At 61.5% G+C, this 42,793-nt stretch carries 37 protein-coding genes (1 of these 37 cut by a window edge); 19 read left to right on the top strand and 18 right to left on the bottom strand.

Translation table 11 applies throughout. The features are described 5' to 3' along the window. The 5 genes from C515_RS0117155 to rstA form a co-directional block, all read right to left on the bottom strand. Positions 1-1,144 carry the 5' portion of a glutamate-5-semialdehyde dehydrogenase gene (locus C515_RS0117155; RefSeq protein ID WP_028456501.1) on the bottom strand. 113 nt of this gene lie to the left of the window's left edge, so 1,144 of the gene's 1,257 nt are visible here — the first part of the coding sequence; it begins with the start codon at positions 1,142-1,144; the stop codon falls past the left edge of the window. Positions 1,145-1,271: 127 nt separating this feature from the next. Continuing rightward, positions 1,272-2,147, bottom strand: coding sequence for a trypsin-like serine peptidase (locus C515_RS21770; protein WP_081687037.1), 876 nt, complete (start codon positions 2,145-2,147; stop codon positions 1,272-1,274). Positions 2,148-2,217: 70 nt separating this feature from the next. After that, positions 2,218-2,664, bottom strand: a complete 447-nt coding sequence (locus C515_RS24145; protein WP_051305060.1) for a hypothetical protein — start codon at positions 2,662-2,664, stop codon at positions 2,218-2,220. 118 nt (positions 2,665-2,782) lie between these two features. Further along, a complete protein-coding gene (locus C515_RS0117170) occupies positions 2,783-4,090 on the bottom strand; it encodes an ATP-binding protein (RefSeq protein WP_028456502.1) in 1,308 nt (435 codons plus the stop codon). Between the two features lie 76 nt (positions 4,091-4,166). Then, positions 4,167-4,892: a two-component system response regulator RstA gene (gene rstA, locus C515_RS0117175; RefSeq protein WP_028456503.1), complete on the bottom strand. Its 726-nt coding sequence runs from the start codon at positions 4,890-4,892 to the stop codon at positions 4,167-4,169. Here rstA and C515_RS0117180 point away from each other — a divergent pair. After that, positions 4,891-5,112, top strand: coding sequence for a hypothetical protein (locus C515_RS0117180; RefSeq protein ID WP_028456504.1), 222 nt, complete (start codon positions 4,891-4,893; stop codon positions 5,110-5,112). The genes rstA and C515_RS0117180 overlap by 2 nt on opposite strands. Before the next feature lie 267 nt (positions 5,113-5,379). Here the strand turns inward: C515_RS0117180 and C515_RS0117185 are convergent, their stop codons facing one another. Beyond that, on the bottom strand, positions 5,380-6,306 hold the full coding sequence (locus C515_RS0117185) for a LysR family transcriptional regulator (RefSeq protein ID WP_028456505.1): 927 nt from the start codon (positions 6,304-6,306) through the stop codon (positions 5,380-5,382). 237 nt (positions 6,307-6,543) lie between these two features. Here C515_RS0117185 and gshA point away from each other — a divergent pair, with 237 nt between their 5' ends. From gshA to ptsP, 7 genes are all read left to right on the top strand, one after another. Then, positions 6,544-7,821 carry a glutamate--cysteine ligase gene (gene gshA / locus C515_RS0117190; protein ID WP_028456506.1) on the top strand — a complete coding sequence of 426 codons (1,278 nt, stop codon included), beginning with the start codon at positions 6,544-6,546 and terminating at the stop codon, positions 7,819-7,821. Beyond that, positions 7,818-8,150: a DMT family transporter gene (locus C515_RS0117195; RefSeq protein ID WP_245575057.1), complete on the top strand. Its 333-nt coding sequence runs from the start codon at positions 7,818-7,820 to the stop codon at positions 8,148-8,150. Before gshA ends, C515_RS0117195 begins: the two co-directional genes overlap by 4 nt. A 181-nt stretch (positions 8,151-8,331) precedes the next feature. Beyond that, the gene (gene gshB, locus C515_RS21780; RefSeq protein ID WP_043650232.1) at positions 8,332-9,306 is read left to right on the top strand and encodes a glutathione synthase; all 975 of its coding nucleotides are present in this window, start codon (positions 8,332-8,334) and stop codon (positions 9,304-9,306) included. Next, a complete protein-coding gene (locus C515_RS0117205) occupies positions 9,297-10,325 on the top strand; it encodes an FAD:protein FMN transferase (RefSeq protein WP_028456508.1) in 1,029 nt (342 codons plus the stop codon). Before gshB ends, C515_RS0117205 begins: the two co-directional genes overlap by 10 nt. Before the next feature lie 274 nt (positions 10,326-10,599). Next, complete coding sequence (locus C515_RS0117210) at positions 10,600-11,001, top strand: PTS sugar transporter subunit IIA (RefSeq protein WP_028456509.1); 402 nt, start codon at positions 10,600-10,602, stop codon at positions 10,999-11,001. Between the two features lie 17 nt (positions 11,002-11,018). Then, the gene (locus C515_RS0117215) at positions 11,019-11,291 is read left to right on the top strand and encodes an HPr family phosphocarrier protein (protein WP_028456510.1); all 273 of its coding nucleotides are present in this window, start codon (positions 11,019-11,021) and stop codon (positions 11,289-11,291) included. A 226-nt stretch (positions 11,292-11,517) separates the two neighbouring features. Beyond that, positions 11,518-13,245, top strand: coding sequence for a phosphoenolpyruvate--protein phosphotransferase (gene ptsP / locus C515_RS0117220; protein WP_028456511.1), 1,728 nt, complete (start codon positions 11,518-11,520; stop codon positions 13,243-13,245). Between the two features lie 81 nt (positions 13,246-13,326). On the opposite strand, the gene C515_RS24150 is transcribed toward ptsP, so the two are convergent. Continuing rightward, positions 13,327-13,869, bottom strand: coding sequence for a hypothetical protein (locus C515_RS24150; RefSeq protein ID WP_158380865.1), 543 nt, complete (start codon positions 13,867-13,869; stop codon positions 13,327-13,329). A 15-nt stretch (positions 13,870-13,884) separates the two neighbouring features. On the opposite strand from C515_RS24150, the gene C515_RS24155 reads away from it, so the two are divergent. The 3 genes from C515_RS24155 to C515_RS0117235 are packed head-to-tail and all read left to right on the top strand — an operon-like array spanning position 13,885 to position 16,752. After that, complete coding sequence (locus C515_RS24155) at positions 13,885-14,937, top strand: GGDEF domain-containing protein (RefSeq protein WP_158380866.1); 1,053 nt, start codon at positions 13,885-13,887, stop codon at positions 14,935-14,937. After that, a complete protein-coding gene (locus tag C515_RS0117230) occupies positions 14,934-16,043 on the top strand; it encodes a tetratricopeptide repeat protein (RefSeq protein WP_144290526.1) in 1,110 nt (369 codons plus the stop codon). The genes C515_RS24155 and C515_RS0117230 overlap by 4 nt, the downstream gene beginning before the upstream one ends. A 43-nt stretch (positions 16,044-16,086) precedes the next feature. Continuing rightward, positions 16,087-16,752, top strand: coding sequence for a class I SAM-dependent methyltransferase (locus tag C515_RS0117235; protein ID WP_028456514.1), 666 nt, complete (start codon positions 16,087-16,089; stop codon positions 16,750-16,752). Positions 16,753-16,793: 41 nt separating this feature from the next. Here C515_RS0117235 and C515_RS23810 read toward each other — a convergent pair whose 3' ends face one another. The 6 genes from C515_RS23810 to C515_RS0117265 all read right to left on the bottom strand — a co-directional run bounded on the left by C515_RS23810 (position 16,794) and on the right by C515_RS0117265 (position 23,405). Next, positions 16,794-18,866 carry a prepilin-type N-terminal cleavage/methylation domain-containing protein gene (locus C515_RS23810; RefSeq protein ID WP_144290527.1) on the bottom strand — a complete coding sequence of 691 codons (2,073 nt, stop codon included), beginning with the start codon at positions 18,864-18,866 and terminating at the stop codon, positions 16,794-16,796. A gap of 11 nt (positions 18,867-18,877) precedes the next feature. Then, positions 18,878-20,131, bottom strand: a complete 1,254-nt coding sequence (locus tag C515_RS23815; RefSeq protein ID WP_144290528.1) for a DUF8470 domain-containing protein — start codon at positions 20,129-20,131, stop codon at positions 18,878-18,880. Positions 20,132-20,141: 10 nt separating this feature from the next. Then, the gene (locus tag C515_RS23320; protein WP_081687040.1) at positions 20,142-20,924 is read right to left on the bottom strand and encodes a prepilin-type N-terminal cleavage/methylation domain-containing protein; all 783 of its coding nucleotides are present in this window, start codon (positions 20,922-20,924) and stop codon (positions 20,142-20,144) included. 9 nt (positions 20,925-20,933) lie between these two features. Further along, positions 20,934-21,539: a pilus assembly FimT family protein gene (locus C515_RS24705; RefSeq protein ID WP_051305061.1), complete on the bottom strand. Its 606-nt coding sequence runs from the start codon at positions 21,537-21,539 to the stop codon at positions 20,934-20,936. A 133-nt stretch (positions 21,540-21,672) separates the two neighbouring features. After that, on the bottom strand, positions 21,673-22,542 hold the full coding sequence (locus C515_RS0117260; protein ID WP_028456517.1) for a lysophospholipid acyltransferase family protein: 870 nt from the start codon (positions 22,540-22,542) through the stop codon (positions 21,673-21,675). After that, positions 22,539-23,405 carry a lysophospholipid acyltransferase family protein gene (locus C515_RS0117265; protein WP_028456518.1) on the bottom strand — a complete coding sequence of 289 codons (867 nt, stop codon included), beginning with the start codon at positions 23,403-23,405 and terminating at the stop codon, positions 22,539-22,541. The genes C515_RS0117260 and C515_RS0117265 overlap by 4 nt, the downstream gene beginning before the upstream one ends. A 109-nt stretch (positions 23,406-23,514) precedes the next feature. On the opposite strand from C515_RS0117265, the gene metK reads away from it, so the two are divergent. Then, the gene (metK, locus tag C515_RS0117270; protein WP_028456519.1) at positions 23,515-24,684 is read left to right on the top strand and encodes a methionine adenosyltransferase; all 1,170 of its coding nucleotides are present in this window, start codon (positions 23,515-23,517) and stop codon (positions 24,682-24,684) included. A gap of 246 nt (positions 24,685-24,930) precedes the next feature. Next, positions 24,931-28,170, top strand: a complete 3,240-nt coding sequence (locus C515_RS21790) for a DEAD/DEAH box helicase (RefSeq protein WP_051305062.1) — start codon at positions 24,931-24,933, stop codon at positions 28,168-28,170. Between the two features lie 237 nt (positions 28,171-28,407). On the opposite strand, the gene modC is transcribed toward C515_RS21790, so the two are convergent. The 3 genes from modC to modA are packed head-to-tail and all read right to left on the bottom strand — an operon-like array spanning position 28,408 to position 30,889. Then, entirely contained in the window at positions 28,408-29,478 is a 1,071-nt protein-coding gene (modC, locus tag C515_RS0117280) for a molybdenum ABC transporter ATP-binding protein (protein WP_028456520.1), read from the bottom strand. Then, positions 29,475-30,149: a molybdate ABC transporter permease subunit gene (gene modB, locus C515_RS0117285; RefSeq protein ID WP_028456521.1), complete on the bottom strand. Its 675-nt coding sequence runs from the start codon at positions 30,147-30,149 to the stop codon at positions 29,475-29,477. Before modB ends, modC begins: the two co-directional genes overlap by 4 nt. Beyond that, entirely contained in the window at positions 30,149-30,889 is a 741-nt protein-coding gene (modA, locus tag C515_RS0117290) for a molybdate ABC transporter substrate-binding protein (protein WP_028456522.1), read from the bottom strand. Before modA ends, modB begins: the two co-directional genes overlap by 1 nt. A 356-nt stretch (positions 30,890-31,245) precedes the next feature. On the opposite strand from modA, the gene C515_RS0117295 reads away from it, so the two are divergent. Further along, positions 31,246-31,569 (top strand): rhodanese-like domain-containing protein, encoded by a 324-nt coding sequence (locus C515_RS0117295; RefSeq protein WP_028456523.1) that lies wholly within the window; start codon positions 31,246-31,248, stop codon positions 31,567-31,569. Positions 31,570-31,817: 248 nt separating this feature from the next. On the opposite strand, the gene blaOXA is transcribed toward C515_RS0117295, so the two are convergent. Together blaOXA and corA are read right to left on the bottom strand one after the other, a co-directional pair. After that, complete coding sequence (gene blaOXA, locus C515_RS0117300; RefSeq protein WP_028456524.1) at positions 31,818-32,630, bottom strand: class D beta-lactamase; 813 nt, start codon at positions 32,628-32,630, stop codon at positions 31,818-31,820. A 270-nt stretch (positions 32,631-32,900) separates the two neighbouring features. After that, a complete protein-coding gene (gene corA / locus C515_RS0117305; RefSeq protein ID WP_028456525.1) occupies positions 32,901-33,863 on the bottom strand; it encodes a magnesium/cobalt transporter CorA in 963 nt (320 codons plus the stop codon). Between the two features lie 107 nt (positions 33,864-33,970). On the opposite strand from corA, the gene mgtE reads away from it, so the two are divergent. From mgtE to C515_RS0117340, 5 genes are all read left to right on the top strand, one after another. Continuing rightward, positions 33,971-35,407, top strand: coding sequence for a magnesium transporter (gene mgtE / locus C515_RS0117310; protein WP_028456526.1), 1,437 nt, complete (start codon positions 33,971-33,973; stop codon positions 35,405-35,407). A 573-nt stretch (positions 35,408-35,980) separates the two neighbouring features. Then, positions 35,981-37,978 (top strand): ribonucleoside triphosphate reductase, encoded by a 1,998-nt coding sequence (locus tag C515_RS0117320; RefSeq protein ID WP_028456527.1) that lies wholly within the window; start codon positions 35,981-35,983, stop codon positions 37,976-37,978. Between the two features lie 260 nt (positions 37,979-38,238). Continuing rightward, on the top strand, positions 38,239-38,424 hold the full coding sequence (gene nrdD / locus C515_RS0117330; protein ID WP_028456528.1) for an anaerobic ribonucleoside-triphosphate reductase: 186 nt from the start codon (positions 38,239-38,241) through the stop codon (positions 38,422-38,424). A gap of 74 nt (positions 38,425-38,498) precedes the next feature. Next, on the top strand, positions 38,499-39,209 hold the full coding sequence (locus C515_RS0117335; RefSeq protein WP_028456529.1) for an anaerobic ribonucleoside-triphosphate reductase activating protein: 711 nt from the start codon (positions 38,499-38,501) through the stop codon (positions 39,207-39,209). 236 nt (positions 39,210-39,445) lie between these two features. Beyond that, entirely contained in the window at positions 39,446-42,553 is a 3,108-nt protein-coding gene (locus C515_RS0117340; RefSeq protein WP_144290529.1) for a hypothetical protein, read from the top strand. Positions 42,554-42,793: the final 240 nt, after the last annotated feature.

Genomic DNA, 42,793 nt, shown 5'->3' on the forward strand with positions numbered 1-42,793 from the left:
CCAGGCCATATTCAAAGCCGTCGGCAAAGCGCGTCGAGGCATTGACCATCACCGAGGCTGAATCCACTTCGCGCAGGAACTGGCGCGCCTTGGTGTAGTTCTCGGTAATGATGGCATCGGTGTGATGGCTGCCCCACTGGTTGATGTGCGCAATGGCCTCGTCCAGATCGGCGACGACCTTCACCGCCAGAATCGGTGCCAGGTATTCGGTTGCCCAGTCTTCATCCGTTGCGGCGACAATGCCCGGCAGAATCGCACGGGTCTTGTCGCAGCCGCGCAGCTCCACCTGCTTGGCGGCGTAGACTTTCGCCAGCTCCGGCAGGATCAGCTCGGCGACGTTGTCGTTCACCAGCAGCGTTTCCATGGTGTTGCAGGTGCCGTAGCGATGCGTCTTGGCGTTGTCCGCGATGCGGATGGCCTTCTCCGGGTCGGCTTCGTCATCGATGTACACGTGACAGATGCCATCCAGATGCTTGATCACCGGTACGCGTGCATCGCGGCTGATGCGCTCGATCAGGCCCTTGCCGCCGCGCGGCACGATGACGTCGACAAATTCGCTCATGGTGATCAGCTCACCCACGGCCGCGCGGTCGGGCGTTTCGATGATCTGCACTGCTGCTTCCGGCAGGCCGGCCTTGCTCAACCCTTCCTTTACGCAGGCGGCAATGGCCTGGTTGCAGTGGAAGGCTTCACGGCCGCCGCGCAGGATGGTGGCGTTGCCGGATTTGATGCACAGGCCGGCGGCGTCGGCCGTCACGTTCGGGCGGGCTTCGTAGATGATGCCGATCACGCCCAGTGGTACGCGCATCTTGCCGACCTGGATGCCGGACGGGCGGTATTTGAAATCACCCATATTGCCGATCGGATCGGGCAGGGCCACCATCTCGCGCAGCCCCTGCGCCATGGTGGCGATGGTTTTTTCCGTCAGTTGCAGGCGGTCGAGCATGGCTGGCTCGAGCCCGTCGGCGCGGGCCTGCTCCATGTCCTGCAGGTTGGCGGCGAGCAGCCTGGCGGCGTCGCGTTCGATGGCGTCGGCAATGGCATTCAGTGCGGCGTTCTTGGCGCCGGTCGAGGCGCGGGCCATGGCGCGACTGGCGGCGCGGGCCTGGCGGCCGACTGCTTGCATGTAGGCTTGGATATCCATGACGGTGATTCCCGGCAATCAATCAGAATCGGTCATTGTAATCCGAAGCGCGGCCGGACTTGTATCGTGCGGACAGACTGTCACAAAGCGCGCCGGTGACCGGTCGCCGCGCCCTGGGGCTTGATGCTTACTGCGGTGGCTTGGGGAGCTGCAGGACGGTCACCGCAACATTATCGGCGAGGCCGCGGTTGAACCAGTCTGGCGCCGAGCTTTGCACGGCAATCAGCCGTGGACCCTCGGCCGTCTCGACAAACAGCGGCGATCCCGAGTCGCCGGCCAGCGTGTCGCACTGGTGAAAGAGCGTGCGATTTTCGCGCAGCTCGGTAATGCGGCAGTGGCGGTGGCTGGTCAATTGCGTGTCATGGTCTTCGGCATAACCGGCCTGCGTAATGCGCTGCGCGGTTGCCTTTAGTGTTCTTTTAAGGGTATCCATGTTTTTGCCCATTATGGGCAAGGGTTCTGGAGCTATACCCTCTGCTTTTTCCAGTTTTAGCCAGGCAATGTCGTAAGCGGCCGCTTCCGGCTCGATATAGACATCGTCCCCCTGATAGCGCAGGCCACGGCGAAAGCGCGGTGGAAAGACCTGCTCCAGCACGCGGTAACGGGCCTGATACTTGCCCCGGTGATAGCCCGCGTAAAACCAGCGGCCCGGGTCGAGGCGATCGGCCTCCATCAGAAAGCAGTGGGCGGCCGTCACGGCCAGGTTTTCGCCAACCAGCGTGGCCGTGCACGTGCTGCCCGCTGCCGTTTCCAGGCGACCGATGGCGGCGTAAGGCTGCGGATAAGGCGCGGCGATGAACTGGCGGTCATCCCTGCCAAAGAACAAGGCCAGTCGCTGGCGAGCGACATCATCGGCAACCGCCGGTGTTGGTGCGGGGCTGGGGTGCGCAGGGGCTACGACAGGCGGTCGAGGTGGATGGGCCTGGTCGCGGCACCACAGCAGCCCGAGAAACAGGCCCGCGGCGGCAGCGATGGCTAGAAAAACTGGCAGATGGCGGAGCATGGCGATTCCGGAATGCAAAAACGGGACCGAAGTCCCGTTTTTGATGGTACAGCAGAGCAGGCCGGCCGGATTACTTGGCAGCGGAAGCCTTGGAAGCTACGGAAGCGGCGGAAGCCTTCTTGGCCTGAGCCTTCTGGGCAGCGGAAGCCTTGGATGCTACGGAAGCGGCGGAAGCCTTCTTGGCTTGAGCCTTCTGGGCAGCGGATGCCTTGGATGCTACGGAAGCGGCGGAAGCCTTCTTGGCCTGAGCCTTCTGGGCGGCGGATGCCTTGGATGCTACGGAAGCGGCGGAAGCCTTCTTGGCTTGAGCCTTCTGGGCAGCGGAAGCCTTGGAAGCTGCGGAAGCGGCAGAAGCCTTCTTGGCCTGGGCCTTTTGTGCAGCCGAAGCCTTGGAGGCAACGGAAGCCTTCTTGGCGGTCTTTTCAGCCTTGACGACGGCGGAAGCGCTGGAAGCGGTAGCGGCGTGGGCGCCAACGGTTACGAACAGGGCAGCAACGAGAACGGACAGCAGCTTCATGAATTAACTCCGATAAACGGTTGGGTCTTGGACGGAGCGGATTATGGTCTTGCTGATGGGAGCCTACTGTCGTGCTTGCGTAGCGAGTCGTAACTGAATGTAGTGGAAAGACGTAGTATCAGTCGCCCTCACTACCATCCACCAGGGGTGTCGGCCAGGCCAGCGTGATGCGCGCGCCACCCAGCGGCGAGGTTTCGATGCGGATTTCGCCATTGTGGCCACGCATGATCATGGCCACGATGGAAAGCCCCAGGCCAAAGCCGCCGGTGGCGAGATTGCGGCTGTTTTCGAGGCGCTCAAAGGGTTGCAGCAGGCGTTCGCGGGCATGGTCGGGGATGCCGGGGCCATTGTCATCCACATGAATCTGCGCCACCCCTTCGACCCATTCCAGGGTCACGGCGATGTTGTCGCCGCCGTAGCGCTGGGCATTGGACAGCAGATTGGTCACCGCGCGCCCCAGGTAATAGCTGTCATATTCCAGTAGTGGCGTCGCCAGCCCGGTCAGATTGTCGAGCACCGGCTGCGGATTGTGCTGCTGGGCAAATTCGCTGCACAACAGCCCGAGCTGGGCCAGGATGTCCTGCAAGGACAGGTTCAGCCGCAGCTGCGCGCGGTCCAGCGTGGACATGGTCAGCCATTCTTCGAGCAGCCGGTCGATCTGGCCCAGGTCGCGCTCGATGGCGCTGGCCTGGGCATCCAGCCCGGCGCCGGCTTTCAGTGCTTCCAGGCGGTAGCGGATGCGCGACAGCGGCGTGCGCAGGTCGTGCGAGACGGCGTCGAGCATGGCGCGCCGCGAGGCGGTCAGCGTCTGGATGTCATTGGCCATGCGGTTGAAGGTCAGCCCCAGCGGCGCCAGCGCCGAGCTGTCGTCGAGCTTCACGCGCGAGGTGAAATCGCCACTGCCCAGCCGGCGGCTTTGCCGCACCAGTACCAGCACATCGCGCCAGAAGGGGCGCAGCCACAGCCAGGTGGGAATGCCCAGCGCCAGACACATCAGTCCCAGCGCCAGCCAGTCCACCCAGGACAGGCTGTCCATGCGCGACAGATAGGGAATCGGCCCCAGTACCACCATCAGTTCGGTCTGGTGGATGCGGTGGATGTAGAGCTCGCGGTCAGCCAGCAGAATGATGCCGCCGTTGAGCAGTACCTGCTTGTTCTCCGGCGACAGGCGATAGGTGTCGATGCTTTCGATCTCGACCGGCACCGGCAGCTTGCCGCGCAGCCGCGCTGCCTCGTCGTGCCAGATCGAGCGTGGCAGATCGCCCAGTTCTTCCTCGATGATGGTCACCGTGGTCTGGAAGATGTCGGTGAGGTAGCGCTGGTTGGTGCGTTCGAGCAGCTGCTTGTAGACGCCGCCGATCAGCGTGGCGGAAATCAGGAAGCAGACAACGACGGTGAGGTAGAAGCGCAGGAAGAGCTGGCGCATGGTGGCGATCCGGGTCTGGTGGCAAAACGGGGAGCAAGCAGGCTCCCCGTTCTTTTATGGGTGTGTGGGTATGGCCCTATTCTTGCCACCAGATATCGGTTGCGAACAGATACCCCTTGTGGCGTATCGTCTTGATCTTGCGCGGCTCGTTCGGGTCGTCGTCCAGTTTCTTGCGCAGGCGCGAGACCGCCACATCGATGCTGCGATCCAGCCCGTCGTATTCGATGCCGCGCAATTCCTTCAGCAGATGATCGCGCGAGAGGATGTCGCCGGCGTGGCTGGCCAGTTCCCACAAGAGGTCAAAGTCACCGGTCGACAGGCCCAGCGGTTCGCCATGGTAGGTGGCGGTACGGTTGCGGGCGTCGATCTGCAGCTTGCCAAAGTTCAGCGTGGTGCGCTCGCCGGCCGGGCTGCCGGCGGCCTGTGCGCCGACCGGTTGCGTGCTGGCGCTGCGCAGGTGGGCGCGGATGCGCGCCAGCAGCACCGAGGGCGGCGTGGTCTTGACCACATAATCGGTCGCGCCGATTTCGAAGCCGAGAATCTGGTTCATGTCGCTGTTGAGCGAGGTCAGCAGCACGATGGGCCCGCCCCAGAATTCGCGCAGTTCGCGGCACAGCGTCAGGCCATCCTTGCCTGGCAGCATGATGTCGAGCAGCAGCAGGTCGGGCGGATTGTCGCGCACGCTGTCAAGCAGCTGGCTGCCATCGGCCTGGACATCGACGGTGAATTCAAAGGAGCGCAAAAAGCCGCTGATCAGTTCGGAAAGCTCGGGGTCGTCTTCAACAAACAGGATACGGGTCATGGTAGCTACCTTGTTGCGGGCTGGCAGGCGCTTGCAAAACGCCGGCGATCCGTTTTCCCGGCCTGGCCGGGGGCAAATGATGAACAAAACTACGGGTAATCGTGCGGCTGACGGCTTGGCTGTGATCGGGCTCCCGCGCTGGTTGGCGCCGGAGGGCAACCGTCTGCTGGCCATGCCGCTGGCCAAAGTCTCCGAAGTGTCGCATACCCGGGCGGGGTAAGGGTAGCGGCGCCGGGCACACAGGCTTGGTACGCTTAGGCAAGGCGGCGAATGTCTATTCCTTCAGGAAGCAAGATTTTCAGCGCCTGTGGCCCTGAAAACTGATGCCGGGGATGCCCGGCGGCACGATGCAGCCAGCATGCAGCAGGGAGGGGGGACATCTCCTCCTTACGCAGGCTGTATCCGCATCACGCTGTTGTTGTGGCGGATTTTTTGGGGGGTATTGACGTCTGGCGCATTGCCTAGATTGCTTGTGCGGCAATGCCTGTCAGGGTATGTAGGGCAGGGCGAGTTCCTGGCTGTTGCGGGCGCTGCCGGTGAAGGCGCGGCAGTCCTTGAGGAATTCGCGCATGCCGGCGGTCTGGAATTTCTGCCGGTGCCACAGGAAATGGAACTGCCGTGCCAGATCCAGCTCGGGCGTGGCCAGCGGCACCAGGCTGCCGCGCCGGAAAGCTTCGCGCAGCGCCAGTTGCGAGATGCAGCCGATGCCCAGCCCCGACTCGACGGCGCGCTTGATCGCCTCGGTGTGTTCCAGCTCCAGGCGGATGTTCAGTTGCGAGAGGTGGTGGCGCATGGCCTGGTTGAAGGTGTCGCGCGTGCCGGAGCCGGGCTCGCGCACGATCCAGGCCTCGCGCAGCAGCTCGTCGATGCTGGCGCTGCCCTTGGCGGCGAGCGGATGGTCGGGCCCGCAGAACACCACCAGCTCGTCGCTGATCCACGGCTGCACTTCCAGCTCGGGATGCTGGCAGTCGCCCTCGATCAGCCCCAGGTCCAGCTCGAAACGCGCGACCTGCTGCACGATGGTGGCGGTATTGTGCACCGACAGGCGCACATGGCTGGCCGGGTGGCGTTGCATGTAATTGCCGATCAGCAGCGTCGCGAGGTAGTTGCCGATGGTCAGCGTCGCGCCGATCGCCAGCGCGCCGCAAGCCTCCTGCCCGACCAGGAGGGTCTCAATTTCGCCCGCCTGGTCAAGCAGCGCGGTGGCGCGCGGCTGCAGCTGCAGGCCCAGTTCATTGAGGCGCAGCGCCTTGCCGACGCGGTCGAACAGCTGGCACTGGTACTGCCTTTCCAGCTCGCCCAGCGCCGTGCTGGTCGCCGATTGCGACAGTCCCAGGTCTTCGGCGGCGCGCGAGACGCTGCCGCGCCGGGCGACGGCGACGAAAACCTGTAACTGGCGCAGGGTGAATTTCATATCGGCTTATCCAGTGAAATCGAAAAAGTCATTCGATAATCTGGATATTCTAGCCCGAATCAATCCTCCGTCGCTGCACATCGGGCCGCTGCCGGCGGTAGGACGTGCCGGCGCAGCTGGAAAATGCCCGCGCCGGGAGCGAGTCTGGTGCCCGATGATTGCCACACCGTGGTGGGGGGATTGAATTTCCCGATAGCGACGCCATGTGTTCTCGATTGACCAAGCCCTGGAGCGTTCATGAGCGTGCCCCATCTGACCACGGCCCTGAAAGGCCCCCTGCTCGATCTGGAGCGCAAGATTCTGGCGGCGCAGCCGGAAATCGAACACTGGTTCCGCAACCAGTGGCAGGAGCACACGCCGCCGTTCTACGGCTCGGTCGACCTGCGCAACGCCGGCTACAAGCTCGCGCCGGTGGATATGAACCTGTTTCCGGGGGGCTTCAACAATCTGAACCCCGAGTTCCATCCGCTGGCCGTGCAGGCGGCGATGATGGCGCTGGAAGGCTACTGTCCGGACGCGCGGCGCATCCTGCTGATTCCCGAAAACCACACGCGCAATCTCTTTTACCTGCAGAACGTCGCCGCGCTGGCCAAGATCCTGCGCCAGGCCGGCATGGTCGTTCGTGTGGGCAGCCTGAACCCGGAAATCACCGCGCCGACCGAGCTGGAGCTGCCCGACGGTGGCCACCTGACGCTGGAGCCGGTGGTGCGCGAGGGCAGGCGGGTCGGCGTGGCGGGTTTCTCGCCCTGCGTGGTGCTGCTGAACAACGACCTCTCGGCCGGCATTCCCGACATCCTGCAGGGGCTGGAGCAGACGCTGTTGCCGCCGCTGCACGCCGGCTGGGCGGTGCGCCGCAAGACGACGCACTTTGCCGCCTATGACCGTGTCGTCGCCGAATTCGCCGAGCTGATCGGCATCGATCCCTGGGTGATCAATCCCTACTTCGAACACGTCGACGGGCTGGATTTCCATGCGCGCGAGGGCGAGGAAAAACTCGCCGCGACGGTGGACGGAATGATAGCCAAAATCCGCAGCAAATACGCCGAGCACGGCATCGATCAGGAGCCCTTTGTCATCGTCAAGGCCAATGCCGGCACTTACGGCATGGGTGTGATGAGCGTGAAGTCCGGCGCCGAGCTGGTGGGGCTCAACCGCAAGCAGCGCAACAAGATGTCGGTGGTGAAGGAAGGGCTGGAGGTGCGCGACGTGATCGTGCAGGAAGGCGTACCGACCTTCGAGAACATTCATGCCGCGGTCGCCGAGCCGGTCGTCTACATGCTCGACCGCTTCGTGATCGGTGGTTTCTACCGCGTGCACACCGGGCGTGGCGTCGACGAAAACCTCAACGCGCCGGGCATGCACTTCGTGCCGCTGGCCTTCGCCTCGCCCTTGACCACGCCCGATTGCGACGGCTCGCCCGATTGCGAGGCCAACCGCTTCTACGCCTACGGCGTCGTGGCGCGGCTGGCCTTGCTCGCCGGCGCGCTGGAGCTGGAAGAGGGCAGCGAGCCGTGAGCGTCACGCTGCAGGCCTGGCTGGCGCTGCTGGCGGCGGCCGTGTTCGAAATCGGCTGGCCGCTGGGCTTCAAGCTCTCGCAAACCACCGGCAACAAGCTGTTGTGGATTAGCGTGGCGATTGCCTGCATGAGCCTGAGTGGTGTGCTGCTGTGGCTGGCGCAGCGGCATATTCCGATCGGCACGGCCTATGCGGTGTGGACCGGCATTGGCGCTGCGGGCACCTTTGCGATCGGTGTGCTGTTCTTTGGCGACGCCGCGAGCGCCGGGCGCATGGCCGGGGCGGTGCTGATTGTCGCCGGCGTGGTCCTGCTGAAGGTTTCAGGGTAATGTCTTATGGGTATTGCTCTGTAGCCTTTTAATGGAAAAGGCTGCAGCCTGATACCCTTGTCTTGCTATTTGGCTTCGAGGTCGTTCCGCCTGACCGATGGCCAGCCTTTGCACCATGACGATGGTGACCGATTTGCGGCTCCTCACCGGGCTGCCCGAATGATTTGGAAGGAGCCGCATCATGCGCATTCTGTTTGTCGCCGACCCGCTGGCCGGCTTCAAGATCCACAAGGATTCGACCTACGCCATGTTGCGCGAGGCGGCCGCGCGCGGGCACGAGCTGCTGACGTGCGAGGCACGCGAGCTGGCGGTGCAGGACGGCGTCGTTACGGCGCAGGCGCATGCGCTGCGCTTCACCGCGACGCAGGAATACCAGCACTGGTTTGCATCCGGAGCGGCGCAAGCCGTGGCGCTGCGCGACATCGACGCGGTAATTATGCGCACCGACCCGCCATTCGACCAACAGTATTACTATGCGACACAGCTGTTCACGCTCGCCGAAATGCAGGGCGCGCGCGTGTTCAACAGCGGGCAGGCGCTGCGCGACTTCAATGAAAAACTGGCCATCCTGCGTTTTCCCGAATTCACCGCGCCGACGCTGGTCAGCCAGGACATGGCGCAAGTCCGCGAATTTGTGCGGGAGCAGGGTGACGTGATCGTCAAGCCGCTCGACGGCATGGGTGGCACGGGGATTTTCCGCGTGACGCCCGCCGACCCCAATCTGGGCAGCATCCTGGAAACGCTGAGCGACAATGGCCGGCGTACCATCATGGCGCAGCGCTATCTGCCGGCAATCAAGGACGGCGACAAGCGCGTACTGCTGATCAACGGCAAGCCGGTCGACTGGTGTCTGGCACGCATCCCGCAAGCGGGCGAGACGCGCGGCAATCTGGCCGCCGGTGGCACTGGCGTGGCCCGGCCCCTGTCCGTGCGCGACCGCGAGATCGCCGAGAGCCTGGGCCCGCGGCTGGCCGCGCAGGGCCTGTTGCTGGTGGGGCTCGACATCATCGGCGAACATCTGACCGAGGTGAATGTCACCAGCCCGACCTGCTTCCAGGAAATCAGCGCGCAATCCGGCATCGATGTTGCCGGGCTCTTCATCGATGCACTGGAGGCTGCCGTGCTAGAGGCAGTGCAAGAGACAAAATGCGCCTGATCGTTCTGGCCTGCCTGGCGCTCTTGCTGGCCGGCTGCGGCAAGCCGCAGGTCTACCAGCAGGAAAGCTATGTGTTCGGCACGCGGGTGCAGATCAGCATTTACGGCGATGACGAAGCGCAGGCGCACAAGCAGATCGCCGCCGTGCTCGGCGGGCTCGATCGCCTGCACGCGCGCCTGCACGCCTGGCAACCCTCGGAACTCACCCGGCTCAATGCGGCGATTGCCCGTGGCGAGGCCTATACGGTGGATGCCGAATTGCTGGGGCAGCTGCGTCTGGCGCAGGATATGGCCACGCGCAGCGACGGACTTTTCAACCCGGCGCTGGGGCAACTGGTCGCTGCCTGGGGATTTCACCGCGATGAATTCGCCCCACGGCGCCCCGATCCGCAAGCGCTGGCGCAATTGCTGGCGGCACGCCCCTCGCTCGATGACCTTGATCTGCGCGGCGAGCGTGTCAGCAGCCGCAACCCGGCGGTGGCGATCGATCTGGGCGGTTTCGCCAAAGGCTGGGCGCTGGACTGGGCTGCGCGGGAGTTGCGCCGGGCCGGTGTGCGCAACGCGCTGCTGAATTTTGGCGGCAATGTGCTGGCGCTGGGTCGCAAGGGCAGCGAGCCCTGGCGGGTGGGCATCCAGCACCCGCGCGAGCCTTCCGCCATGGCGAGCGTGGCGCTGGCCGATGGCGAGGCGATTGCCACATCGGGCGATTACCAGCGTTTTTTCGAGCTGGACGGCCAGCGCTATTCGCATCTGATCGACCCGCGGCTCGGCGAGCCGGCGCGCGGCATGATGGCGGTGACAGTGATTGCGCCGGCGTCAGTGCAGGCCGGCGTCATTTCCGACGTGCTGGGCAAGCCGCTGTTTATCGGCGGCACGGCCACCGCCGCGTTTTATGCCCGGCGCTTTGGCGTGACGGATTATCTCTTGCTCGATGCGCGGGGTGATGCGCATTTGTCGGCAGGCATGAGCAAGCGGATTCACTGGCTGAACAAGCCGGAGCGGCTTGCTAATTTGTCGTGATTGAACATGTCCGGCAGGTGTGTTTTTTCCACCTCTGGACTTGTGGTTTGTCATCATATTGCCGGCAAATGACGATATGATGATTGTGCTTTGTTGACTCCGGTTTTGCGGCCGCTGCAGGCGATTCATTGCGTGGCTGGCGTTTTGGCTGACACGCAATCAAATTCTGCAGTCTGCCGCGCGCTTCGCATCGGGCCTGGTCCGGTATGAATGCAATCCTCGAAATCGTATGTCCACCAAGCCGAACAATTGGCTAACGCCGGAAGGGAAGGGAATGGTTGGAATCATTATCGTGACTCATTATGCACTGGGAGAAGCGCTGATTACCTGCGCCCAGCACATCATGGGACGGCCATTGCCACAGTTGAAACAGCTCGCCGTGAGCAAGGCCGACGATCCGGACGAGATCGTCAGCCGTGCGCAGGCATTGATCACCGAGCTGGATGATGGCAGCGGCGTATTGCTGCTGACCGATATTTTCGGCGGTACGCCGTCCAATGTGGCCAACCGCCTGATCGTGCCGGGGCGTGTCGAGTCGGTGGCTGGCGTGAATCTGCCCATGCTGGTGCGCGCGCTGACCTATGGGCATCAGCCGCTGGAAATTGTGGTCAGCAAGGCCTTGACGGGTGGTCTGGAGGGCGTGCTTTACATGCTGCCCCCGACGCCCCTGGAATAAGCACAGGAATTGATGTAATGCCGCAGCAGGAAGTCGAAATCATCAACAAGCTGGGTTTGCATGCCCGGGCATCAAGCAAATTTACCCAGCTGGCCAGCCAGTTCCAGTGTGAAGTCTGGATCAGCCGCAACCAGAAGCGGGTGAATGCCAAATCCATCATGGGGGTCATGATGCTCGCCGCCGGCAAGGGCAGCCGCATCCTGATCGAAACATTCAATGGCCCGGACGAGAATGCCGCGCTGGAGGCATTGACGGGACTGGTGGCCGACCGCTTCGGCGAAGGCGAATGACAGGGTGATTGAAATGGCCGGTATCTCCACCGGCAGCAAGCGCCGGCTTGTCTTCGGCGCAGGCAGCGCCCTGTAAACGTAACGGTTGTATTGGCTATTCATGCGTTTTTCCCGGTTTTGCCGTGAAAACGGGGCGCAGGCTGTTGCAGCAGCCTGAACAGGCCCTCACGAATTGGTGCATAGTCCGGGCAGCAGATCCGGCGTGCCGCGCAGGAGGAGAAGGGGTATGAGTATTACCTTGCATGGAATCGGAATCGGGGGGGGCATAGCCATCGGGCGCGCCCATCTGGTGACGCATGCCGACATCGAGGTTGTGCATTACCAGCTGACGCCGGAGGAGGTTCCGCGCGAGCAGGCCCGCTTCGATGAGGCCATCCGCACGACCCGCAAGGACATGGAAACGCTGTGGGGCAGCATTCCGGAAAATGCGCCGGCAGAACTGGGCGCCTTCCTGTCGCTGCACATCATGCTGCTCAACGACCATACGCTGTCGCGCGAGCCGCGCCAGATCATCGAAACCCAGCGCTGCAATGCCGAGTGGGCGCTCAGTCAGCAGCTGGAAATCCTGCTCGCCCAGTTCGACGAGATCGAGGAAGAATACCTGCGCGAGCGTCGCTCGGATGTCGAGCAGGTGGCGCAGCGCATTTTCAAGGCGCTGGCCGGTTACGATGCATCCAGCCACACCCCGGTTTCGGCGGGTGAAAACACCATTCTGGTCGCACACGACCTCAGCCCGGCCGATATGGTGTTGTTCAAGGATACGGCCTATCTGGCTTTCATTACCGATGTTGGCGGCCCGACCTCCCACACCGCCATCCTGGCGCGCAGCCTGGATTTGCCCTCTGTGCTGGCACTGCGCCATGCCCGCGAGCTGATTGACGAGGATGAGCTGATCATCGTCGACGGCATCCATGGCGTGGTGATTGTCGATCCGGACGAAAGCATCCTTGCCGAATACCGTGCCCGCCAGCAGGACTGGCAGGTCAAGCAACTGGCGCTGCAGGATATCCGCAGCCGCCCGGCCATCACGGCAGACGGGGTTGATGTCGAGCTGTTCGCCAATATCGAGCTGCCGGAAGACTGCGAGCTGTCGCTGCAAAATGGTGCGGCTGGCGTGGGGCTGTTCCGTTCGGAATTCCTGTTCCTGCGTGAAGACGATCTTCCCACCGAAGAAGAGCAGTATCAGGCCTATCGTCAGGTGGCCGAAGCCATGCAGGGGCAGCCGGTCATCATTCGCACGCTGGATCTTGGCAAGGACAAGATTCCGAAATGGCAGGAAGAAAGCGATGCCCCCAATCCGGCGCTCGGCCTGACGGGCATTCGGCTGTGCATGGCCGAGCCGCAGCTGTTTCGTACCCAGCTGCGCGCCTTGCTGCGTGCTTCGGCGCACGGCAAGATCAAGCTGCTGTTGCCCATGCTGTCACACATCGCCGAAGTCAGACAGACTCGCCGCCACCTGGAAGAGGTCAAAACCCAGCTGCGTGAAGAAGGGCTGCCCTTTGATGAGCAGATCGAGCTTGGCGGCATGATCGAGGTGCCCGCTGCCGCAGTGGCCGTCGCGCATTTCCTTGAGCATCTCGATTTCATTTCGATCGGCACGAATGACCTGATTCAGTATTCGCTGGCCGTGGATCGCAACGACGACGCGGTGTCACATCTTTACGATCCCTTGCACCCGGCCGTCATGCAATTGCTGCGGCATATCATTTCAACGGCTGATCGTGTGGGCAAGCCGGTTTCCATGTGCGGCGAAATGGCCGGGGACCCGCAGCTGACCCGACTGTTGCTGGGGCTGGGCCTCAGGCGTTTTTCGATGCTGCCCATCCAGTTGCTGAAGGTTAAGCAGCAATTGCTGGGTGCCGACCTGCAGCATCAGCAGGCCGTGATAGGCCAGATGCTGGAAGCTTCCGACCCTGATGTGTTGCGTGAGCTTCTGCGGCAGCTCAATCAATAGTCCGGGTTTTATCCGGCCGCAACAATCGCAGTGGCATACACTGCCTGTATCAGCACGCATATCCGAGCCATGAATACAGGATCAGATTACGCCGACATTGATGCGCTTCTTGCGAGAGCCCGCGAGATGTATGCGCTTGATTGTGCCGTCACGCTTGATGTGGCCAAAACTGCGGTGCAAAAGTCGCTCGACTGTGGCTATGTGGCGGGTGAAGCACAAGGCTTGCTCTGGTGGGGGCGCTCTCTGTGGATACTGGTCAGCCCCAAAGAGGCCTTGTCCCTGTTGCGCAAGGCTTTGCGTCTGGCGCGGCAGCTGGACGAGCCGAGGCTGCAGGCCGAATGTCATGACGCCCTGGCGAATTGCCAGCAGATGCTGGGCAATGCGCGCAAGGCATTTACTTCGTGGGCCGATAGTCTGGAGCTTGCGCTTGTCATTGATGCTGGCGATCTTTGCATCGAAGCCTTGAACGGTCTGGGTAATCTGTATGTCATTCACGACGATCATCAGACGGCATTTCACTATCACGCGCTGGCGGTTGAATTTGCCCCATTTGTCGATGACCCCGACATTCGTTGCAAGGCCTTTCTGCATCTGGCGGCAGACCTGATCAAATTGCAGCAGCATGAGCTGGCAATCGGCATGTTGCTGCGTGCGGAACAATCGCTGGTCTTGCCGCGTCGCCAAAACTGGCAGGCGGAAATTTATGCCTATCTGGGCAATATTGCTGCGAGCAAGGGCGATACCCGCGAGGCGGAACGACATCTGCTGGCGGCGCACCGGATCAATCTGGCGGCAGGATTGTTCTGGGGGCAGGCGGTCAATCTGCTGGGACTGGGCAAGCTCAAATTGCAGCTTGGCGAGCATGAGGCGGCAAACCATTTCTTGCTGCAGGGGGTCGAGCTCGCAGAGCGTTTCAATGCCGGAAACCTGCTGATGCAGATGCATGAGCAGTTGTATCAGTCCTATGAAGCCCTGGGCGATCATGCGCGTGCGGTCATGCATCACATCGGTTACCACACACACTTTCTGCAACTGGCGCAACAGGATTCCAGCCGGCAATTGCAGAGCCTCTCGGCGCGGCGCCTGCATCATATTGAAATGCGGCTCAAGCTGCTGGGCTCGGAAATGGAAATCAGCCAGTTGCGCAGGCAATCCGATGCCGGGCGCAAGCGACTCGCCTGGCTGGAAAGTGCGGCTTATCAGGATGGCTTGACTGGTGCCTACAATCGCCGGGTGATGGATGAACGCGTGCCGCAGCTGATTGCCCACGCTCAGCAATCGCTCTCGCCAATCAGTGCGCTGCTGCTCGATTTCGATCATTTCAAGCAGATCAACGATCAGCATTCTCATTTGCTTGGTGATCAGGTTCTGCAAATGGGTTGCAAGCTTTTTCTTGCCCAGTGTCGGGATGGTGACTTGCTGGTGCGTTTTGGCGGCGAGGAGTTCCTGCTTTTCCTGCCAGGCGTGGCCATCGAGGTGGCGAGCAAGATCGCGGAGCGCATCTGTACGGCATTGCCCAAACTGGACTGGGCAGCGTTGCAACCCGGCCTCGCGGTGACCGTCAGTATTGGCGTCGGGCAACTGCAGGCCGATGAAACGGTGGCTGACTGGCTGCAGCGCATTGATCAGGCCCTGTATGCCGCGAAACGCGGGGGCCGCAACCGTGTCTGCCTTGCCGGGGAGGCGCCATGATGACCTCCGCATTGCCCGAGGACATCGCCGGGCAAGTAGCAGCGCTGCTGGCAAATGAGCGCAAGCCCAGCCCGGAGTTGGCGCAGGAAGTCCGGCGCCTCATCCTGCGTGTGCGCCCTCAGCTGGACAAATCGACCCTGTTGCAGCTGCTGCAACTGCTGGCCCGGATTCACTACCATCTTTTTGACTACCAGCAAGCGCTGAAAAGCCTCGGGGATGCGGTCCGGCATGCCGGCAAGGAAGGCATGAGCACGGAAGTGCCTGCGCTGCTGCTGTTTGAAGGCCAGATTCATTATTCGGCCGGCGCTTATTTCCGGGCGCTCGAAGTGTGGCTGAAGGTGCTCGAGGAAGCCAGCGAGCTTGCCGATTACGAGCGCTGCGCCCAGGCCTATGTCGGGATTGGCAAGGTCTATTTTGTCTTTGATGATTTTCATAATGCCCGCAAATTTCACCTGCTGGCGCTGGAACTCGCCCAGTCCCTGGGTAATTACCCCCTGCTGTGTGAAATCGAGATCAACCTGTCGGCCGATTACTACCGCCTGCATGAGGGCGAGGCTGCGCATGAAGCCATCGCCTCGGCCATCAATCTGATGGCTCGTCATCGCATCGTGAATCCGGTCTGGGAGGGGGAAATCGCTGCTTATCAGGGGCTGCTGCTCTTTGAGGCCGGCGAGCTGGATCGCGCCGAGGCTTTTTTGCTGCGTGCCTTTGAAATCCATCACCGGCATGACAGCCATTGGGGGCAGGTTAACGATCTGCTTGCGCTGGGGCGCTTGTATCTGGCACGCGGTGAGAATGGCAAGGCCAGCGCCAGTCTGAAGCAGGCCGCCCAGTTGCAGGAGGCCGGCAATCTGGCGAGCCTGCAAATCCAGATTGAAGAGCTGCTGGCCGGCTTGCTGGTTGAAGAGGGTGATTATGCCGGGGCGCTGGCCCGCTACAAGAAACTGCAGGCCTTGCAAGCCGAGCAGTTCGCCAGGGATGGCACCAGTTTTCGCATCAGCAAGCGCAATCAGCAGCGCATCAAGCAGCTTGAATATCAGCTGCAGCTGAGCAAGATTCGTCTGCAGTCGCCTCCTGCAGCATGGCGGGACGCTACCGAAGTCTGATTCGGCTCAGTATACTCGGGCGCTTTGCCGTTCTGGACTAGCCATGAGCCGATCTACCCTGGCAATTACCGATCTGCTGGAAGACTACCTGCGCAGCAATACCCTGCGCGAATCGCCCATTCTGGCTGAATTGCGTGCGGAAACCGCGTCGCATCGTCTGGCCAAAATGCAGCTTGCCCCGGAGCAGGGCGCGTTGTTGACGCTGCTGCTGCGCCTGATCGGCGCGCGCCGTTATCTCGAAGTAGGTGTGTTCACAGGTTACAGCTCGCTGACAGCTGCACTCGCCATGGGCGAGGGCAGTCAGGTCGTGGCTTGTGACGCCAGCGAAGAATTCACGCGGATTGCCAGGGCCTACTGGCACAAGGCGGGGGTTGATGATCGTATCGAGTTGCGTTTGCAGGATGCCCTGAAGTCGCTGGACGCATTGCTGGCTGAGGGCTTGGCTGGTACGTTTGACTGTCTGTTCATTGATGCGGACAAGCCTGCCTATCCGGCTTATTACGAACGCGGCCTGCAACTGGTGCGCCAGGGCGGGTTGATCGTTCTCGACAATATGCTGCTTGGCGGCCGTGTCGTGAGTCCGGAGCCCGGCGAGCCGGCCGGCGTGCGTGTGGTGCGGCAGCTCAATCGCAACCTGCGTGATGACGAGCGCGTCGAGTGCTGCCTCTTGCCGGTGGGTGACGGGCTGACCTTGCTGGTGAAGCGATAACTGCAGCCCGTCGATGGTTGCGGCAGGCTGCAGTCACAAGCCTATTGGCATGCTCCCTGATCAGACCACCAGCTTGGATTTTGGTCTGGCCTATTTCCTTTGTTGCCATTTTGCAAGCTTCTGTAATTCTTTCCGCTATAGCTAACTTGGGCATTTAATGAGTACGTCGTCCCATTGTTGTACCCAGTTGCATAGCAGGTTTGATAAGCGCACGTGCTGCCAGAATTTAATGTCCAGACATCTTGTGCCGAACATGTGAAGCTAGCGTTTCCAGTATTTGGAGCTGTTGCTGTTACGGAGTTGGTTGAGTTATAAAGGCCACTGGCAACTGTTCCGCTGCAGGTTTTTCCGCCCACTGTCCAGTCCTTTGTTTGAGACGAACAGGTTACTTGAGTGCAAGAAGCTGTACCCTGATTGACGGTCCAAGTGTTACTTGCCGAGCATGTGAAGCTTGCTGTGCCTGTGAATGCACCGGTTGAATTTGCTGTGCGAGTATCATTCACAGAGCCTGCCGCCACTGATCCGCTGCAGGTCGAGCTACCTACTGTCCAAGTCGGGCTTGCTGCCGCACATGTTACTGCAGGCGTGGGTGATGGTGTTGGCGTTACCGTGGTGTCACCATGGCAGACGCCTGCGTTAAGTACTGAGAAGCTGGAGGGTGAAACGCATCCCACCTTCCACAAGCTGCTGTTGCCAGCCGGACTATTGCTGTTGTTATTGTCATTGTTGCTGGATGTGTGAGCCTGTTTGGCAAAGTAAATCACGCCCGTGAAGTTGGTATTGTTGCTGTTTTCATAACAGACACGGGCAGCGTTCGCATATGCCGTGCTGGTTGCCCAGCGTGGATCGCTGGTCGTGCACGGCACTACCTCTTCCCAGTGTGTTCCCAGCAAGGTGGTCGGCGGGTAGATAAAGGCCGAAGTGTGTGTTTGCACAGCGACGTAAATTTTCCCAAGGTAGCAGACTTGTGTTTTGCTGTTGTAGTTTACCGTCCCGGTCCAGTCAGGGCGTGTCGGCGAGCAGTCGGTGCCAGGGTCGGAGCCTGCATTCGTGCCGACGATCAGGTTAGTGTTTGCCTTGACAGGAGGGGTGCTGACGTCGGAATCATCATCTACTGCCGCGGACTGCGGAACGGTTTCACTGTCGCTTCCCACTGAGTTCAAATTGCCGCCTTGTGCCTTGAAACATTCGGCAATCAAAGTGACGCTGTTGTTGGCAATTGCACAGGAATATTCGCCCCAGAGAATATATTTGCCACTGTATCGATAGTATTTGGTCTGTCCTTGTTCCGTGACCGCTGCGCAATCGGCATATTGTGTTGCTGAACTGCATTCAACCCTTACGGTTAAGCCTGAAATGGTGTCAAGGCTGCATTTGACGCCATTCTGGTTTGTGGGGGTGGTATTCAGTGTGCATTGACCATGAACAGCGCCATCATTTTCCCAGCGCACGATACCATCGACATAATATCTAACCTTTACCCAGATTGGTGAGCCATCCACCGGCTGATTGTTTGTGTTGCTGGTTGTGCCGCCATTGCTGTCGCAGCCAGTGCAGATCCATTGTTCCTTGACGCCTTGGTCATTGGGGTGCGTTACAATTGCATCTTTGCGGTAGTTGGTGCCAGATTTCCAATCTTCAATATTGGTGCTCGGGCCAACCCTCTTTCCACCGGTTGGATCTCCCGCTGCAAGATCGAGTGCATTTTTCGGTGCCACGGTCCCCAGAAACGATATCAGGTTTATGGATTGAGATGCACCAAATCTATCGGTCCAGTTGACGGCTACGCTTGCCCGGCGCAGCGCTGTGTTTTCCGGACAGGTAATGCTGGTGCTGCGAACGTAATTCTCTGCGATGCCGCTGGCATTGGAGCCATAGATGTCGCTTTTCGATTCGGTGGTGGACGTATCGCATGCGGGAACAGTTTGGCGCAGTTCTTCAATTCGCTCCTTGGCCAACAATAGCGCCTCGGATTGCGATTTGCTCTGCCCCGCCATGCCGAGCATTACTGCATGCAGTTTGGCTAAAGCCAGCATTCCGGTGGCCAGTATGGCCACACTGACCATGATTTCTATCAGGCTGATCCCGGCCTGCCGAGCAATGGATTGTTTCATGATGACTCTCCTTACCAGTCGCGCCAGGAGCCGGCGGCGCGGGCGTAGCCGTCAGCTTTACGGTTAAGGTTGTTGAAAATATCAGGGTTGTAACGAACCTTATTGTTGCCATTGCCAAAAGCGGTTGAGCCATCGTTCACGAGGGTCCCCTCAACGGTCAGGTTGCCACTGATGCTGACGGAGCCGATCACATGAACAATGCCATAAATTGTTACATTCCCATTGAGACTCAAAGTCCCGTTGACGACGAGCACAACAGGGTTTTCTGGGGAGCCATACGTATTATTGCCGTTTACTGAGAACGTGCCTGTTGACCAGAAAACCGGGCCGTTGCTGGTATTGTTGGCTTGGGCTTCGGTAGGAAACTGATTGCCCATCTTGGTTGTGCTTGAGCTGTTGTAAAGAGTCTGAGAGTCGACCCCATACAAATACTCAAACAGCGGAAAGCTGCCGGGACTGGTGGTTGGGTCGGCACCAGGTGTGCCCTGCATGGTCGCAAGCCCGCCATCCCGGTCAAATCCACTGCCATATGTGCCCTTGCCATTGGTTGAGTAGCAATTTTGCCCCTGCCAGTTATTTGGTGAATTGGTCAAATCCAATCCGGCGTGAACGGCGTAGCCGCTTCCCGAGCTGTTTTCCACACAGGTGGAGCCGCCAAGCGAAACATTTCCGACTGCCAAAATGGCGTCGGACGGGAAGCTTCTGAAAAGGGCGCTCTTGCCGACCAGGCTGACATTCTGTGCGGTAACGCTGCAAGTTGCTGAGGCGGTCAGATCCGAGCAGTTCGTATATCCGATCGCTTCAATTCTGATCAGCGAGCTTGCATCGACGGAGCTTGCTGTAGCTGTTGGTGTTAGTGAACAGGGGGTTGTCAACGAGGCGCCAGAGCGGCAAACCCGAACCTCGTAAATCGAGCCATAGCGGCGATCATTGCCACTGCTTACCGCAGAACTTGCAACGTAGGTGACGATTGCACCTGCGGCATTATTGTCAATGGTTGCCAGCATTTGTGCTTTGGCAGCGCTGGAGGCGCTCCAGCCGGATACGTAAGACGCCTGGCTTGCATTAAGCAAAGCCAGCATGGTTTCACTGCCAGCTTCTGCCGCTTCCCTGGCTATTTCCACGCGGTTCATCTGTCGAACCATGGAGATTTCGGTGAGGCTGGTGCGATGGACATAGACCAGAACCAGACTGGTAAGTACCAGAGAAAGAACCGCTGCAATCAGAGTAAATGCGCCGCGCTGCCGAAAATTGATGGTTCTCATGATTGGTACCTCAAGAACAACTTGCTGCGGTTGACGAAGATGGGGCGTTCTTGCGCTGACTATTGCGCAGCTTGACTGTTTCGATCATGTTCTTTTGCACACTGGGTGCTCTGGGGTGTTCCGCCATCATTGATATTTGAACTTGCCAGCTGCAAATCACGGGGTTACCTGCAACCGCAGGGCTAGGGCTGATACTGGAGCTGACAACAAAATGCAATGAAGTGATTGTCATTCGGGTTGGGTCCGTCAGTGCTTCCCATTCGGACGACAGACCTGTGCCTGTGGAATTGTCTGCTGTGCAATTATGTGCGCTATTCCCGCCGCGATGAATCATCAGTACACCGTTGCGGAGGGCAAAACCAAAGCGGTTTTTGTCGGCGGCTGCCGTGCCTGGATTCAGGTGATCATTGTCGCGATCATAACCATAGAGAATGCAATTGGTGTTGCTAGTCGCTGCTGAGCTGGTGTTAGAATTTCGAGTGAGGCTCTGTGGTGAAATTGTTCCGGTATTCAAGGCCTTCCCATTAAAGCCACTGATGTTGTAATAAGGGCTGGCTGCAGTTGGGGCGCTTGCTGAGCCGGCAAAGTAGCCGGCTCGGCGCAAATCACTGACTACCAAATCCATCGCTTCTCTCATGTCTTGGTTGAGTGCAATGGCTCTGCGTGTATCTTGGCTGCTTCGAATTTGATCGCTAAGCATGGTGCCTAAGGCCATAAGGACAAGCATGCCCATTGCTACAGCAACCATTAGCTCGATCAGGGTGAAACCGTTTGGGTGCAGAGGGGTTTTCATGGCAATGTCCTAGTGGGTTACCTTGATGCTTCCAGATTCGCTGATAGCGACGACGGATTGCTGTTTTCCAGTATAAGAGCACGTGCTCCATGCGCCGCCGTTCCAACAGGCTGTAGTGCCTGTGTTGTTACCATTTTCGGCCTTGGCCATGAATAAGACCGATGCACTATGGTTGGTGCCACTACGAAACGGATCGAACTGCAAGCCATCGAGTTGAGTGTTGTCGGGGTTTAATGGCAGTGCCATATTTACTCCTGCGAAGTCAGCATCTGCACTACTCATCCTAAACATCCGACAGTAATCCGCAGAACCTGTGCTTGTTATGGAGCAATCGCAGTTACTGGCTTGCAGTGCGGCACCCACGCACCAATTAGAGCCGGTACTGTCTACTTGTGCGCTGATCTGGATGGCTGAATTGCTTTGACTTTTACCCGCGAGTTTTGCGCTGGCAAATTTGCTGCTAAACTCTTCCGCAGCGGCGACTACGCGTTGCTTGATAATTGCCTCGCGGTAGCTGACGAAGGCAATGGTGGCGATAATGCCAATTATTGCCAAGACAATCATCAACTCAATCAAGCTAAGTCCACGTTGCAGCATCGGCAGTTTGTTGTCCATTACGGGTCGCTCCTGACGGCACAGGTGTGCGCATATCTACAAACCTATTCTAGGGGCGGGATGGGCTTTCCGCATGACCACCGAACAGGCCTTTTGTACCGCTGGTCTGTCAGTGTGATGCGCCAGATATGGGCTAGTACAAAGAAGGCTCGCCTGCCGGTCGTGTCTTGAACCTTCGGTGCAGCCACCAGTACTGGCTGGGGGCGAGCAGGATCTGTTCTTCGATGAAGGCGTTCATGCGGCGGGCGTCGGCCAGGGCGTCCTTGCCGGGGAAGTCATCCCAGGCCGGGAAGATGCGGCAGACGAAATGCTGCCCCTCCAGGCGGGTAATGACGGGGATTACCGCGGCATCGCTCAGGCTGGCCAGCCGCGAAAGCGCCGGTACTGTGGCGGTAGGGATGCCGAAGAAGGGGACGAACACCGATTCTTTCGGGCCAAGATCCTGATCGGGCAGGTAATAGAAGGGGATTTTTTGCCGCAGCGCCTTAACAACGGGACGCAGGCCGTCGCCGCGCCGGATCAGCAGGCGCTCGCGGCGCGCGAGTCGCTGGCGAATGGTCATGATCAGGGCGTGAAAGACGCCGCGTTGCGATGAATAGAGCCCCGCGCCGGGATGATCGATCCCCAGGCGCAGGCCGGCGAAATCCAGGCCGATGAAATGCGGGCTCAGCAGGATGACGGCACGCTGGCCGGCGTGGGCCAGCAGGTGCTCTTCGCCTTCGACGCGCACCAGGCGGCGCAGCAGGGCTTCGCTGCCCCAGTAGAGCTTGCCGTAGGCGAGCAGCGTGCAGGCCAGTTCGCGAAAATGCCGGCGCAGCACCCGGGTGTGCTGGCGCGCGGGCCAGTCGGGGAAGCACAGGCGCAGATTGGTCAGCCCCACGCGGCGGCGGCGCGCCAGCAGCAGGTAGAGCAGCTCGCCCAGCACGGCGCCCAGGGCGCGCAGTACCGGCATGGGCAGGATGCAGAGCACCCAGAGCAGGGCGGCGGCCAGCGCGCGGCTCATGCCTGTTCCTCCGGGCGGGGCGCGCCGCTCGGGCGTTTGTAGCGGTTATAGCTCCAGAGGTATTGCGCGGGAGCCTGGCGAATGAGGTCTTCCAGATTGCGGTTCAGCAGGCTGGCGTCATGCAAGGGATCGCCATTTGCTTCGCCGCTGAAGGGCTGGACATGAAAATGGTAATGGCCGGGTTTGGTGCGGATGGTGTAGCAGGGCAGCAGGATGGCGTTGCTGCTCTCGGCCAGTCTGGCCCACAGTGTCATCGTGTAGGCGGGCTTGCCGAAAAAGGGCGCCCAGATGCCTTCACCGCTGCCGGGGACCTGGTCGGGCAGCAGATAGGCCATGCCGCCGCTCTTCAGCGTTTTCAGCAGCACGCGCACGCCGCGCGCGTCCGCCGGCGCCGGCGTGCTGCCGCCCCGGCTGCGCGAGTACAGCATCAGCGGTTCCAGCCAGGCCTGCTTGGGGGGGCGGTATAGCGGTGCAAGCTTTCGTGGCAGCCACGATCCGATGCATACCCCGGTCAGTTCAATGGCGCCCAGGTGAGGCGAGAGAAAGATCAGCGGACGGCCGCTGGCGAGTGCGGCTTCCACATGCTCCCAGCCGCTGCGCGTGGTGCGCGCCAGCAGCGTGGCCGGCGGGCGCATCCAGTGGGCCAGTACCTCCAGCCCGCCCCGGCCGTGCTCGGCGATACTTGAGTACAATAATCGGGTATAATCGCTGTCATTTTGTGCAAGACCGCTCTGGCGCAAATTGCCGCGCAATTTGCGGCGAAAACTGGGTGAGGCCACCCAGACCAGCCAGCCAAGCAAGGCGCCGATCATCTGCAGCACGGGCAGCGGAATCCGGGCCAGGAGTTTGGCAAGTGCCAGCATGTCGTATCCGGTCTGTGAACAAACAGCTATTGTAACCGCCTATCGCGCGCAGATTGTAGCCAGCGTTATGAGCTGCGCGCGGATTCGTGCAGACAAGGACCACACCCTGATGAAAGATTTCCTGTTTACTTCCGAATCGGTTTCCGAAGGCCATCCGGACAAGGTCGCCGACCAGATTTCCGACGCCATCCTCGACGCCATCCTCACCCAGGACAAGCACGCGCGCGTGGCGGCCGAAACGCTGGTGAATACCGGCCTCGTGGTGCTGGCCGGCGAGATCACCACCACTGCCAACATCGATTACATCCAGATCGCGCGCGATACCATCAAGCGCATCGGCTACGACCATTCCGACATCGGTTTTGATTACAAGACCTGCGCGGTGCTGGTGGCCTATGACAAGCAGTCGCCCGACATCGCCCAGGGCGTTGACGAAGGCGCCGGTCTCGATCTGGATCAGGGCGCGGGCGACCAGGGCCTCATGTTTGGCTATGCCTGCGACGAGACGCCGCAACTGATGCCGGCGCCGATTTATTACTCGCACCGTCTGGTGCAGCGTCAGGCCGAGCTACGCAAGGATGGCCGCATGCCCTGGCTGCGTCCGGACGCCAAGTCGCAGGTCACGCTGCGCTATGACGGCGAAACCGGCAAGGTGAAGGAGGTCGACACCGTCGTCCTGTCCACCCAGCATCACCCGGACATTTCCCACGCCCAGCTGTCGGAAGCCGTGATCGAAGAGATCATCAAGCCGGTGCTGCCGAAGGAGTGGATCACCGCCAACACCAAGTTCCTGGTGAACCCGACCGGCCGTTTCGTCATTGGCGGCCCGATGGGCGATTGCGGCCTGACCGGTCGCAAGATCATCGTTGATACCTACGGCGGCGCAGCACCGCACGGCGGTGGCGCCTTCTCCGGCAAGGATCCGTCCAAGGTGGACCGCTCCGCTGCCTACGCCGGCCGCTATGTGGCGAAAAACATCGTTGCCGCCGGCATTGCCAAGCAATGTCTGGTGCAGGTTTCCTACGCGATCGGTGTCTCCAAGCCGGTGTCGATCATGGTCGATACCTGGGGCACCTCCACGCTGTCCAACCAGGAAATCGTCAAGCTGATCGAAGAGCACTTCGATCTGCGCCCGAAGGGCATTGTGCAGATGCTCGACCTGCTGCGCCCGGTGTATACCCGCACTGCAGCCTACGGTCACTTTGGCCGCGAAGAGCCTGATTTTTCATGGGAGCGCACCGACAAGGCCGCCGCCCTGCGCGCGGCTGCCGGTCTGTAACTCCGTTTTTCCTTGTCAACAAAGCGGCCGGCGGGCCGCTTTGTTGTTTCCAGGTTAGCAAGCGCTCTCGTTTGTAAAAAAACCTGTTTGAACTACCGAGACGCAGAGGCCACAGAGGAAGAAACCCCGAGAAATGCAGCAAATTTCCTCCGGTTTTTCTCTGTGAGCTCTGTGCCTCTGTGGTTAATTGGGGTTTTGCTGTGAAGTCTTGCTAATCAGGTGTTGTTTTAGCGCCGAGATCATCCCATGCCCCTGCCCAGCCGTTCTGCCCTGCTCACCGCCCTGTCCCGACTTGGCAGCGGCGCCGTGGCGCGCGGGCGGGATTACCACCAGCAACGGCGTGTCACCCTCCAGAGCCTGAAGGAGGATGGCGTCGATGCGCTGGTGCGCGGCAGCGCCATGTATTCGGTCTATGTGGATTTCCGGCACGGCCAGGTGGTGCGCAGCGAGTGCAATTGCCCGGTCGGCGTGGGCTGCAAGCACATTGTGGCAACGCTGCTCACCGTCATCGACCACCTGCCGGCCGATCCGCAGGAGGCTGCGCGCCGCGCCGCGCAGGAAGAAGCCCGGCAACTGCATATTGCCCAGGCCTGGCTGCAAGGTTTCGCGCCGCCCGAGTACGGCAAAGCGGCTCCGCGGCAGGACGAGCAGTTGCGCTATGTGCTGACGGCGCCGCTGGCGCATGGTCTGCGCGTGCTGCGGCTGGAGGCCCAGGTGCAATACCGCCTGAAAAGCGGGCGCTGGTCCACGCCCAAGCGCCCGAACATCGACCGCATCCTGTCGAATTACGATGTGCCGGATTATGTGCGCCCCGAAGACATCGTGCTCTTTCACCTGCTGCGCGCCAGCGCACCGCGATACTACTATCAGGACCCCTTGCGCGAGCCGCTGTCCGAACAGCTGGGCCTTTTGATCGTGCAGGCCCTGCTGCAGACCGGACGCTGCACGGTCGGCAGCAGCGACGGCCCGCCGCTGGCCTGGGGTGAGTCGCGCGAGCTGCAAATCGAGTGGCAGAATGGTAAGAAGGGTATTGCTCCACGACTCATTGTAGAAAAGGGCTGCGAGCTTATACCCTTTGATCGGCCGGTCTGGATCAATGAAGCCACTGGCGAGTGTGGCGAGCTGCGCTCGACCATGGGCAGCGAACAGCTGCGCGCCTTGCTGCAGGCGCCCGAGCTGCCGCCCCAGCAATGGCTGTCGCTGGCCGGCAAGCTGCCCAAGGCCTGGCAGAAAACCGGCCTGCGCCTGCCAGGCGTTGTGTCCGAGCATCTGCTCGATGGCCTGGTGCCCGTGCCGCTGTTGCACATCGCGCGTCTGCCGGACGGCGCCGGCGATGGCCTGCTGCTGGAGCCGGCTTTTGCCTATGCCGATCACCGCATCCCACCCTATCCGCAGCAGGCCTTGCACGAGCTGCCGGATGGCCGCCTGCTGCAGCGCGAGCTTGCCGCCGAAGACGCCTGGCTGGCCGAAGTGCCCGGCACGCCGGCCATGCTGCATCGTCCGCTGGTCGAGCGCTTTGCCATTGGCGGCGCCGAGCAGGTGATCACCCGCCCTGACGATCTGCCCGACTTGTTTCAGCGCATCGTGCCGGCCCTGCGTGCGGCGGGCTGGCGCATCGCGGTGGACCGCGACGCCGAAATCACGATCAGCGATGCCGAGGGCTGGTGGGCCGAGCTCGACGACGAGGACGGCAACGACTGGTTTGGCGTTGATCTGGGCGTACTGGTCGATGGCGAACGGCTGAGCCTCCTGCCCTTGCTGGTGGAGGCCATCCGCAAGGCGCCCGCCGATTATCAGCTGGCGAAGCTTGCGGAAACCGACACGCTGCTGCTGCCGGCGGGGGAAGGACGCTTCCTGCGCCTGCCGACCGAGCGCCTGCGCCCCATCCTGCAAACGCTCACCGAGCTGTTTGACGCCGATTTCGATGCTGACAGGCCGGTACGCCTGCCGGCGAGCCATGCCGCGCGCCTGACCGAGCTGGGAGACTGGGCCTGGAGCGGTGGCGAGCGCACGCGCGCGCTGGCGCAAAAACTGGCCGATTTTGCCGGCATCACCCCGCAGGCCGCGCCGGCAGGCTTTGCCGCCACCTTGCGCGCCTACCAGCAGCAGGGGCTGGGCTGGCTGCAGTTTCTGCGCGAATACGGCTTCAACGGCATCCTGGCCGACGACATGGGCCTGGGCAAAACCGTCCAGACACTGGCGCACATTGCCACCGAAAAAGCCGCCGGCCGGCTGGATCGGCCCTGCCTGGTCGTCGCGCCCACCAGCCTGATGTTCAACTGGCAGCGCGAGGCCGCCGCATTCGCTCCCGCGCTGCGCGTGCTGCTGCTGCATGGCAACGCGCGTCACGAGCGCTTCGCGCAGATCGCCGGCCATGATCTGGTGCTCACCACCTATCCGCTGCTGCCGCGCGATGCCGAGGTATTGCAAGAACAGGCCTGGCATCTGCTGATTCTCGACGAGGCGCAGGCGATCAAGAATCCGAAGGCACAGGCGGCCGGCATCGTGCGTGATCTGACTGTGCGCCATCGCCTGTGCCTGACCGGCACGCCAATGGAAAACCATCTCGGCGAGCTGTGGGCGCTGTTCGATTTCCTGATGCCGGGCTTTCTCGGGCGCGACCGGCAGTTCAACAGCCTGTTTCGCACGCCCATCGAAAAACAGGGCGATGCCGAGCGTCGCCAGCAGCTCAGCCGCCGCGTCGCACCGTTCCTCTTGCGCCGCACCAAGGAACAGGTGGCGACCGAATTGCCGCCGAAAACCGAAATCATCCGCGTGGCCGAGCTGCAGGGCGCACAGCGCGACCTCTACGAAACCGTGCGGCTGGCGCTGTCGGAAAAAGTGCGCCAGGAAGTCGAGAGCAAGGGGTTCAAGCGCAGCCAGATCGTGATTCTCGATGCGCTGCTCAAATTGCGCGAGGTCTGCTGCGACCCGCGACTCGTCAATCTGGCGCAGGCGAAGAAGGTGAAGCACTCGGCCAAGCTCGACATGCTGCTGGCGCTCTTGCCCGAGTTGCTGGAGGAAGGACGGCGGATTCTGCTCTTCTCGCAGTTCACCCGCATGCTGGGGCTGATCGAGGACGAGCTGAAAGCCCGCCAGATTGCCTATGTGAAGCTCACCGGCCAGACGCGTGACCGCGCCACCCCGGTCGAGCGTTTCCAGAATGGCGAGGTGCCGGTGTTTCTGATCAGCCTGAAAGCCGGCGGGGTTGGCCTGAATCTCACCGCCGCCGACACGGTGATCCACTACGACCCGTGGTGGAACCCGGCCGTCGAAGACCAGGCCACCGACCGCGCCTACCGCATCGGCCAGGACAAGCCGGTGTTCGTCTACAAGCTGGTGTGCGCCGGCAGCGTCGAGGAAAAGATGCAGCTCATGAAAGACCGCAAGAAGGCGCTGGCCGCCGGCGTTTACGGTGAAACCGGCGAAAAGGCCGCGCTGCTGCAGGCCGATGACCTCTCCGCGCTGTTTGCGCCGCTGGATTGAGGCGCATGCGGCAACTGCAACACCCAACGCAATACTGTAGGGACGATTAGCGCAGCGTAATCGTCCGGATGGCATGCGTACGGTGTAAAAACCAGCGAAGTGACGCAGAGGGATGGTGGAGGGGCTTGTCATGCGTACGAATACGCTGTGCTATTCGTACCTACGGGTGTATTTGGGTATTGCCATGCAGCCCTTTTTCTTAAAGGGTTGTGGCGGTATATGGCAATGGGTATTTGCTTAGAGCAGCGCTACCGACTTGATCTGCGCCCACACCTGCTGGCCGGCCGCCAGTTGCAGGGTGTCGAGTGACAGCCGTGTAATGCGCGCCAGCAGCAGGCTGCCGCCGGCGTCGAGTTGCACGAGCACCTGCCCCGGCTGGCTGGCTGGCCTGATGGCGGTGATGGTGGCGGGGAGGCGGTTGACGATGCTGCTGTCGTTTGCTGCCGATCTGGCAAGGCTCACGTCGCGCGCGTGGATGCGCACGCGGCGCGTCTGGCCGCTTTGCAGCTCGCCCGCGCCCACCTTCAGCTCGCCCCCGGCAAAGCGCAGCGTCGCCAGCTGATAATGGCTGTCGACGGCCGTGACACAACCCTCCAGCACGGTGCTGGCTTCCAGCTCGAAAGCGGCGGGCAGGTCGAGTCGCGCCAGCGTATCGGCCAGCGGCCCGCTGGCGGCAACCTGGCCGGCTTCGAGCAGCACGAGGTAATCGGCCAGGCGGCAGACTTCGTCGATGCTGTGCGTGACGTAAACCACCGGCATGTCGAGCTCACTGTTCAGGCGTTCCAGCCAGGGCAGCACCTCCTCCTTGCGCCGGGTGTCCAGCGCGGACAGCGGCTCGTCCAGCAGCAGCAGTTGCGGCGAGGTCAGCAGCGCGCGCGCAATCGCCACGCGCTGGCGCTCGCCGCCGGACAGTTGCGCGGGTGCGCGCGAGAGCAAGGGGGCGATGCCGAGCAATTCGATGGCTGCCTCGGGCGCGATGCGGCGTTGCTGGTCGGGAATGCGCCGGTAGCCGAACAGCAGATTGGCGCGAACATCCAGATGCGGGAAAAGGCTGGCTTCCTGGAACACATAGCCCAGTGCGCGGCGATGCGCGGGCAGGAACACGCCGCGCGCATCGTCCTGCCAGCACTCGCCATTCACCTGCAGGCTGCCGGCGCCGCGTTCCAGCCCAGCCAGCATGCGCAGGATGGTCGTCTTGCCCGCGCCCGACGGCCCGAACAGCGCCGTCACACCGCGCCCCGGCAGCGTCAGGTCGGCGCGGGTGCAGTGCCCTGAGCGCGTCAGTGTCAGATCGGCCCTGATCGTCATGCCGCCGCCTCGCGCCGGTTGAGCAGATTCAGCGCCAGCAGCACGGCAAAACTGAAAACCAGCATGCCGGCGGACAGCCAGTGCGCCTGCGCGTATTCCAGCGCTTCAACGTGATCATAAATCTGCACCGAAATCACCCGCGTTTCTTGCGGGATATTCCCGCCTATCATCAGCACCACACCAAATTCGCCCACCGTGTGCGCAAAACTCATCACCGCAGCGGTGATCAGGCCGGGGCGCGCCAGCGGCAGCACGACATGCACGAAGGTATCGAGTGGCGAGGCGCGCAGCGTGGCGGCGACCTCCAGCGGGCGCGCGCCAATCGCGCGGAAGGCCTGCTGCAAGGGTTGAATGGCAAAGGGCAGCGAATAGAGGATCGACGCGATCACGAGGCCGGCAAAGGTAAACGGCAGCAGCCCCAGTCCCAGAACTTGGGTGAGCTGGCCGAACGGCCCATTCGCGCCGAAGGCGATCAGCAGATAGAAGCCGATGACGGTCGGTGGCAGCACTAGCGGCATCGTGACCAGCGCGGCGGTGATGCGCGCCAGCCACGAGCGGCTGCGCGCCAGCCACCAGGCCAGTGGAATGCCGATCGCCAACAGCAGCAGCGTCGTGACGCTGGCCAGTTCCAGGGTCAGGCGGATCGCCGACCAGTCGTCAGGGCTTAACATCAGAAGCGGTAACCGTACTGCTGCATCACGGCACGGGCAGCGGGTGTTTTCAGGTAGTCGAGCAACGCACGCGCGCCGGCGCTGTTGACGCCGGGTTTCAGCAGAATCGCGTCCTGGCGGATGGGGTGGTGCAGCGTGGCCGGCACAATCCAGACTGATCCTGCGCGCAGCTTGCCGTTTTCCATGATCTGCGACAGCGCGACAAAGCCGAAGTCGGCATTGCCTGTGGCGACAAACTGATAGGTCTGCGCGATGCTCTCGCCCTGCACCAGCTTGGGCGCGAGCGTAGCGTCGAGTTTCAGCGCCTGCAGCGTTTCCATCGCCGCCTGGCCGTAGGGGGCGGCTTTGGGGCTGGCGATGGCGAGTTTGCGAAAATTCGCCAGCTTCAGCACCGCGCCATCCTTGTCCACCGCACCGGCGAGGGGGCTCCACAGCGCGAGCTGGCCGGTGGCGTAGTTGAAGCGCGTGCCAGTGATGCCCAGGCCTTCCTGTTCTAGCTTCAGCGGCGTCGTGTCGTCCGCCGCCAGCAGCACCATGAAGGGTGCGCCGGCCCGGATCTGCGCGTAGAACTTGCCGGTCGCGCCGGAGGAAAGCTGCAGCGTGTGGCCGGACTGTTTCTCGAAACCGGGCGCGAGTTTCTGCATTACCGGCATGAAGTTGGCGGCAACGGCGACGGGAATGGTGTCGGCGTGAGCGGCAAGCGGCAGGAAGGCAAACAGCAGCAGGGCAGGTAAGCGCATGGCGGATTCTCGGCTGGATGCGGGGCGGCAAAGGTCTCCTTGATTGGAAATCCTTCTCTGCAAACCACAAAAACATTTTTGAACCACAGAGGGCACAGAGAAAAGCGGGAGCACCTCATCTGTATTACTCGGGATTTTGCTTCCTCTGTGTTCTCTGTGCCTCTGTGGTGAATTCGGGTTTTGCAGGGACATTCTGCCAATCAGGAAAGGCCATACCCTAGCCGCAGACGCCATTGGCCGCAATACGCAGGATGGCCGCAGTCGGATGGTGGACGTGCGCGGCTTCGGGTAAAGTTGCGTCTTCATGAACGGGGCGGCCAGCGGGCTGCCCCGTTGTCATTTGCAAAGGAAAAACCATGCAGCATCTAAGCCCATTGCAGCTGGCCGACTGGCTGGCCGACGAAACCCGCAGCAAGCCGGTGCTGCTCGACGTGCGCGAAGGCTGGGAAGTGCAGCACTGCGCGCTGCCGGGCATTACCCACATCCCCATGGGCGAAATCCCCGCCCGCCAGCAGGAACTCGACCCCGACACACCGACCGTGGTGATCTGCCACCACGGCGTGCGCAGTTATCAGGTGGCGATGTTTCTGGAGCGCAGCGGCTTCGAGACGGTGATCAACCTGACCGGTGGCGTTGCCGCCTGGGCCGACGAGGTTGATCAGGCGTTCCCGCGTTACTGATAGCAAAGGTGAGAAATCGTTGCTGCGGGCTCGGCCGCAGGTCTGTGCGGCACGTTTCGCCGCGTCATGGCAATGCGAAAGAACCATTCCGTCATACCGGCGAAAGCCGGTATCCAGTGACGATGCGGTCTGGATTCCGGCTTTCGCCGGAATAACGAACGTAGGCTTCGGCACGGTTTTTGTATGGAGATGCTTTATGGGTATTGCCCTGTAGCCTTTTTTATTGAATGGCTGCAGGGCTATACCCTTCAATTCTCCAGAATTCTCAGCGCGCGCAGGCTGGCCTTGGCGAGCTCGGCGCGCTTGGATAGTTCCCTCTTGGGCAGTTCATCGGTGCTGGTGATGTCCATATTGAGCGCAAAGGGGTAAACCCGGCCCGCGCGCTCGACCCAGCCGACGAACCAGCCGGTGCCGGGTTTGCTGCTGGTGGCCCAGCCGGTCTTGCCGTAGAGCACCCAGCCGTCACCGCTTTCCAGTCTGCTGATGTCGCGTACCGCCGCCTGTTGCGCGGCCGGATAGGGCAGGGTGCCTTGTGCCAAGTGCGCAAGGAAGCGGGTCTGTTCGATTGCGCTGATTCTCAGCACGCCATCCAGCCAGAAGCGTTCGAGATCCTTGCCGGTTCTGGCGTTGCCATAGCCGAGCCGCCGCAGCTGCTTTTGCTCGGCCGGCAGGCTGATGCGCCGGGCCAGCTCCTGATACGCCAGCACATTCGACGTGCTGATTGCCTGGCGCAGATTCATGTCCTGCTTCCAGCTGGGAAGAAACGCCGGCTGGCCCGCGTAGCGGAAGAACACTTCGTCGACGCCGGTTACCGCGCCGGTGTCGAGGGCGATCAGGCTGTGCGGAATCTTGAAGGTCGACGCCGGGCTGAAGCGGGTGGCGGCCCGTGCGGCATTGTGGCCGGTGAGGGTGTTGCTGGCCGGATCAAGGACGACGAAGGTGCCGCGCACGCCGGCCTGGTCGAACAGCGCGGCGATCTGCGGGTCTTCACGGAATTCGGGGGCCGGGGCGGCATTGGCCAGGCCGAAGAGGGCCAGGGTCAGCAGCAGCAGGGTTTTCATGGGCGAGAGTCTCGGGGGCAATCCCGCAGCATAAGGGAGTGGGGCGCTGGCCGGCTGTAAACAATTGCGCTTGCCAGCCCGCCACCAGGGCATTGGCGCAGGTGCGGGGACAGAACAAGGTTCTCGGTATGATCATTGGGTATATTGCTGCGACCCTTTATCTGTAAAGGATTGAGTGGTATGGGTGTGAACGTATCCTGCAACACCTCACACCTCACACCTCACACCTCACACCTCACACCTCACACCTCACACCTCACACCTCACACCTCACAGCCAGCCCTTGCGGCGGAAGTACCAGTAGGGCGCGAAGCCGGAGATCACCATCAGCACCAGCGCGGCCGGGTAGCCCCAGGCCTGGGCGAGTTCCGGCATCTTGGCGAAGTTCATGCCGTAGATCGACGCGACCAGCGTCGGCGGCAGGAAGACCACACTGGCAATCGAGAAGATCTTGATGATCTTGTTCTGTGCCAGATTGATCAGGCCCATCACCGCATCCATCAGGAAGTTGATCTTTTCGAACAAAAACGCGCTGTGGTTGTTCAGCGATTCCAGGTCACGCAGGATTTCGCGCAGATTGTTTTCCTGCTCCGGGCCGAGCTGGCGGCTGCGCAGGAGAAAGGACAGCGCGCGACGCGTGTCCATCAGATCCAGCCTCACCTTGCCGTTGGTGTCTTCGTGGCCGGCCAGCGTCGCCAGCGCCTCGCCCATCAGCTCGTCGGTCATTTCATTGCTGCGATCCAGTACGCGGCGGCTGACGCCGTCGAGCTTGGCGTAGATGTCTTCGAGCACATCGGCGTCGTATTCGACGGCGGCGTCGTAAATCGCCAGCAGAATGTCCTGCGCCGTGGCGACAAAGCCCGGCTGCACGCGCGCGCGCAGGCGGAACAGCCGGATGACGGCCAGCTCCTCCTGGCGGATGGTCAACAGCCGCCCTTCATTGAGCAGGAAGGACACGGTGACGTTGGATGATTCCTCGCCGTCGTTGTGCAGGAAAAACGAACTGATGTGCAGCCCGTTGTCGTCCATATAGCAGCGCGCCGATTCTTCCAGATCGAGCAGCTCTTCGTCTTCGGGCAGCTCCAGGCGGAAGACGCGCTGCACCAGTTCGCGCTCGTCGTCGGTCGGGTCGACCATGTCCACCCACAGCACCTCGGGGCGTTTCAGGTCGTCGGGGGTCAGTGCCGGCACCTGCATCAGCCGGCCAGCGCTCAGTACAAAAGCATTCAGCATGTCACTTCTTCCCCCGTGTTGCGGCGCGGCGATTATACGCGCCGCGCTGTCATCAAGGGCTGTTAATATCGCGGGATTTCCCGCCAGACTCCCTGCAGAGCCCGCGCATGACCGACCTTGCCCGCACTTCGCCCGACAGCCTGCACACCACGCTGCAGCAGGTCATGCGCCTGCTGGAGCGTCACCGGCTGATCGAGGGCATGGTGCACAAGCAGGACATGCCGCGCCACGAGCTGGTCGAGCAGCTGGTGCACAAGCAGAATCTGGCCGAGCTGGAAAAGAAGCTGGCCAGCCTGCACCCCGCCGACATCGCGCACATTCTGGAAGCCTTGCCGCTGAATGACCGGGGTATGGTCTGGCAGCTCGTTGCCAGCAAGGATGAGGGCGAAGTACTGCTGGAGGTATCGGACGCGGTGCGCGAGTCGCTGCTCGCCGACATGGCGCCGCACGAGATTCTGGCTGCCACCAGCGAGCTGGACGCCGACGAGCTGGCTGACCTGATGCCCGATCTGCCGCAGGCCGTGCAGCAGGAGCTCTATACCTCGCTGGATGCCGCCGAGCTGGCACAGGTGGAAACCGCGCTGACCTACCGCGATGACGAGGTGGGCGCACTGATGGATTTCGACATGGTGACGATACGCGATGACGTCACCCTCGAAGTCGTGTTGCGTTATCTGCGCCGTTTCAGCGAATTGCCCAATCACACCGACAAGCTCTTCGTCATCGACGAACGTCGCCAGATCAAGGGCGTGCTGCCGCTGGAGCAGTTGCTGCTGAACGACCCCGAGAAAGGCGTGGCCGCGGTGATGGCGACCGATGTGGTGGTGTTTCACGGTCACGACGATGCCAGCGATGCCGCGCAGGCCTTCAGCCGCTACGATCTGGTGTCCGCCCCGGTGCTTGACAGCAATGGTGTGCTGATCGGCCGCCTGACGGTCGACATGATGGTCGACGTGATCCAGGAGGATTCCGAGGCCGAAGTGCTGTCGCTGGCTGGCCTGAAGGACGAAGACCTGTTTTCCAGCGTGTGGTCGTCGGCCAAAAACCGCTGGCCCTGGCTGGCGCTGAACATTTGCACGGCCTTTCTCGCCAGCCGCGTGATCGGCGCTTTCGAGGCCACCATTGCGCATCTGGTGGCGCTGGCCACGCTGATGCCGATTGTGTCGGGCATCGGCGGCAATACCGGTACGCAGACAATTACATTGATCATCCGCGGCATCGCGCTGGGGCAGATCAATGCCGGCAACGCGCCGCGCCTGCTGCTCAAGGAATCCGGCATCGCCCTGCTCAATGGCCTCTTGTGGGGCAGCGTGCTGGGGCTGATCGCCTGGCTTTTGTACCGGCAGATCGATCTCGGCCTGGTGATGATGGGGGCGATGGTGCTCAATCTGCAGGTGGCGGCGCTGGTCGGCATTCTCGTGCCGCTGACCATGCAGAAACTCGGTCGCGACCCGGCCTATGGCTCCTCGGTGCTGCTCACCGCCATGACCGACAGCATGGGCTTTTTCATCTTCCTTGGCCTGGCGACCATTTTCCTGATGTAGCAAGAAACCCTTCTCTGCAAACAAAAACCTCACCTGATTAAAAAGCTGTCTCAGCAAGCATTCACCAACAGCCCGTCATGCCGGCGAAGGCCGGCATCCAGACTGCAAACGTTTCGTTAACCCTTCTGGATTCCGGCCTTCGCCGGAATGACGGCAAGAAAGCTGAGGAGTCTTGCTAATCAGGAAACCTCTTGAACCACAGAGACACAGAGGAAACAAAATCCTGAGAAATGCGTTGGAGAAATGCGCAGTCGTGCTCCCGCTTTTCTCTGTGTTCTCTGTGTCTCTGTGGTTGATTTGGATTTTGCTGAGTTGTCTTGCCATTCAGGCTTCCTGATGCAGGAAGAAACCCGGCTGTTTCGCCTTCGCCACAGCACCTTTGTAAGCAAAAAAACGGTGTATCGAGCCGCGCACGGCATGCGTGCTGGCTTGTGAACAGATACCGCGAAAACAGCACTTGGCGGGCGGCTGTCAGGGTTTGATTTGCATCAATTTCTACATTATGTGGTGTCGCGGTAATACGATAAACACAATATATTGTGCCTGAACGCAAACGCACTCAGGAGCACAAGCATGGCCGGACACCCCGAATACGTCGTCAAGCGCGACGGGCGCACCGTTCCCTTTGACGCCACCAAGATCGCCAAGGCGCTGGCCCAGGCCGGCATGGCGACGGGGGAGTTCAACGAAGCCAAGGCGCACCGCCTGACCGCGCTGGTGATCGAGCAGTTGCCGACCGATGCGGCGCCGACCATCGAGCAGATCCAGGATAACGTCGAAGAAATGCTGCTGGCGCTGGGCCACCTGAAAACTGCCCGTGCCTACATCACTTACCGCAGCCAGCGCGCCCGCGTGCGCGCCGACGTGCGCACCGTCGTCGACGTGGAAAGCTCGATCAACGAATACCTGGATCAATCCGACTGGCGCGTGAACGCCAATGCCAACCAGGGCTGGAGCCTGGGCGGGCTGATTTTGAACACCTCGGGCAAAGTGATCGCCAACTACTGGCTGAATCACGTCTACCCGCCCGAGATCGGCAATGCCCACCGCTCGGGCGCGGTGCACATCCACGATCTGGACATGCTCTCCGGTTATTGCGCGGGCTGGTCGCTGCGGCGGCTGCTGCACGAAGGTTTCAACGGCGTGCCCGGCAAGGTCGAGGCCAAGCCGCCGCGGCATTTCTCCGCCGCCATCGGCCAGATCGTCAACTTCCTTGGCACGCTGCAGAACGAATGGGCCGGCGCGCAGGCGTTTTCTTCCTTTGATACCTACCTGGCGCCCTTCGTGCGCGTCGACAATCTGTCGTACAGGCAGGTCAAGCAGTACATCCAGGAGCTGATCTACAACCTGAACGTGCCCAGCCGCTGGGGCACGCAGACGCCGTTCACCAACCTGACCTTCGACTGGATCTGCCCGGAAGACCTGCGCGAGCAGATTCCCTACGTCGGCGGCGAGGAAATGCCGTTCAGCTACGGCGAGCTGCAGACCGAGATGGACATGATCAACCGCGCCTACATCGAAGTGATGATGGAAGGCGACGCGATGGGCCGCGTGTTCACCTTCCCGATCCCGACCTACAACATCACCAAGGATTTCGCCTGGGAGCATCCGAACACCGATCTGCTGTTCGAAATGACCGCCAAGTATGGCCTGCCCTACTTCCAGAACTTCGTGAATTCCGACCTCGAGCCGCACATGGTGCGCTCGATGTGCTGCCGCCTGCAGCTGGATCTGCGCGAACTCTTGAAGCGCGGCAACGGCCTCTTCGGTTCGGCCGAGCAGACCGGTTCGCTGGGCGTGGTGACCATCAACTGCGCGCGCATCGGTTTCGAATTCAAGGGCGACGAAGCCGGGATGCTGGCGCGGGTCGACGAGCTGCTGGAGATGGCGAAAAACAGCCTCGACATCAAGCGCAAGGTGATCCAGCGCCTCATCGACGGCGGGCTGTATCCCTACACCAAGCGCTATCTCGGCACGCTGCGCAACCATTTCAGCACCTTCGGCGTGAACGGCATCAACGAGATGATTCGCAACTTCACCAATGACGAATACGACATCACCGACCCGCGCGGCCATGCGTTCGCGGTGAAGCTGCTCGACCACATCCGCGCGAAGATCGCCGACTTCCAGGAAGAAACCGGCAACCTCTACAACCTGGAAGCCACGCCGGCCGAGGGCACGACCTACCGCTTCGCCAAGGAAGACAGGAAGCGCTATCCGGGCATCATCCAGGCAGGCACGAGCGATCAGCCGTATTACACCAATAGCTCGCAGCTACCGGTGGGCTTCACCGACGATCCCTTCGAGGCGCTCACCCGCCAGGAAGAGCTGCAGCGCAAGTACACCGGCGGCACCGTGCTGCACCTGTACATGAACGAGGCGGTATCCAGCGCGCAGGCCTGCAAGGCGCTGGTGCAGAAATCGCTGGCCGGCTTCCGCCTGCCCTACATCACGGTGACGCCGACCTTCTCGATCTGCCCGAAGCACGGCTACCTGAGTGGTCACCACGAGTTCTGCCCGAAGTGCGACGCCGAGCTGATCGCCAGGAAACAGGCAAAGTGTTGCGAGTAAAAGCAATCAACCACAGAGGCACAGAGAACACAGAGAATGCCGGGCAGGATTTTCGGGTGCCTGTTCGGCTTAGGCCCGAGCGAGAAGCGGTCAGCGGCGCGCAGAGCAGCGCAGGAACCGGAATTTACCGAGGTAAATGAGGATTCCGAGCAGCGCATAAGCGCCGATCACCGCTTCGCAGCCGGGCAGACCACTACCTTTTGTTGAGCCCATTGGGGAGGGCGGCTTGTCCTCCCCCTCTTTTTACAGGAGCCAGAACCATGACCGATTTGTCCGTACAGACCAATTTCCAAGTCGAGCTGAAAGACGAAGAGCGCACCCGCTGCGAAGTGTGGACGCGCGTGATGGGCTACCACCGCCCGGTAACGAGCTTCAACGTCGGCAAGAAGGGCGAGTTCGCCGAGCGCAAGTTCTTCGAGGAAAACCGCAGCGACTGCTGCCGCTGATTGCCAAAGCTGATGGGTATTGCCGTGTAGCCAAATGATTGCAAGGGCTGTGCGGCAATACATGGAGTATTGTCATGTCAAGCGCACCCCCCAGGCTGGGCGGCCTGATTCCCTTCTCCAGTTGCGACTGGCCAGGGCAACTGGCCGCCGTCGTGTTCATCGCCGGTTGTCCGTGGCGCTGCCGCTATTGCCACAATCCGCACCTGCAAAGCCGCGAAGAACAGGGCGGCATCCCGCCGTGGCCGGATCTGCTGGCCTGGCTGGCGACCCGGCGCGGGCTGCTCGATGGCGTGGTGTTTTCCGGCGGCGAAGCGCTGATCGAGCCGCGTCTGCCGGAGATGATCGCGGCCGTGAAGGCGCTGGGCTTTGCCGTCGCGCTGCACACCGGTGGCGGCTATCCGGCCAGGCTGAAGGCCTGCCTGCCCATGCTTGACTGGGTGGGCTTCGACGTGAAGGCGCTGTTCGCCGATTACGCCAAGGTCACCGGTGTGGCCGGCAGCGGCGCGGCGGCGCGCCAGTCTTTGTCGCTGCTGCTGGATTCCGGTGTGGCGTTCGAATGCCGCACCACCATCCACGCCGGCCTGCTCTCTGATGCCGATCTGCTGGCGCTGTCCACCGAGCTGGCCGCGCTGGGCGTGCAGGATTACGCGCTGCAGCATTTCCGCCCGCATGGCTGCCACGATGCAGCGCTGTGCAGCCAGCCGCATTCTGCCGATTACCCGCTACCAAGCACCGTGCAACAGGTGGAAAGCCGCTTTCGTACCTTCGCCCTGCGGCAGGCTTGAAGGGGGAAGGGCGCGGCAAACCGTTTGATTAGCGCTTGAGCCCTGCAGTCAAGCAATGGCGGGGGGCTTGATACGCTTTGCTGCCGGTCTGTTGCCTTTGCCGCATCCCGTGCCCTCCGTGCTTGCGCTTGGACAGGCAACAAGCCGCGTGCGGGCAGCCTGTCTGTTATCTGCTTTCTAATTGCTGACTTTTTATATTGTGTAATATGCCGGCTTTTAATTTAAGAAGCTGACCCATGCCTTCATCTTATCGGATTGTCCCGCTGCTCGAGGTGCTGGATCTTTTGCCAGAGTCGAACTGGCACAAACAACGCGTGCTGAGCAATGATCGCGAGGTGGGGCACTGGAAAGTGCTGCTTGTTTCCGGCCCGCTGGAGCTGGCCGAGCTGCCGCTGCATGAGCTGCCGCAAGTCGTGACCGGAGCGCCGTGCCCTTTGTCTGCCGATGAGCCGCTGGTGCTGCTGCTGGTGGATGGCAATCTGCGTGTGCGTGGTCCGATCCACTCGCTTGACTGGGACGCCGGTGGGCCTGGCCTGGTGGTGCGGGGCAATCTGCACGTGCATGCCATGCTGGTGGGGGGCGAGGACATCTGCGTCACTGGCGATCTGCAGGTCGACACGCTGTTCTGGGGGCATTACAACCATGGCTCGCTGAATGTCGACGGGCATAGTTGTGCGCAAGCCTGGCTGAGCACGGAGGAATACCGCATCCGGATAGGCGAGGATGCCGAGGGTCTGCGCTGGCTGGATCATCGCGAGACATTGCCGGCGCCGACGTGGGCGTCGCTGACGCGTCTGTTCCGCGCCGATGCGGTGGAGCCGCTGCACGGGCGCATGCTGTGCGAAGTGGACGACGCAGTCAACGCTTGGCTCAAGTCATCGGTCCTGATCGAAGCGAGCCGCCGGGGCGAACCCTTGCTGCAGCAGCTGCAGGAGCCACCAATGCTGCCGCCGCAGCGCATGAGTGGTCAGGGACTGGATCTGGCTGGGTTTCGGCAGTTGCTCGATACCAGCTTGCTCGCATATGCCGATGCTGAAGGCAAAATCGAGCTGGAGGATGGTCCGGTCTATTGCATCTTGCAGCCGCGTGTCGGCGTCATGAGTATCCGCAATGCCGAACGCAGCTATGTGCTGAGCATCAGTCCGGCGCGTGAATCGTGGCTGCCGTGGCGGCGCAAAGTCGAAACGCTAAGCATCGAGGGCGCGGATCGCACGACGGGCAAGTGGCGGTGGCGGTGGCGCAGCGTCATGCCGGATGAGCCCACCCTGCAGACCCTGTGGGCACACTGCCTAGCCCTGGTCGGCCACGCCGAGCGCTTGCGCCCGCAGATCGAGGAGCGCATCAGTATTGAGCGCATGCAGGCTTTGCTGGAGCTGCCCTACACCCGAGAGACCTTTCCCGCTTACGACGACGGCGAGTACTTCGGGAGTGTCTATCTGGCGGTACGCCAGGCTGAAGAAGGAGACCCGCGTTTGGGAATTGCCTGGCGCGGCAGCGAGGCGCGGCTGGAAAACGGCTGGCGGGACCACTGCTTTTTCAATTACGGCCTGAGCGAAGAGAACGGCGAGATCAAGCGTAATTTGTGGTTCCAGCCGCAACAGGAAGAAGACACCAGCCAGGAGCTGGCGCTGAACCAGCCGCGCTATTACCAGGGCCTGCTGAATTGGTTCGAAGACCTAGCCGAACTGCTTGAGCGCGGGCAGCGCATGCTCGATCAGGAGGCCGAGGGCGAGCGCCGCCGCTGGAGTTTGGCCGCGCAAGCCGTCGCCGACAAGCAAGCGCGCTATGTCGAGGTTCCGCTTGCCGATGCACAAGACGGCAGCAGCGAAACCTTCCGCTTTCGTGTGCTGCCCTATGCGGCGGTGGCGCAGGAGCTCGATGCACTGCAATTCTTGGGCAAATCCGCCGTGCCCGAGCCTGATGACGCAGACGGCGTTTTCCTCGTCGCAGAGGGCGATTGCACGTTGTCCTGCCTGGATATGAATAGCAGTTACGACGATTTGGAGGTGGCCGGCTACCTGTTCCGCGGCAACCTGAATGTGGAGAAGTATCTGGCCGCCTACGATATCGACTATTCGCCGCTGCTGGTGGTAACAGGCGACCTGCGGGTGCCCAATGTGCAGCTGTACGGCGGGCACTGCTTTGTCGGCGGCAATCTGGTAACCGAATGCCTGTACGGTTTTTACAATCACGGCTCGCTCGATGTGGCTGGCACGCTGGATGCTGATGTGCTGATCGCCAGGGACTATCAGGTACGTAGCGGAAAACTGCACGCCGGGGTGATCATCGCCGTGCCGCATGTTCTCAGCGTCAATGAATATGAAGATGAAAATGGCCTACAGCAAACCAGTCTGGATTGCTTCCCGAGCAATGCCCGGGTTGAAGATGTGTTCGAGGCGCAATTGTGTGATCCGTCGCCATTCTGGGGCGGGTATTTCCCTGACTTTGCCCGGCTGTCGGCGCGCATGCGCAGTGATGACACGCCGGTGTATGACCGCGAACGCCGCGAGTGCCTGATTTCACAAATGCCGTCCGAGGAGGAAGTACGGCGCATTTTTGACTGGGTGTTTGCTAGCCCGCGTCTGGCCGAAGCAGAGTTGCGTGTTTACCCGGAAGGCAATGCCGATGGTGACGGTTTGCATGCGTATGCCTTGCTGGGCGAGGATGGGGTTCGCCACATCGGGATGCATCTGGGGCATCGCAGCGGGCATATGGCCGGGATCGAGCAGGCTGCGGATGGTTCGCTCATCGCCGCTCATTATGTGCCGCGTGATGCCAGGCATACGAGCTATGTCACTTACGCCGAACCACTGGGTGACACCCGCCTCTCGCCGCGTCTGGCTGTGCATTTGTTCTATGAGGCGTTGCAGCGCCTGGGCATGCTTGATTACCGGCAGACTTTGCCCGAGCACACCCCGCCAGAGTCGGCGGCAGACGTCGGCCCCAGGCTGCAGCAGCTGCATGAGCAGTATGTTGGCGATGTGGCGCGGTTTGCCGATGAGGAGGTCGCAGGCCGGCGCCTCTTGCTAACGCTCCAGCCTGTCGAGCAAAAGCTGTTGGCGCTGTGCGGCATGGAAACGCAGGAGGGCTGTTACTTTGCCGAGCTGGCAACCCACGCTCATGCCGCCTACCGCATGCGCCAGGACGCCGCATTCAGCTACGCCTGCTGGCGTGTGGCCCAGCAGCTGGACAATCCGAGGGCGTGGCTGGATCGGGCGGCATTTCTGGCAAGGGTGGCAAGCCTGAATCCCAGCGAAGAATTGGCGGATCGGCATGCCGCCGGGCTGGAAGCCGCCATCGCCGAGCTGGTACAGCGCGAGCCGGATGAGCGACCGCAGGTCTAGCCCGGATTTTTCACCACCTGCTCACTGAGCGGGCTCAAGCAGCAGAAACTCCTCCCGGATAGCAGATCGCCGCTCTGCAGCGCGGGCACTGGCCTGCTTTCCAGATTGCGGGCGCAGCTTCCCCTACCCCCGAAGCGTCAACGTGTCGGGGCCGCACTCGTTTTGACTATGGGCTGGCCAGTGCCTCTGCCGCGAGGCGATACACCTCACGCAGTGGGTGATGGCTGGCAAACAGGATCC

The sequence above is a fragment of the Chitinilyticum litopenaei DSM 21440 genome, assembly GCF_000428145.1.
In the GTDB taxonomy this organism is placed as follows: domain Bacteria; phylum Pseudomonadota; class Gammaproteobacteria; order Burkholderiales; family Chitinibacteraceae; genus Chitinilyticum; species Chitinilyticum litopenaei.

Coding starts and splice junctions, on each gene's coding strand:
- C515_RS0117215 (WP_028456510.1), top strand. CDS start 11,019: ATGCCGCAGCAGGAAGTCGAAATCATCAACAAGCTGGGTTTGCATGCC.
- gshA (WP_028456506.1), top strand. CDS start 6,544: ATGAGCGTGCCCCATCTGACCACGGCCCTGAAAGGCCCCCTGCTCGAT.
- C515_RS24705 (WP_051305061.1), bottom strand. CDS start 21,539: ATGGACAACAAACTGCCGATGCTGCAACGTGGACTTAGCTTGATTGAG.
- metK (WP_028456519.1), top strand. CDS start 23,515: ATGAAAGATTTCCTGTTTACTTCCGAATCGGTTTCCGAAGGCCATCCG.
- C515_RS0117170 (WP_028456502.1), bottom strand. CDS start 4,090: ATGCGCCAGCTCTTCCTGCGCTTCTACCTCACCGTCGTTGTCTGCTTC.
- rstA (WP_028456503.1), bottom strand. CDS start 4,892: ATGACCCGTATCCTGTTTGTTGAAGACGACCCCGAGCTTTCCGAACTG.
- C515_RS23810 (WP_144290527.1), bottom strand. CDS start 18,866: ATGAAACAATCCATTGCTCGGCAGGCCGGGATCAGCCTGATAGAAATC.
- C515_RS0117320 (WP_028456527.1), top strand. CDS start 35,981: ATGGCCGGACACCCCGAATACGTCGTCAAGCGCGACGGGCGCACCGTT.
- C515_RS0117180 (WP_028456504.1), top strand. CDS start 4,891: ATGGTAGCTACCTTGTTGCGGGCTGGCAGGCGCTTGCAAAACGCCGGC.
- C515_RS0117340 (WP_144290529.1), top strand. CDS start 39,446: ATGCCTTCATCTTATCGGATTGTCCCGCTGCTCGAGGTGCTGGATCTT.
- C515_RS0117260 (WP_028456517.1), bottom strand. CDS start 22,542: ATGAGCCGCGCGCTGGCCGCCGCCCTGCTCTGGGTGCTCTGCATCCTG.
- C515_RS21790 (WP_051305062.1), top strand. CDS start 24,931: ATGCCCCTGCCCAGCCGTTCTGCCCTGCTCACCGCCCTGTCCCGACTT.
- blaOXA (WP_028456524.1), bottom strand. CDS start 32,630: ATGAAAACCCTGCTGCTGCTGACCCTGGCCCTCTTCGGCCTGGCCAAT.
- C515_RS24145 (WP_051305060.1), bottom strand. CDS start 2,664: ATGAAGCTGCTGTCCGTTCTCGTTGCTGCCCTGTTCGTAACCGTTGGC.
- corA (WP_028456525.1), bottom strand. CDS start 33,863: ATGCTGAATGCTTTTGTACTGAGCGCTGGCCGGCTGATGCAGGTGCCG.
- C515_RS0117235 (WP_028456514.1), top strand. CDS start 16,087: ATGAGCCGATCTACCCTGGCAATTACCGATCTGCTGGAAGACTACCTG.
- C515_RS0117335 (WP_028456529.1), top strand. CDS start 38,499: ATGTCAAGCGCACCCCCCAGGCTGGGCGGCCTGATTCCCTTCTCCAGT.
- gshB (WP_043650232.1), top strand. CDS start 8,332: ATGCGCATTCTGTTTGTCGCCGACCCGCTGGCCGGCTTCAAGATCCAC.
- C515_RS0117230 (WP_144290526.1), top strand. CDS start 14,934: ATGATGACCTCCGCATTGCCCGAGGACATCGCCGGGCAAGTAGCAGCG.
- nrdD (WP_028456528.1), top strand. CDS start 38,239: ATGACCGATTTGTCCGTACAGACCAATTTCCAAGTCGAGCTGAAAGAC.
- modC (WP_028456520.1), bottom strand. CDS start 29,478: ATGACGATCAGGGCCGATCTGACACTGACGCGCTCAGGGCACTGCACC.
- C515_RS24150 (WP_158380865.1), bottom strand. CDS start 13,869: ATGCTGCTGCAATTTGATCAGGTCTGCCGCCAGATGCAGAAAGGCCTT.
- C515_RS23320 (WP_081687040.1), bottom strand. CDS start 20,924: ATGAAAACCCCTCTGCACCCAAACGGTTTCACCCTGATCGAGCTAATG.
- modB (WP_028456521.1), bottom strand. CDS start 30,149: ATGTTAAGCCCTGACGACTGGTCGGCGATCCGCCTGACCCTGGAACTG.
- C515_RS23815 (WP_144290528.1), bottom strand. CDS start 20,131: ATGAGAACCATCAATTTTCGGCAGCGCGGCGCATTTACTCTGATTGCA.
- ptsP (WP_028456511.1), top strand. CDS start 11,518: ATGAGTATTACCTTGCATGGAATCGGAATCGGGGGGGGCATAGCCATC.
- C515_RS0117185 (WP_028456505.1), bottom strand. CDS start 6,306: ATGAAATTCACCCTGCGCCAGTTACAGGTTTTCGTCGCCGTCGCCCGG.
- C515_RS21770 (WP_081687037.1), bottom strand. CDS start 2,147: ATGCTCCGCCATCTGCCAGTTTTTCTAGCCATCGCTGCCGCCGCGGGC.
- C515_RS24155 (WP_158380866.1), top strand. CDS start 13,885: ATGTTGCTGCGTGCGGAACAATCGCTGGTCTTGCCGCGTCGCCAAAAC.
- C515_RS0117210 (WP_028456509.1), top strand. CDS start 10,600: ATGGTTGGAATCATTATCGTGACTCATTATGCACTGGGAGAAGCGCTG.
- modA (WP_028456522.1), bottom strand. CDS start 30,889: ATGCGCTTACCTGCCCTGCTGCTGTTTGCCTTCCTGCCGCTTGCCGCT.
- C515_RS0117205 (WP_028456508.1), top strand. CDS start 9,297: ATGCGCCTGATCGTTCTGGCCTGCCTGGCGCTCTTGCTGGCCGGCTGC.
- C515_RS0117265 (WP_028456518.1), bottom strand. CDS start 23,405: ATGCTGGCACTTGCCAAACTCCTGGCCCGGATTCCGCTGCCCGTGCTG.
- mgtE (WP_028456526.1), top strand. CDS start 33,971: ATGACCGACCTTGCCCGCACTTCGCCCGACAGCCTGCACACCACGCTG.
- C515_RS0117295 (WP_028456523.1), top strand. CDS start 31,246: ATGCAGCATCTAAGCCCATTGCAGCTGGCCGACTGGCTGGCCGACGAA.